This is a genomic window from Thermosynechococcus sp. PKX95 (assembly GCF_031583295.1).
Taxonomy (GTDB): Bacteria; Cyanobacteriota; Cyanobacteriia; order Thermosynechococcales; family Thermosynechococcaceae; genus Thermosynechococcus.
In genome coordinates, this window is sequence record NZ_CP134171.1 from 1,538,463 (window position 1) to 1,596,133 (window position 57,671).

The window sequence follows — 57,671 nt, forward strand, 5'->3', positions numbered from 1 at the left end:
ATGAATGCTCTGCGCCTGCGCTCTTTTCGACGATCGTAGACATTCTAACCCCCTAAAATTACTCCGTTGTCTGAATTGGAAAATACTTGACTGGGTCATTAGAACCTTCTGGCTGATCTTCCCAACAATCCCCAGGGGGTGCTGCCGTTTTTCCCTCCTTCACCGAAGCACTCGTGACCCCAAAATCCCCCGGCTTCGCCCAGACACAGCCCGACACCCCCTTGCCTGCTGGATCAATGGCTTGGGCATGCACAGCGGCATACCACGGATTACCGCCACCATGGAGGATGCGGCCAGTATTTTCCTCCTTCACTTGGTCATAGGTGAGCGTCAAGGGATAGTAGCCATCCACCCTATAGCCCCCCCCTTGGGTGTTATAGAGACCCAGATAGGCAATTTTGGTGGCAAAAATTTTGTGGCGCACCCGGTAGGCCTCCTGGGCACGGTTAACTGCCCCCACCGCTGATTTGGCCCCCGCCAGTTGTGCCTTGAGCCGTTGGTTTAGCAGCGAAGGCAAGGCAATTAGGGCAATCACCCCTAAAATCACCATCACCACCAGCACCTCCGGAAACGTCAATCCGCCATTGGCTCCCCACCGCCGCCGCTCCTGCAGAAAAAACAGCAGCTTCAGATATACACTGTCCCTACCCCTGTCCCCATGTTCTGTCATAGCCATCTCTAACTCTTCAACACTGCTCTACCGACACCTTACTCACGATACACGCCACAGGATGTTCCCTGCTCAATGCGCATCCCCCCCAAAATGGTTGGTATTCGCACGCACTGGAGGTACTCGTCTTCATAGGCATAGATGCTAAAGGCAATCCGCCGGGGCGTCACCGGCGTGATCACCCGCCCCTGATGGTCAAAGGCCAACTCACACTGTTGGACTGCCGCCGATCGCGCCTGGGGCTGCCAGCATTCCAAAATTCGATTCCCCTCCCCCACCTCTGTGGAGTTAAAGTCAGTGGCGTACATAACCATCACCAACTGCTCATCGTCATCCACTAGGGGCTGCCACTGCCAGTCCCTCCTATCCCGGTTGACGGGATTGGTCGACCACTGCGGGCCAAAATCGGTATTGCGAAATGCCGCTATCCAAGGCAGCTTTTCCCTTTTGGCATTGGCCTGGGCAAGGCGCAGTACATTGCGGGCAGTATTCACAGCGGCGCGCACCCGTTGCCGTTGCAGCAGTGGAAACAGGGTCATGGTGCCAATGCCCACAAGAATGGCAATCAGGACAATGACCACCAGTATCTCGGTCATGGTGTAGCCCCGTTGGCGGCTGTTCATGGCTGCGGCGCTCCTTTTCCTTAGGCGGTTAGCTAAAAATTGGGAACTTTTCCTTGCACCGAACGGCTCAGCACCGTGGTGGTCAGCACGGGCCGATTTTGTATATCCTCTTCACGGATCCCCGGCAAGCCCTGGGGATTGCCCCGCAGATAAACAAAGGTGGCGGCATTAAAGCTTGAGCCGCGCTCTTGCACACAGGCAAAAAAGCCTGCCGGTGCCGGCGCATCACTGGTGTCTCGGGGAGTGCGAATTGTCCCCGTTGGGCAGTCTGGCCTTGGCATACTGGTATCAGTATCAATAAAGTCTGTGACCACCGTCAAATCGGTGACCCGTAGATAGCCCTCAATGTTTTTGACAGGGCGACTAGATTGCAGATTGGCACCAGTTTGCACATCAATTGGCCAGCGGGCAAAGTTGGTCCTTCCTGTAGGGTCAACATACCCCTGGTTAATCCCCAGCCAGTCGTAGTTAGCATCACTAGCCCTCGCCGCTTCCTTATATTTGCGCAGTTGGTAGCGCACGAGTCGTGCCTGCCCCTGCCAATCCGATTCCGGTGACCAAAAGGACTGGCGAGCGGTATCAATGTAATACACCACCAAGGTATAACTGCGGCGGCCACTTCTCAGCTCTTCGCAGTGTGCTTTCGCATTTGCCTGATCTGTTGACCATACCCTTGAGCAATCCCGCGGCATGACGAATCGGGCATACCCCAGTTGGTTTTGGTAGTAGGGAAAGGGCTCCAAAATCCACATCGCCAACACCGGCCGCATGGTACTTGGAAAGTCAGGCAGGTAGTTTGTCAGGGGCTCGGGGCGGGAGGTATCGCCACAGGAGCCGCTGCCAGCTAAGCAGTTGCCGTTATAGACAAACACCGCCTGGGACAGATCCGTACTGATCACATCCAGCGTCGCCTTGAGGTCTTGGCGCAGCTGATTCAAAGCAGCCTCGCGGCTTTCGGTTTGGATCATGTCGATTAAAATTGAGCCTAAGGAGGCGGTGATCACCCCAGCAATGACCAAGGAAACCAGAATCTCGGTAATCGTAAAGCCCTTGGATCGCCGCCGCCACCAACCCAGCAGTTTCATTGCAACCTCTCCTCTTTGCGACAACAACACCTTATGAACCAGAACCTGAACCGCCATCTCCCTCCGGCACAGCCATCAGCGGCAGGGTTTCAGCGGAGTCACTGCGCAGCAGCACCGTTGTCAACACCGCCAAGGGCCGTCTTTCGGCACCCACAATGCTGCTGGTCATCATCACCGCTTCTGGCTCAATAGGGTCGGGGTTGCTCTCTGGCTCCATCGGCAAGGCTGCAGCGCTATAGACCCGCACCTGCACTGGGTAAGCCAAGACCCTGCGGGCAGCGTCGGTAATCAGGGTACCGCGATAGATTTGCACCCCAAAGCGGGCATTGTTCAGCTGCCGCTCGCAGGCCATGGTGGCATTGTTGGGCAAGCTGCAGCTTTCCAGACTGGTGGGCGGGGCTTGCCTAGAGAGGACTGAAGGATTACTCACGGAGGCGCCAACAGTGCTTGCAGGAGGCAGCAGGCCACTGTCTTCGCGAATGTCGATGCCCTGCTCCATCATCACCCGCAGCCGATCCAACTCGCCACGGGCAATCTCTGTGGCTTGGTTAATGCGATCATTGCGCAAGCGGGTAGCCGCCACCAACAGCAGCGGTGCGGCCAACATGGCCACAGAGAGGTTCACCACCAGAATGGCAATCAAACACTCCACCAAGGTCAGCCCCCCATTGGCTGGCTGCAGCCGCTGCAATTGCCGAATCATCGAACTCACCTCCATCGTTAGGCAGAACAATTAGACACCGTTGGATCAACTCGTCCACTACCGTCAGGACGTTGGGCACAGCGTAGGCGTAGGATATAGGGATCGTCGGCACGCAGCTCAGTGTAGAATTCATTGCGTTGCCGCCCTGGGGTAATAAATCGCCGTGCTACTGGCCCTGCCGGTGCCAGCTGCAGACCCACGTCATAGCCCCAACGCCGAGTCGGCGCTCCGTAGTACTGAATTAACTCTACAGATTGCGCTGGACAATTGAAGGCGGTGTTGACATCGCGGCAGCGAGGATCGTTGGGAATTTCCCACTGGTCTTGATCAAAAGGACCTGTGGCTTGGGTCGAGAAGTTCAGTTGAATAAAGGATCCCTGAATGGTAAGGTTACCCCATCCCTCCAGAAAACGCGGGAAGTTGTGCATGCCGCCATAGGATTGGGTCGGTCGCGAAGGCACAGTGCCACTGATGATTACCGCATTGACTTGGGTATCTTTAGCACTGTTGCGAGAGCGAGGATCGCTAAACCTATAGTAGCTGTTGCTGTTGTAAGGTTCATCGGCTTGGGCTTGACCATGTTCACCATCGGGATAGCTTGTGAGGGCATCACCATCGCGATCCACCCGTTCACCTGTTCGGTAATTAATCGCCCAAGGCGTGCCATTGCGATCCACGTAAATCGGTGAACTGGGATCAAAGGGACTTTCCCGCAGCCAAACTGTATCGTTGCGGGGGTCTTGGTCAGGAGGATTTTTGGGGAGGTCTTGGCTAGGACGGTTGGCATTCAAGAAAGAGGTGCGCAGGTTTGCATTGTTGGCACAGGTCAGGTAGATTTGGCCAAGATTGTTGCCGTTGTTAACCCGTGCGTCACTTCCAGTGTTTTGCACATAGTTTGTGGCGAGGTTTTCAGGGGAGTTGTTGCCAAGCCTTTGAATATCATCGTTGTAAGCCTGAGCAAAATAATCATTGGCAGAGCCATTGCAGAAATTGTCAGAGAGAATCGTCACCGCATCCCCGAGGATTTCTGCGGGTCGCCAAGTGTCGGAGTTAGGCCGAGCAAAGCGATTATCGAGCGTATTACGGCTATAGAAGTTGCTCCAGTTTGCGTCTAGGGTTGTGGTAAATTCCTCCAGATTGTTTGTTGTGCCGTTGGTACTGTGGAGGTTAAAGTCCCCCTGAATATAGACTGGGTTATCGCTGATAAAGGAGAGGCCAGCGATATTTTTACTTGCGGGGATTCCTTCCCGGTCAAGCCGTTTACCATTCCACAATCGAAAGCCATTGGGTCGCCGCATTGGATCGGCAAAGAAATCCACTGGTTTTGTCGAAATGCCGTTGGCGGCTCGGATGGGATCATGAGGATTGCTGGGATTAGTATTCATCCAGTTTTGACCTGTAATGGCAGGTCGGGCAATGCCATCTTCGCGCACTGCATCCTCCCGGAAGGCATAGACAATGCCCCCCATCGGCAGCCATGTATCCCCACCAATGGTCCTGCGCCGCAGCAGGTCAAGGTCAATATCCATTTCCCGCACCGCCATCTCTTCACGACCATTGAAGAGGGTGTTATCAAGGAAAGCGACATTGCGAGCATTGCCGTCAAAGCCAATGATTTGATTCAGGCGGCTGGGATAGCGGATATTACTCACTAGAGTCCCAGTAGCTGGCTCGGTAGGGGTAAGGAAATTTGTTGGATTCATACGTGGGTTTGCTGCAATTTCACTCCGAGTTACATGCTTCTCCTCCGAGGGGTTGAAGATCGCCCGCAACGCTGGATATTTAATCACCGTATTAAAGGTACCGAGAGGCAGGTCACTGTCACCTTGGCGTTTGAGCACCACCAGTGTCGAGTTCACAGCAATGGGAGTTGTACCTGTACCCGTACGTTCTGTGCCGCCAATGTAGCGTAGTTTTGCTGTAAGTGGAGCAGGACTGTCAATGACCTTAAAGCGCCCCTCTAGGCGACCACTGTTAGGATCAGTACGATTGATGGGACGGCGAATTTCCACAATGTCTCCAACTTGGAGTTGGGACGTTAGCGTATATTGGATTTCAACCGTGGTACTGTTGCTTGGGTCATTGGGAAACGGAACGGCAACGCTGATAGTACCAGTACGAGTGTTTCGGAATTCCATGGAGTCGAAATTCGAAATCGACGCAGAAGCTCCTGCTGGAATTTTCCTTCCTGGTTCTGGTGGCGCATTACCTGGGACGCCGTCTGGGAAGCCCTCAGCGGGGCCCGGGTTTTTCAACGTTACTGTGAGGATCTTGCCATGGTCATCACGGTCACGGTTGAACTCCTCCAGAATCATCCACCCCGCACCGGTGACATAGACAACTTTGTTCTTATCAGAGTCGCCCAGGTCAAAGTTATAGCTGGGGGCATCTTCAAGCTTGACAGCATCTTCAAGATTGACACGCACTCTTTCACCGGCGCCCGGCATCTCAAACTCCTGGCCAATCACAAATCCTCGTTTGTCTTGCCCTAGGCAAAAAGCCTTCCGCAAGTTGCTATACTGAGGTTCGTCAGGAATTCCACACGTGTACTGTTGTGGATTAAGGTCATATTTCACCTGCTCCGTGAGGGCAATTAAGCGGGCAAGACGGGCATTGACATCGGCATTAGTTTCTTGCAGCGGGCGCTGACTCCAGCGAGCATTAGGGATCAGGGCGGTGATGTAGGCATTGGCATCCAAATAGCCCCCGCGATAGGAGAGGCTCTGATCAGCACTGAAGCCTTGCCGAATGACTTGCACAGTACCTGCCCCTATTTCTGCATTAATTCTCGGAATCACTTCACCGTTGTTAAAGTCATTGTCATTTAAATCATTGATACGATTGTTCAGGTTAACCAGTTGATTCCCCGCATTGAGGCTATTAACATCTAAGGTTTGAAGGGTATTCACACTATACGCCAGCATTCCCAACATACAGCCTGCGGTGTGGATTGTACTTTGATCGGCCAAGCTTAGAGCGCTCAAGCTGCCTCTTTGCTCTAGGAGTTGAAGCGCGCGGTCAAGGTTCGAGAAATTCCCAGCACGGGTCTGGTTAGGATCGGGGTGAATTGTGGTTCCCCCTATTTCCTGTTTGGGCGGAAACGCTCCATCCACACCATCACCCGCATAGGCCACGAGGTTCCTCATCGCTTTTCGCATCTCTGGACTGTTGAAATCAGGAGGCTGAAACTCCCAACCATTGGTGCCGCGCCCAGTAAAGAAGTCAAAGAAGCGGAAATCAAAGGGCAAGCCCTGAATGCCATCGTACTGGTTGAACATGATGCTGCGCAGGGCAGTTTGCGGTGTGCCGTGGTGGTGAGTAGTCGCCAAGCAGGCGATCGGCTCATAGCCCCCTGTGTTTTGCCCCGGATAAGGCTCCGTAAACGGATCGGGAATAGTGGAGTCAACCGTTGTTCCCCTCGCTTTGTAGTGATAAATGGCTGTGGCCTGCACGGCTGCCAAATCATCCCGCAGCGTGCGGTGCTGATAAAACTCGTTGCGGCGGTTGTTACTAGCGGTATTACCCGCAGGTGGATCAGCAGGTCGATCAAGAGGTTTGCCCAGTTCCAAGCGTTCTCCCACAATGATTCGTAGGCCTTCTTGGCGTGCCCGCCGCTCCCAGTAGCCATCCAGTCCCAAATCCTCCCGTTTATTTTGGCTGTCGGAGGGGGCAACATTACGAGTCAGCAGATCGCGCCCCTCAATCGGGTCGCCCACCTTAGCGCCTGGCGGAATTTGCCGCAGCGGATCAGAAGCAGGCATCTTGACGTCATACACGGGCTTAGGGCCATAGCGGTCATCAGCGCGGTACGTATCATCCACGTAGGGCTTAGGTTGGGTTTTATTGTCAAAGCGCCCCTGCTGCACATAAAACTGATTCGACCAGTTAGGATCCCGTACCGTCACATTGGTTGGATCACTCCCGCGCGCCCGACTGCGGTCTTCGGTCACAATAGCCACTGGGTTGAGAGCGACATTTGCAGGCACGAAATCATTCTTTACAGAGTCGCGGCTCGCGTTAAACCTGACGTTTTCAGCGGGTGGATTCGCATCCCCACTGGTGTAGGGGGCACTGGGCGGCTCGCGGTAAGAGTGAATGTAAACATTTGGCGCATTGGTGTTGTTATCCCGCAAGCTCCCCGCCATAAATTGGCCTTGGAATTCAATCTCATTGGTTTCTGGGTTGCGGATTTCCGTTGCCGTAATCTCTGAAGCCGCGCGGGTATAAACACAGGACTTCGGCGCGCTAATCAGATAGGCGGTGAAACCAGTACCACCCGTCAAAAAGACACTCCCCTCGGTGTGCAGTGCCCCATTCCAGCGAAACTCCGGCCCCGGAAAAATCTCCAAATCATTGCGGAACCATGCCCCCCATTTATTGCCCCGCTCCATTTGGCGTTCCTGCACAAACTCAATCGTCGACAGCGCCTGACCACCATTGCGGTTTTCATAAACAAAGGCATTAATTTGAAAGTTCTTGCGCAAAATAGCACTGCCCACTTCATCCCAGCCCACTTCCACCTGTTGGCCTGCGGCGCCGCCCAGATCACTACACTGATTCCCCAGTTCAGTAATCCCCATTGGCCGACTGCGGGTGATCAATTGACCAGCTTTTTGCGCATCCGATTGATCGAGTTGCGCATTGCTCGGTCGCCGCATCAAGATCGAGTAGGCCACGATCGAGTCACTAGTGGGTTGAAACACCCAAGCATTATCCACCTGCCCATCGCCATTAATATCAATCCGCTGCTCGTCAGCCATCGTATAGGGGTCGGGGTTGCGGGTGGTCTCTAGCCGATTGCCAATAATCTGTTCAATGGTTTCTTCCCCCGGCACCCCATTCGGACGCAGCGGATCTTGGTTAAAGAAGTACTCTAGCTTGGCACGTGCCCTATCAATGGCCGGTGCAGTGGCATTCAAAACTTGGATGGTCTGCCGTTGCCCCCCCACCTCTGCGGTGCGATTCAGCGTGCGGATCATCAGTGCTGCCACCGTTAATGTCAGCACCACCAACACAATCACCGCCGTCGGCAACACAAACCCCCGGCGCCCAAACTGCAGTTGCCGCCCCCCTCTCCCTAGGGGTGCCAGCCGTCGCCGTATCCAGAGGCGCAGCTGGTAAAGCAAATGACGAATTGCTTGGGTCAATTTGCGATACTGCCGTTTTGAGAGGCCAAAGCGTCGGTCATTCTTTTTCATAGGAGCACCTAGTCAACGCACGGGAGCAGTAACCTACCACTAGTTATATCGATAGATCTGAAGATCTGAAATAGGCTAGTAATTAGTATGGTTTTTCCTTAGTAAAAAATTTCAGCCTCCAGACAATTTTTCAAATTGTTGCGCACAGCAATCATACTTATTGCCACACGATCAAACACACAACTTAAATGTTCCAACTAGCGATTTATGATGCCTAGGCTAGGAAGAGCGATTTAGCCACGCAAACACTTCCTCTAGGGCAGTGAAGTCCAAGAGAGCCTCTGCCAATGCTTCGATTTGAGGGGGAGAGAGCTGGCGAATGCGCTCCTCAAGGCCAGCTGGTAACTCGCCAAACCGCCGCCTTAACTGCCGCAACACAACGAGGGTCTCTCCCTGCTGCAACCCTTCCTTCCGCCCTTCCTGTCGACCTTCCTGTCGACCTTCCTGTCGACCTTCCTGTCGACCTTCTTCCCGTGCCTCAGCATAGACCTCTTCCCGTACCTCAGCATAGACCTCTTCCCGTACCTCAGCATAGACGTCCCGATAAAACCGCGTCCGCTTCAGTTCCTCAGTAGTAAACCCCAGCATGTGCAGCACCTCCTCGCGACTCAGCTCCGTAAACTTGTACAACACAATGGTGGTGATTAACTCTATTATGGCTTCTGGCCTTGGCACTGCCTCTGTGCGAGTCCGCTCTGCCAGCAACCGTGCTGCTGTCGGCATTTCTGCTTCAGGTAACACTGTCAGTTGCATCAGCGCTAGGCTCAATGGCAACGCCTCAAGCGACCCGAGTTCATTCAGATAGACCCGACGCAGGCGATGACTATTCACCAACACCTCATAGGGCTCAAAGGACACTTGTTCCACTTGACGATGGGGATAAATAACCACCGCTTGCCAGTCAGAGAAGGTCTGGCGATACAGCCGCAGATAGAGAAAGATTTCCGCAAAGAAGCGTTCGTAGAAGGTAGTGTCCCGCTGAAACTGCACCTCACAGAAATAGACCGTTCCTGAGGGGTCAGGGGGCACGAAGACGCCATCTATGCGAAAGGCCGTTTGCTTCAGCTCCACGGACTCAAAACGATACCCCTGAGGCGTGTCTATGCCCAAAAGGTCAAAGAGGGTCTGGGGCAGCTGGGCAAAGAGTTGGTAAAAAAGGGAGTCACGGCGCATCGGCTAGCTGGAGTGCTCTAGCCAAGCAGAGACTTGCTCAAGGGTCGTGAAGTCCAAGAGAGCCTCTGCCAGAGCTTCAATTTGATGAAGCGAAAGCTGGCGAATACGCTCCTCAAGGCCAGCTGGTAACTCGCCAAACCGCCGCCTTAACTGCCGCAACACAACGAGGGTCTCTCCCTGTTGCAACCCTTCCTGCCACCCTTCCTGTCGCCCTTCCTGTCGACCTTCTTCCCGTGCCTCAGCATAGACCTCTTCCCGTGCCTCAGCATAGACCTCTTCCCGTACCTCAGCATAGACGTCCCGATAAAACCGCGTCCGCTTCAGTTCCTCAGTAGTAAACCCCAGCATGCGCAGCACCTCCTCGCGACTCAGCTCCGTAAACTTGTACAACACAATGGTGGTGATTAACTCCATTATGACTTCTGGCCTTGGCACTGCCTCTGTGCGAGTGCGTTCTGCCAGCAACCGTGCTGCTGTTGGCATTTCTGCTTCGGGTAACACGGTGAGCTGCATCAGCGCTAGGCTCAATGGCAACGCCTCAAGCGACCCGAGTTCATTCAGATAGACCCGATGCAGGCGATCGCTATTCACTAACAATTGATACGGCTCAAAACACTCTTGTTCTGCTTGGCGATTGGGATAAATAACCACCGCTTGCCAATCAGAGAAGGTCTGGCGATACAGACGCAAGTAGAGAAAGATTTCTGCAAAGAAGCGCTCGTAGAAGCTGTTATCGCGCTGAAACTGCACCTCACAGAAATAGACGGTTCCTGAGGGGTCAGGGGGCACGAAGACGCCATCTATGCGAAAGGCCGTTTGCTTCAGCTCCACGGACTCAAAACGATACCCCTGAGGCGTGTCTATGCCCAAGAGGTCAAAGAGGGTCTGGGGCAGCTGGGCAAACAGTTGGTAAAAAAGAGAGTCACGGCGCATCGGCTAGCTGGAGCGCTCTAGCCATGCAAACACTTCCTCTAGGGCAGTGAAGTCCAAGAGAGCCTCTGCCAATGCTTCGATTTGAGGGGGAGAGAGCTGGCGAATGCGCTCTTCAAGACTAGTTGGTAAATCGCCAAACCGCCGTCTTAACTGCCGCAAGACAACGAGGGTCTCTCCCTGCTGTAATCCCTGCTGCAATACCTCTTCCCGTACCTCAGCATAGGCCTCTTCCCGTGCCTCAGCATAAACCTCTTCCCGTGCCTCAGCATAGACGTCCCGATAAAACCGCGTCCGCTTCAACTCTTCCGTCGTAAACCCCAGCATACGCAGCACCTCCTCCCGACTCAGCTCCGTAAACTTGTACAACACAATGGTGGTGATTAACTCCATTATGACTTCTGGCCTTGGCACTGCCTCTGTGCGAGTGCGTTCTGCCAGCAACCGTGCTGCTGTCGGCATCTCTGCTTCGGGTAACACGGTGAGTTGCATCAGCGCTAGGCTCAATGGCAATGCCTCAAGTGACCCCAATTCATTCAGATAGACCCGATGCAGGCGATCGCTATTCACTAACAATTGATACGGCTCAAAACACTCTTGTTCTGCTTGGCGATTGGGATAAATAACCACCGCTTGCCAATCAGAGAAGGTCTGGCGATACAGACGCAAGTAGAGAAAGATTTCTGCAAAGAAGCGTTCGTAGAAGGTAGTGTCCCGCTGAAACTGCACCTCACAGAAATAGACCGTTCCTGAGGGGTCAGGGGGCACGAAGACGCCATCTATGCGAAAGGCCGTTTGCTTCAGCTCCACGGACTCAAAACGATACCCCTGAAGCGTGTCTCTGCCCAAGAGATCAAAGAGGGTCTGGGGCAGCTGGGCAAAGAGTTGGTAAAAAAGGGAGTCACGGCGCATGGGCTAGCTGGAGCGCTCTAGCCACGCAAACACTTCCTCTAGGGCAGTGAAGTCCAAGAGAGCCTCTGCCAAGGCTTCAATCTCATAGGCAGGGAGCTGGCGAATGCGCTCCTCAAGGCCAGCTGGTAACTCGCCAAACCGCCGTCTTAGGAGGCGTAAAACAACAAGGGTCTCTCCCTGTTGCAATCCCTGTTGCAATCCTTCCTGCCGACCTTCCTGTCGTCCTTCTTCTAGCCCTTGTGCTCGCCCCTCTTGTAAGCCCTCTTCCCGTGCCTCAGCATAGACCTCTTCCCGTACCTCAGCATAGACCTCCCGATAAAACCGCGTCCGCTTCAGTTCCTCAGTAGTAAACCCCAGCATGCGCAGCACCTCCTCGCGACTCAGCTCCGTAAACTTGTACAACACAATGGTGGTGATTAACTCCATTATGACTTCTGGCCTTGGCACTGCCTCTGTGCGAGTCCGCTCTGCCAACAACCGTGCTGCTGTCGGCATTTCTGCTTCAGGTAACACGGTGAGTTGCATCAGCGCTAGGCTCAATGGCAATGCCTCTGGTGACCCCAGTTCATTCAGATACACCCGACGCAGGCGATGACTATTCACCAACACCTCATAGGGTTCAAAGGACACTTGTTCCACTTGACGATGGGGATAAATGACCACCGCTTGCCAGTCAGAGAAGGTCTGGCGATACAGCCGCAGATAAAGAAAGATTTCTGCAAAGAAGCGCTCGTAGAAGCTGTTATCGCGCTGAAACTGCACCTCACAGAAATAGACGGTTCCTGAGGGGTCAGGGGGCACGAAGACGCCATCTATGCGAAAGGCCGTTTGCTTCAGCTCCACGGACTCAAAACGATACCCCTGAGGAGCCTCTATGCCCAAGAGGTCAAAGAGGGTCTGGGGCAGCTGGGCAAAGAGTTGATAAAAAAGGGAGTCGCGGCGCATGGGCTAGCTGGAGCGTTCTAGCCACGCAAACACTTCCTCTAGGGCAGTGAAGTCCAAGAGAGCCTCTGCCAATGCTTCGATTTGATGGGCAGGGAGCTGGCGAATGCGCTCCTCAAGGCCAGCTGGTAACTCGCCAAACCGCCGTCTTAGGATGATGCGGGCGGCTCCGGGGGGCGTCTTGACTGCCAATAACTGCTGGAGTCCTCGTTGGCGATAGGCGTTCAGCCAGCGAGTAATGGTGGACTCGTTGCAATGGAGCAATTGGGCAATTTGTGGGCGGCTGTGGACACGTCCTTGCTTCAGCCAGTAGAGCATCTGCAAGCGTTCCTGCTGTCGAGCATCGGTTTCATGTTGTAGGCGTCGCTGCAGTTCTTCAGAGCTTTCTGTAATTGTGAGGACAAGCAGGCGAGCCATGAAGGTCTCCTACTGAGATGACTTCAGTTTTAGGATAGACAATTCCCTCGTTTAAGACCTATTTATTAAGCTCAATGTTACAAAGAGCTGGTATTAAATACAAGTCTTGTCCCATGGATTGGATTGAACACACTCAACATTATGGCTACAGGAAAGACTTATATCCGATGTTTTAGAAAGGTGAAGAAGTGACACATTGACAATTGGCGCAACCCGAAGCGATCGCTAGGCTAGAGGCAACCCCTTGGAACCGCCATTATGTACAGTGAGTCAGAACATACTCCCCAAGCGATCGCCAACCGCCCCTATCAAGTACGGATTGGTCAATACCTCAATGAGGGCTGGCAAATTTTCAGCACTCAACCCGCTGCCTACATTGGTTTTCTCATTCTGGCAATGATTATCAATGGTGTGCTCAACAACATTCCGGGGGCTGGCCCGATTGTTAGCACGATTTTGGCAGGCCTCTTCGCCGCAGGCTACTACTTTTTCAGCTTTCGCATTGCCCGCAACCAAAGACCCGAATTTAGCGACTTTTTTAATGCGTTCAAAAACAACTACTTTTTGCCAATTTTTCTGACGAACTTGATCATCGGTTTGATTACGAATGTGTTTGTGATTAGTGCCAGCATTCTATTCATGATTGCGGGGTTGCCCTTCTGGCAAAGCATATTAAGGCGGGCGGCGGCTGAAGCAGCGGAACCCGATGCCGACTTAGAACAACTGCTAGCGTTACTGGAGCAGCTTCCCGCTGTGCCGGATGCCCTGACCCCCGTTTTCATCTTGGTGGGTGCCATCCTGCTGCTGCCGGGGGTTTACTTTGGGGTAGCCTATATGTTTGCTGTGCCTTTGGTGGTGGAACACCGGTTTGATGTGTGGCCGGCACTAGAAACCAGCCGCCGCTTAGTTTCCCGCGATTGGTGGAGCTTCTTTTTTCTCAGCGTGTCAATCATTTTCTTCAATATCTTGGGCTTTTGCCTCTGCTGTGTGGGGATGCTGGTGACTATTCCTTGGAGTAGTTGTGTCATTGTGGCGGCCTACCGCGATATTATTGGGCTCATGCCCACGACGGATAATACGAACCAGTTTTAGTCTGATGACGCTGCCCACCCTTGCGGATCTCAACCTCGACCCCTTCTGGATGCCCTTTACGGCCAACCGCCAGTTCAAGCAAAGCCCTCGGCTCCTTGTTTCGGCAGCCGGGATGTACTACAGGAGCATTGATGGCCGTGAGATTCTCGATGGCACCGCCGGGTTGTGGTGTGTCAATGCCGGCCACTGCCGTCCAGAAATTGTCAGCGCGATCGCCCAACAGGCAGCAACACTGGATTTTGCCCCCACATTTCAGATGGGACATCCGGGGCCATTTCAGGTGGCCGATTGCCTGCGTGCCATTACCCCTGATCCCCTCAACCATGTCTTTTTTGCCAACTCTGGCTCTGAGGCCGTGGATACAGCCTTGAAAATTGCTCTTGCCTACCATCGGCTGCGGGGAGAAGGGACACGACAACGGCTCATTGGGCGTGAGCGGGGCTATCACGGGGTCGGCTTTGGTGGAATTTCAGTGGGGGGAATTGCGCCCAATCGCAAGTTCTTTGGTTCTCTCTTGGCAGGAGTGGATCATCTGCCCCACACCCACAACCTTGAGCACAATGCCTTCAGCAAGGGGCAACCCGCTTGGGGAGCACATTTAGCCGATGAGCTAGAACGCTTAGTGGCGCTGCATGATGCCTCGACGATTGCGGCAGTGATTGTTGAACCCCTCGCTGGCTCTACGGGGGTATTGATTCCGCCCCAAGGATACTTGGAACGCCTGCGTGCCATTTGCGATCGCCATGGTATCCTGCTCATCTTCGACGAAGTAATTACTGGCTTTGGGCGGTTGGGTGCCCCCTTTGCCAGTCAGTACTTTGGTGTGACTCCAGACCTCATCACGGTTGCGAAGGGTCTAACCAATGCCGCTGTACCCATGGGAGCGGTGATTGTCCGCGATGAGATTTACGACACCTTCATGCAAGGCCCCGCGGGGCAAATTGAGTTTTTCCATGGCTACACCTATTCGGGACATCCCCTTGCCTGTGCGGCCGCCTTGGCAACCCTAGAGATCTACGAGAAAGAAGCCCTATTTGAGCGGGCGGCTTCCCTGGCGCCCTATTGGCAGGAGGCCATCCACAGCCTACGGGGTCTGCCCCATGTCATTGATATTCGCAACTTGGGCTTGGTGGCAGGGATTGAATTAGCGCCACGGGAGGGGCAAGGAGGGGCACGGGGCTATGATGCCCTCTGTCGTGCCTTTGAAGCGGGACTACTGATTCGTGTCACGGGGGATATTATTGCCCTCTCACCACCGCTGATTGTGGAGCGATCGCACATTGATCAAATGGTGGATATTTTGAGTCGTGTTCTACGGGAACTTCCCTAGGCACCGCCACGTCAGAATCAGCGGATCACTCTCTCCTTGGAGGCATCTATGTTACGCTTCCTGCCGTTGGCCATCAGTAGCTTAGCTACGCTGGTGGCGATCGCTCCCCCCAGTCGTGCCGCCTATCCCCTCTTTCCTAATCAGCCGGGGGTTGATGTCTTTTTCCCAGGGCTAGAGTCCTTTGGGCGGCCACGGACACCGCAGTACAGTCCCTACAATCCCGTCATTTACCGTCCGCCGCAGCAATCTCAAACCTACATTATTGTGCCAGTGCCCTATCCGCCTCGCCCCGTAATTTACCCGCCCCCCTATTCACCGGTTTATTATCCCTATTACCCCTGTTATCCATTCCGTTGCCGATAAACAACAATACTGGGGATTGATACTTGACTCGACTTGGGAAGCAGACCGAAAGCCGGTTCTCCTGCTAAAATAGCGGCTAATTTAGCCATTTTCAGTTCGAGAGAAATCTATGGCTCAGTTGGCGATCGCTCCCGTTTTATTTCACCTTGCCTTTCCTGTCAGTAATTTGGCGGACACCAAGGCCTACTACATTGATGGGTTGGGCTGTGAACCGGGGCGCGAAAATCCCCACTGCCTGATCATGAAGCTCTATGGCCATCAACTGGTGGCTCACGTCACGGATGAACCCTTAACCCCACCCAAGAGCATTTATCCGCGCCACTTTGGCTTGATTTTCTTGGCACGGGCCGACTGGCAAAACCTCTGCGATCGCGTGATCAAGAAGGGACTTGACTTTTACCAGCCACCGCGTACCCGCTTTGCCAATACCCCCCTAGAGCACCAAACGTTCTTTCTCGCAGACCCCTTCCACAACCTGATTGAAATGAAGCACTACCGCCATGTAGAAGCCATTTTTGGCCTGCGGGATCACCGTCATATTGGCGATACCCCCCTCGTTTCTGCGCCGCAACCGTGACCCATCTGATTCTCTATAGCAAGCCCGGCTGTCACCTCTGTGAAGGACTACAAGAGAAGCTGGCCACTCTGAAGGAATTTACCCTTGAGGTACGCGACATCACCAGCCGCGAGGATTGGTGGCAAGCCTATCAATACGAGATTCCTGTTCTCTACCTAGTGATTGGAACGCAAGTGCTTCCCGTACCGCGCTTTTCTCCCCGTGCCAGTGCTGCACACATTCGTCAGCGACTCCAAGAACTGACCCATTCAGGCGGCTCAGCGTCCACTCCTTAAGGGCATGATCAATTACAGCCCTTTTCACAGCGATCGAATACGGCCAAAAATTTAATTGCTAGATTGCATCCCCCCTATGTATCCCATATGTTAGAAAAGGGTCATCATCGGCATCGCAAAGCCAATAGGAAACTCAGGAATGGTGGATTTTGGAGCAATGCTCTTTCGCGGGCGGGGGGTCAAGATCTCGCAGCAGTATGCGGTGATTGGCCTAGGGCGGTTTGGCCGGGGGGTGTGCGAGACCCTGCACGGCATGGGCTATGAGGTGCTCGGCAGTGATAACCAAGAGCGATTGGTGAATCAAGTGCTTCAGGATCACATTGTGGATCATGCGATTCAACTGGATTCCACGGATCCCCAAGCCCTCAAGGAGGCGGGTCTGTTTGAGTTTGAAACGGTAATTGTGGCCATTGGCAACCATCTCGACGCCAGTATTATCACGACATTGAACCTAAAGGAGGCAGGCGTGCCCAATGTCATTGCCAAGGCTTCCTCAGAGATTCATAAAAAACTCCTAGAGCGAGTGGGGGCAGATCGGGTGGTCTTTCCAGAGTATGAGGCGGGTTGTGAACTGGCGCGATCGCTCACCCGCCCAGCGATTCTCGATTGGTTTGACCTTGACCCCGAAAAAAGTATTGTCGAAGTCAAAGTGCCTGAGGCATTTCACAATCGCACAGTTGCCGAGGTGGAACTCCGTAGTCGCTATGGCCTCAACCTCATTGCCCTGCGCTTTGATGATAAGTTTGAGATCAATCCCAGTCCCAACCAGAAGCTCAATAAAGGGGACATTATGGTGGTGATTGGTGCCAATAACGATATTGATCGCTTTTTGCGTAGTCAACACATTAATTAGGGCATAACCCTTGAGCTTTCGCTACTGGTCGCCGCCGGCACGGGTGATGGCGATTCTCCTGTGGATTTTTTGCATTAGTAGTTTGCGGCGGTTAGACAGTCTGGCGATCGCGACCTTGCTTGTGGCGCTCCTCTATCTCCTGAGCCATGTCCCTTGGCAGCGCTTGGGCAAACGTCTGCAGCAGATGGGGCTCTTTTTTCTGGGACTGTGGTTACTGTTGGCGGTTACGGCGTGGCCGATCGCACTGCTCCTCACATGGCGCTTGGTCTTGTGTCTTGCCCTTGGCGTGGTATTGCTAGAAAGCTTGACGTTTAGCGAATGGGTGCAGGTCTGTCGCTGGTGGGGACTACCGCCCTTGTTGGTGGATACGCTGGCTTTGACCTATCGCTATCTCTTTGAGCTAGAGAGTCAGTTGACACAAATGCAGCAGGCACTCTTTCTGCGGGGATTTCGCTTGAGTTGGCGCCGCCTTCGCCCGTGGGCACAGGTGATTGGTATCTTTCTCATTCGCGCCGAGGAACGGGCACAGCAGATCTATCTGGCAATGCGGCTGCGGGGCTATGGGCAAGTGCTTCAGTGTCGTCCGCAATTTTCTGAAGGAGCGGTTTGGAGTTGGGGGCTAACGCTGAGTGCTAGCTTGGGGGCAGGATTGTTGGCAATCTATGATGCCCTTGGCGAAATCCAACTGCCTTTTTGAGGTGGATAGACGACAGTGGGAACAGTGGTACATTAACATATTAACATTTGTAAACGATTGCCCCTTTGAGATTGCCCCTATGAAACCCAAGAACGCGCTTTTCGTTGCGGAGCAGGTGTGCCTAGTTGGTCATATTGTGGCGATGGCCTTTGGCTTAGCGGGGTTGCTCCTCGTCGTTCCCCATCCCGAGTTTATTCTGGCGTTGCCCGCCTGGGGTCAGCAGCTTTTTCAATGGAGTATGGGGAGTGGGGGTGTCGTTTATATTGTCCTCGGCGCACTGGCGATCGCCCTTCACACCTATCGCAACTTTGGCCTTGGCAAACTGCTTGGCTTTTTGCTGCCAGCGGTGGGCATTTCCCTTACCAGTGAACTGTTGGGGACGAGTACCGGCTTTCCCTTTGGCCATTATGGTTACCTCAGTGGTTTGGGGCACAAAATTGCTGGACTGGTGCCCTTCACCATTCCCCTCTCTTGGTTTTATATGGGGCTAGTCACGTTTCTTTTGGCCTACAGTGGCTTCATCAGTCGTCCGCTGCGGGAAGGCAAGGGCGTGGGCTTGGGGGCAGCCCTGATCACCGTGGGCTTGGGAGCAATCTTTTTAACCGCTTGGGATTTTGTCCTTGATCCGGCCATGAGTCAAACTGCCATTCCTTTTTGGCAATTTCAGGATGTCGGTGAATTCTTTGGGATGCCTTACCGCAACATTCTGGGATGGACGGGCACAGGGGCCGTATTTATGGGGCTGGCGATGATCACTTGGTGGCCAAAGCCAATGGTGGTGAACCGTGGGCAACTCATTACCCCCTTGGTGGTGTATCTGGTGAATTTTGCCTTTGGGGCGATGATTACCCTCACATCCTTGGATCAACGTTTTTGGATTCCGGCAACGCTGGGATTTGTTTTGGGGGTCGTGCCGGTCACAGCACTGTGGTGGTTTACTGAAGCCCCCCTAGAGAAAGTTCAGGGGGTCAACATCAATACTGAGGCGGGTTGAGCGGGGACACTGCTCCTTGAGGTGCATGAGGGCTGGGCTGAGGTTAGAAACTCGTTCTAGTTTGCCCTTGAGTAAAATTTGCCAGCGGTAGCGGCCAGCAATTTTGGCGATCGCGGCCGGGGCGGGGCCAAGTACTTCCCATTCTCCCTGAGAAACTGGGGCTAACGTTTGGAGCTGTTGGGCGATCGCCTGAGCCGTTGCGGCCACCTCCTCAGCATCGGGACCACTCAAGCGCAGAAGGATTAGTTGGGCATAGGGGGGATAGCCCAAGGGGGCACGGCTACTTAGCTCCTGGGTAGCAAAGGTGTCCCAGTCATAGGCTTTGACCGCTGTAATCACTGGATGCTGCGGCACATAGGTTTGGAGAATGACTTTACCGGGGTGTGTCCCCCGGCCCGATCGCCCCGCCACTTGGGTGAGGATTTGAAACGTGCGTTCTGCCGCCTGATAATCGGGCAAGTGCAGGAGACTATCGGCAGCCAAAATTCCCACGAGGGCGACCTGCGGCAGATCAATGCCCTTCGTCAGCATTTGTGTCCCCACCATCACATCAGCTTCGCCGGCGGCAAACTGAGCCAGTAACCGGCGATGGGCACCCTTGCGTTGGGTCGTATCACTGTCAAAGCGCAGGACTCGCAACTGCGGAAAGAGGCGATTCAGTTCACTCACCACCCGCTGCGTCCCGCCACCAAAGGGCTTGAGATAGGGGGAGGCACAACTGGGACAACGCTGCGGTACGGCTTGGCTATAGTTGCAATAGTGACAGCGCAGCACTTCCATCTCCTCGCCAAAGAGGTGTCCAGTGAGAGAGACGCTGCAATGGGGACAGTAGATCACTGTGCCACAACTGCGACAGGAGACAAAGGTACTGTGACCCCGCCGCGGTACAAAGAGAATTGCCTGCTGTCCCTGAAGATTCCCTAGAGCGTCTTGCAGCGGACGACTGAGCATGGAACGGTTGCCACGGTGTAATTCTTGGCGCATATCCACAAGGGTGATGGGGGGCAGGGGGGTGGCGTGGATACGCTGGGGAAGGGAAAGGATCTGAATCTGGCCGGTTTGGACAGCCTGCCAAGTGCTGAGGGCAGGGGTAGCGGTTCCTAAAATCAGGGGACACTGTTGCTGGCGCGATCGCCATTGGGCAACGGTACGGGCATGGTAACAAGGCTGAGGTTGATCCTGTTTGTAACCGCTGTCGTGCTCTTCATCCAGAATGATCAAACCCAAGCCCACCAAAGGCAGCAGAACCGCCGATCGCGTGCCAATGATTACCCGTGGCTGCGGCATCAGCGTCAACCGCCAAGTATCGTAGCGCTCCCCCTCACTGAGACCACTGTGATAGACCAACAGGCGTTCACCAAAGCGAGCACGCACGCGATCCGTCAGTTGAGGCGTCAAGCCAATCTCGGGCACTAGCAGCAAGGCCGATCGCCCTCGCCCTAGGCACTCAGCTATGGCTTGCAGATAGACTTCCGTTTTGCCCGACCCCGTCACCCCGTGCAGGAGAAAGGTTTGGGCACAGTCTAGGTGTGCTGAAATGGCTTGCAGGGCGGTGGCTTGGGCAGGGGTGAGGGCTTTTGGCCGATCCGGTGTCACCGCTACCCCCTGTTCAATGCGGCAGTGCTGCTGCTCGACAATGGCAATGTATCCTTTGGCGGCAAGGCGATGGAGCGTTTGGGCGGTGGTGCCGGTGGCCTTGAGCACCTCTTGTAGCCAGCAATCGCGACCCTGCTGCTGCAAATAGCGGAGGATTTGGCGCTGCCGCTGCGTTAAGGTCTCGCCTTCACTATTGAGGAGGATCACCGCCTGCTGCTGTTTTGGCTGTTGACTAGCGGGTGCCGCTAAGTAGGTTTCCACCAAGCCAAGGCGTTCGAGTTCTGCGAGGGCACGCTCAACCTTGGGAAGCTGTTGCTGGAGGTAGCGCACACTGTAGTCCCCATTACCCTTGGTCTGGAGAAAGCGCAGCAGATGTTGCCCCTGTTCTGACAGGGGGGGAATCCCCTGTTGGCGCCGCAGGCGCACCCGCCGTTGCGATCGCCCCAAGACCCCCGGCGGCAGAGCAGTGCGCACCACTTGAATTAAAGGCGTGCAGTAGTACGTGGCAATTTGTTCTAACAACGCCCAATAGTCCTTGGGAAAAAGCTGCTGGTCAACCACTTCAAGGAGCGATCGCAAGCGCTGTGGATCGACGGATGGGGCTACAGTTTCTAGTACCTCGAGGACAATCCCCCGCACCACTTGGGAGCCAAAGGGTACTTCCACCACCTCGCCCCCTTGGAGACACCAACCCGCAGGAACTTGGTAAGTGTAAGCCTCGCTTGCCGCCGGACAGTCCACAAGCACACTGGCGTAGAGAGAGGGTTGTTGAGGTGCTAAGGCCATCAGATGGTTTGATTGGTTTTCACTCAGACAGGCAGATAAACAACGTCCCCAACCACTGTACATACTTCCTCTTTAGATTTTCGCTATTCCACAACGCAGATTTGCTCCCTAGGCTGGGAGCTGGCGATTATGCGCTGGCCGGTGGTGCACCGCTTTCCCACAGGCACTGTTTTAAGAGCCAATATCACACCCGCAGGCTTTGCCACGATTACCGATAGTCGAGGATTGCCTTGGTTCAAGGTCTCCATTGGTGAGGAGAATCACATTTGCTTGGTGCGAGCTAACCACCGATTGATTCGTCCCTGCTAAGAATTTGGTTGTTTGCTTTAGAGGACATGGGAAAATAGGAAAGGCTGCTCCTCACCCAAGATTCTCCGTGACTGGTCTTTACGAAGCACAAACGATCGCGATCGCCCGTCAACTGTGGGCGGCTAGTCAAGAGTCCCGCAACTTTTTCAGTCAACTGCGGGAGCAAATGCGCATTGAAGATAAACTCCTCGGCTGGGCGATGGAACATCCGGGGCTACGGGTGCAACTCTTTCGCCTCATTGACTGCCTGCCGAGTCTGCGCAGTAAAGCCGAGGTGGCACGCCACTTGCAGGAGTACCTCAGTGACCCCAGTGTGGAGTTGCCGGAAGGCCTAAAAAAACTCTTGAACTTTGCTCAGCCGGATTCCCTGCCCGCCCAAGCAGCGGCAACCACCTTCACAACAGCGGTTCAAGCCCTTGCCCACAAGTACATTGCTGGTGAAACCACCGAGCAGGTGCTGAAAACCATTGGCCGCCTACGCAAGCAGGGCATGCTGGTGACGATGGATATTCTTGGGGAGGCGGTGATTACGGAGGCAGAGGCGCAGCAGTATTGCGATCGCTACCTTGACTTGATGCAGCAACTCAGCCCCTTGGGTCAGCGGGAAGGGGTGAATCCAGTCCAAGTCTCCGTGAAGCTGACGGCCTTCTACTCGCAGTTTGATCCTTTGGATGTGTCTGGCTGCCGTGCCAAGGTGGGGGAACCGATTCGGCGGCTGTTGCATCGTGCCCAAGAATTGGGGGTAGCGGTGCACTTTGACATGGAGCAGTATGCCTACAAAGACATTACCCTCGCAATCCTCAAGGACATTTTGCTAGAGCCAGAGTTTCGCGATCGCGCTGATGTCGGGCTGACCCTGCAAGCCTATTTGCGGGATAGTTACCAAGATGCCCAAGACCTAATTACTTGGGTGCAACAGCGGGGGACACCAATCACCGTGCGGGTGGTCAAGGGCGCCTACTGGGATCAAGAACTCATTAAGGCGGCACAAAATGACTGGCCATTGCCCGTCTATCAACACAAGCAAGATACCGATGCCAACTTTGAGCGGGTGATTGAACTGCTCCTGAGTCACCACACGCTTTTGCGCACAGCAGTTGCGAGTCATAATGTGCGTTCCCAAGCGCGGGCGATCGCGATCGCCCAACATCAGCACATTCCGCCCACGGCCATGGAATGCCAAGTTCTCTATGGTATGGCCGATAAACTTGCCAAGGCTCTTGTGGAAGCGGGGCAGACGGTGCGGGTCTATTGTCCCTACGGTGAGCTGATTCCGGGGATGGCCTACCTGATTCGGCGGCTCTTGGAAAATACGGCCAATAGTTCCTTTTTGCGCCAACAATTGGGAGCGGTAAATATTGACGCACTCTTGGCACCGCCAGAACCAACGGCAGACTTTAGGGCAGTGAACGTTCATCTGACCACCGGCAAGACCTCAACCTTTGTCAATGCCGCCAATAGCGACTATGCCCGCGCCAGCCAGCGGGAAGCGATTCAAGCGGCCTTAATTCATGTCCATCGCCAACTAGGGCAAACCTATACCCCCATCATCAATGGCGATCGCGTCAATACCCTCGAATACAGTGAATCCCTCAACCCCTCACAGCCCGAAGAAGTTGTCGGTCGCGTTGGCTTGGCCACCATCGAGGATGCCGATCATGCAATCCGGGCTGCCAAAGCCGCTCAAGCGCAGTGGCAACAGACTCCCGTAGCCGAACGGGCCATCCTGCTACGGCGGGCAGCGGATCTCCTCGAGGCACAACGCCATGAACTGGTGGCTTGGATGTGCTATGAAGTGGGCAAGGTGGTGGCAGAAGGGGATGCCGAAGTCTCCGAAGCCGTTGATTTTTGCCGCTACTACGCCGATGAAATGGAGCGCCTCAGCAGCGGCTATGACCGCAACTTTCCCGGTGAAACCAACCATTACCACTACCAAGGTCGCGGCATTGCAGTCGTCATTTCCCCTTGGAACTTTCCCCTAGCGATTCCCACCGGTATGACCGTGGCCGCCTTAGTCACAGGCAACTGTACCATCCTCAAGCCCGCGGATCCGGCGGCTGTGGTTGCAGCGAAGCTGGCTGAAATTCTCATTGCCGCTGGTTTTCCCCGCGGGGTATTTCAGTTTCTGCCGGGGCGAGGATCGGTGATTGGCCCCTATTTGACAAAACACCCCGATGTGCATCTCATTGCCTTTACTGGCTCCCAAGAGGTGGGCTGCCGCATTATTGCTGAGGCAGCGGTGTTGCAGCGGGGACAAACCCACATCAAACGGGTGATTGCCGAGATGGGGGGCAAAAACGCCATTATCATTGACGAAAGTGCCGACTTAGATCAGGCAGTGGCGGGGGTGGTGCAATCGGCCTTTGGCTACAGCGGCCAAAAATGCTCCGCCTGTTCGCGGGTGATTGTCCTCGAGTCCATCTATCAACCCTTTGTGCAGCGCTTAGTGGAGGCCACCAAGTCCCTCAATATTGGGCCTGCCCATTTGCCCAGTACCCGTGTTGGACCGGTGGTGACCGCAGCCGCCCGCGATCGCATTCAGGAATACATTGCCAAGGGACAGCGGGAAGCAGAACTGACCTTGAGTGTACCGGTACCGGAGGTGGGGTATTTTGTCTCCCCTACCATCTTTACCAACGTCCCCCCCACCGCCACGCTCGCCCAAGAGGAAATTTTTGGCCCGGTGCTAGCGGTACTGCGGGCAGAAACCTTCAGCCAAGCCCTTGAAATTGCCAATGCCACGGCCTATGCCCTGACGGGGGGGCTGTATTCGCGGACGCCGTCCCATATTCAGCAGGCCAAAGCCCAATTTGCCGTAGGGAACCTGTACATCAACCGTGGGATTACGGGGGCGATCGTGGATCGGCAGCCCTTTGGTGGCTTTAAGCTCTCAGGGATTGGTTCCAAAGCGGGTGGCCGCGATTACCTACTGCAATTTCTGGAACCGCGTGTCATTACCGAGAATGTGCAGCGCCAAGGGTTTGCCCCCATTGCCGGAGTGGATGATTGATGCCAAAGGGCACTCAGCTATTGGCCGACCTTCAGGAGCGCATCAGGGCAGCGGGCGCCATTTCCTTCTGTGAGTTTATGGCCTTGGCTCTCTATGCACCGCAGTGGGGCTACTACAACCGTCCCCAAATACAGATTGGTCGGCGCGGCGACTTTATCACGTCCAGTAGCCTGACGAGGGATTTTGCGGAACTGCTTACCGAGGCCTTTGTGCAGATGTGGCACGCCTTGGAGCGACCGCAGCAGTTTACCCTGCTGGAGATGGGGGCGGGTGAAGGCCAATTTGCGGCTGGGGTCTTGGGCTATAGCCAAGCGACCTACCCCGATTTCTTTACCGCCCTGGAGTACCAGATTCAAGAGCAGTCCCCCACTTTACGGGAACGCCAGCGGCAACGCTTAGCACCTTGGGGCGATCGCCTGTGCTGGCGAGGCTCTGACACTCCTGCTGAACCGATCACCGGCTGCATCTTTAGTAATGAACTCGTGGATGCATTCCCAGTGCATCGGCTGCAATGGCAGGGGAGCAATTGGCAGGAAATTTATGTCAGTCTCGATGCCCAAGGGGCGTTGCAAGAAGTCTTGCGTCCCCTTAGCGACGATCGCATTCACAAGTACTTTGCCACCGTTGGCATTAATCCGCAGCAGCAGGGCTACAGCGACGGCTACCGTACCGAGGTTAATTTGAACCTCATCCCCTGGCTCAAGGATCTGAGTCAGCACCTAGAGCGGGGCTTTGTTCTCACCATTGACTATGGTTATCCCGCCCAGCAATACTATCATCCCGCCCGCTGTGAGGGTACCTTGCAGTGCTACTATCAACACCGCTACCACGACAATCCCTACTGTTTTGTTGGCGAGCAGGACATTACGGCTCATGTGGATGTGACCGCCTTGACGCGCTATGGTGAGCACTTTGGCCTTGAAACCCTCTATGTCACCCGCCAGAGTTTATTTCTCATGGCCCTAGGTTTGGGCGATCGCCTACTAGCGCAACAACAGAGGAATGGCAATCTCCTCCAAGCTCTCAACCGCCATCAATCACTGCACCAACTCATTGACCCCCTTGGCCTCGGTGGCTTTTACGTCGTTCTCCAAGGCAAGCAAGCCACCCTCGATCTGCCGCAACTCAGGGAAGCGGATCAGGGATTCAGTTAATGACTAAGAGCCACATCCCGCTGGGGGACTGGCAAAACTGATCGGTAGTACTGCTCTAGTTGCTGGGTGGCCGCCGCCCAACTCCAGCGTTCAGCTTCTTGGCGGGCATTTTGGCGTAGGGTCTCGCGATCGCTCGGAGAGTCAAAGAGGCGCTGACAAGCCGTAATCGCTCCTGTAGAATCCGCTGGGTCAAACAAAAACCCATTCACCCCATCAGTGACAATATCCGGAATCCCCCCACTGTTGGCAGCCACCACAGGACAGCCTGCGGCCATCGCTTCTAAAAGAACCAAGCCAAGGGTTTCCGTGCGCGAGGGAAAGACAAAGACATCCGCCGAGGCAAAAGCTGCTGCCAAGCGTTCACCCCGCAGATAGCCCACAAAATGCGTGGGGGTACCGGCAAAGTGCTGTTCAAGGGCTTCCCGATGCGGACCATTGCCCACGAGTGCCAGTCGCGCCTGAGGAATCTGCTCCAGAATGGGTTTAATCTGCTCAATTTCCTTTTCCGCGGAGAGGCGACCAACGTAGAGCAATAGGGGGGCTTCTGGATGCCCTTGGCTGAGAAAGTAACGCATTTCTTGACTTTGGCGCTGCGGATGAAACAACTCCACATCTACCCCCCGCTGCCAGAGATCCAGATGGCGAATGCCGTGCGCTTTCAGTTCTGCCACCATTGCCGTTGAGGTACACAAGTTGAGTTGAGCACGGTTATGGGCCAACCGCAGCAGCGACCAGAGCACCTCTTCAAGAAACCCCAAGCCATAGTACTTCAGGTATTGCGGCAAATGGGTGTGGTAGGAAGCGACCAAAGGCAAGTGGAATTTCTGCGCATAGTACAGACCCGCTACCCCCAAGACCGCTGGGTTCGCCACATGGATCAGATCGGGTGCAAAGGCCTCTAGGGCTTGACCAATGGCGGGTCGCGGCAGGGCGAGTTTGAGTTCAGGATACAATGGGAGGGGAAAACCGGAGACACCGTAGATCTGCGCACCTTCATAATGGTCTAGCCCGCCTTCGGGAGCCACCACCAACACCTGATGGCCATTCCGTTGCAGATGTCGGACGGTTTGACACAAACGGGTCACAATGCCATCAATCTTGGGAAGAAAGGTCTCGGTAAATAGCGCGATCCGCATTTCGCTAACCTGAATGGGAGGGGGATTTTTCCCATTCTCGAATTAGGGGGGTCTTGACGCAACCCATAGGGGCAAAAAAGTTGCTTGTACTAGGAGGGGTGAACTGTGGCAAAGACAGAGTTACTAATGGCGATCGCTGGCCTGAATCGAGGCATTCTAGCCACACCGCGCGATCGCAAACAGGTGGCCGCCCTTGCCGCTTCCCTTGAAACCATGAATCCCACCCCAGATCCCCTCAATGCCCTCGAAAAACTTGCTGGGGATTGGCGACTCATCTACACCAGTAGTCAGGCGCTGCTTGCTCTAGATCGCTCCCCAATTGTCAAGCTGGGGCAAATTTATCAGTGCATTCGTCCGCAGCAGCAGCGCATCTACAATATTGCTGAACTCTACGGCTTGCCCTTCCTAGAGGGGATTATCAGTGTCTTGGCGCGCTTTGAACCCTTGACCCAACAGCGGGTACAAGTGTATTTTGAACGTTCGATTGTTGGCCTGCGTCAGTGGCTCAATTACTATTCTCCCTCCCAGTTCATTCCCCAACTCCACAGCCGTCAACCCCTGATTGCTCTGGATGTGCCCCTCAACAGCAATGATCAACAGGGCTGGCTGGAGATTACCTACTTGGATGAAGACCTGCGAATTGCCCGCGGTAATGAGGGGAGCCTCTTTGTCTTAAGCCGGGTTTAGGGACAATTCCCTGTACCGTTAAACTAGGGAACAGTGGCTCGACCCCTGCTGCAATGGAAGTACAGCTACCCCAGCAACTCAGTTTTCCATGGAATCCGATGCCTTCTGAGCCTCTGGCTGCAGGTTCCCTAGCGGCTCCTGCTGTTTCAGGGAGTGACAGTAGCCAAGAGCGCATCCGGCAGTTGGAGCAGGCCATTGATCAATGCCAACACTATATCAACGAGCTGAAGCAGCAACTGCGCAATCAAGAATTTTTAGAAGACTTACTGGCGCGTACGGAAGAAACGGCTCAGATTCAACAACAGGCAATCCTTGCCCTCCAAGAACAATTGCGCTCCCAAGCCACCTGTGCCCACGAGTTGGCCGAAATGAGCCACCATCGCCAATCCTTGGAAACGATTCTTCAGCAATCGCAAACGGAAATTGAGCACCTGCATCAGGAGGTGGATCGGCTCCTCAAGGCTCAAGATGCCCTCGAGGCTAAATTGGTGAATAGCCATCGCCTCCTGCGGCAACGGGAACAGGAATATCAACTCCTTGAATCCCAACTGCGCCAAGTCCAAGAGGAAAAAGCGCTGCTGCAAACTCGCCTTGAACAAGCCCGCTCAGAGTTGAGCGATCGCCAAACCCAACTGGATGATCTCAACCGTCGCCTCACCCAAGCCAACCATTTAATTGAAACCCAAGAACGGATCATCACTGCGCTGCAACAGGCGCAAGGATCAGAGGTCAGCAAAAACAATGTTATTCAGGGACTGAGTAAAACCCTCCTAAAAACCCAAACCAAGCTCCAAGAACTGGAGCGGGAGTATCAGCAACAGCGCCTGCAATATATGACCACCCAGCACTACAACCAAGAGCTGGAGGCGCGCACTAGTCAACAACAGGAACGCCTACAACACCTAGAAGCCCAAATTGCCGAACTCCAAGAGCAAATTCTCCATCAGGCACAGCAGGCACGGGAGCAGGAAACCGCTGTTCAACACTGGAAGGATCGCTACACCGAGGCCGAGCGATCGCTAGCGCAGTTACAACGCGTCATTGCCCAAATGGCCACGGGTGGATCCATTTCCCTGAGTGAGGTTCCTTCTTAGGGAGGATGTTTGAACAAATCTCAATTTTGTATAATAAGCCATAGTCATTACGAGTTTGTTTATGGTCAAATTCATTGGTTGGGCAGGGAGTCTGCGGGATGGCTCCTACTCTCAAAGCGCCCTAGATGTTGCCATTGCCAAAGCAGCCGCCCAAGGGGTTACCGTTGAACGTCTGGATTTACGGCAAATGACGCTCCCCTTTTGTACCGGTGCTGAGAGCTACCCCGACTACCCCGATGTCGCCATCTTTCAAACCAAGGTCAAGGAAGCCGATGGTATTTTGCTGGTGACCCCGGAGTACCACGGCAGCGTTAGCGGTGTGCTCAAGAACTCCCTTGATCTCCTCAGCTTTGAACACCTCAGCGGCAAAGTGGTCGCCATGATGAGTGTCCTCGGTGGCCAAACCAACAGCAATGCCCTCAATGATCTGCGGGTGATCTTGCGCTGGGTACATGCGTGGGTGATTCCAGAACAGGTGGCCATTGGTCAGGCGTGGCAAGCCTTCACACCCGAGGGGCAATTGAGGGATCCCAAGCTCGATGAGCGAGTGGACAAAATGATTGCCAGTTGGATTCAGACCACCCGTCAACTACGAGAAGCAAGCGCCTAATTCAATCCCTCTTGCAGCCACTGCGCCACCTGCTTGGCATGGTAGGTGAGAATGACATCAGCACCTGCCCGCTTAAAGCCAAGAAGGGTTTCCAGCACCACTTTTTTCTCATCAATCCAGCCATTGCGGGCGGCGGCTTTCACCATTGCATATTCCCCGGAAACGTTGTAGGCGGCCACAGGAACATCGCTCACCTGCTTGAGTTGGGCAATGACATCCATGTAGGCAAGGGCAGGTTTCACCATCACCAGATCGGCGCCCTCCTCAATATCCAAGCTGACCTCCCGCACTGCTTCGCGGACATTGGCTGGATCCATTTGGTAGGTTTTTTTATCACCAAACTTCGGTGCCGAATCTAAAGCATCGCGAAAAGGACCATAGTAGGCGGAGGCGTATTTCGCAGAGTAGGCGAGAATCCCCACGTGGGTATAGCCTGCGGCATCTAGACCCGCCCGAATGGCACCGACACGGCCATCCATCATATCTGACGGAGCAACAAAATCAGCCCCGGCAGCCGCTTGACTCACTGCCTGTTTCACCAGCACCTCTACGGTTTCGTCATTGAGAATTTCGCCATCTTTGACAATGCCATCGTGGCCTTCGCTGCTGTAGGGATCAAGGGCGACATCGGTAAAGATCAGCAGGTCGGGTAAGACGGCCTTAATGGCACGTACCGATCGCTGGACAAGACCCTCAGGATTGTAGCTTTCGGTGCCAGCATTGTCCTTGAGGTGCTCAGGCACAAGGGGAAATAGCGCGATCGCCCCAATTCCCAAGGCATAGACCTCCTTCAGCTCTAAAATCAGGCGATCCAGCGTATAGCGATAGCAGTCGGGCATTGAGGGGACTTCCTGCACCTGATCTTCCCCCTCCATGACAAAGACCGGATAGATCAAATCGCCTGTGGTTAGGGTATGCTCGCGCACCAAGCGACGAATTTGAGCCGTGCGGCGTAAACGGCGAGGCCGATGGGTTAGCTCCATAATTCAACAATCAAAAACTCAGTAATGTCCCAGTTCAAACGGCTGTGAATCAGCACGTACAACCTTTGGATTATTTCCGCATTATCTCACCTTGAGGGATCAAGACTGTAGGCGGTGCAGGATGCTTACAAACGTTTACGAACAACTTCAGTGTTCAAGCGGGTTGCAGATAGGGCAAGGCCAGATAGAAACTGGTGACGGTCTTGGCATCTTTCACTTGACCACTATGAATCGCAGCGGCCAAGTCAGCTAGAGAAAACTCCACAATTTCAATGTGCTCGTCGGTGTCCTGAGGCGGGGGTGTCTCTAGTTTTTCCAGCTCAGTGGCCAAGTAGGCGTAGATCACTTCATCAGAATAGCCGGGGGCAATGTAAAACTCTCCCAGTTTTTGCCAATGGTGGGCGCGGTAGCCCGTTTCCTCTTCAATCTCGCGCTCAATGGTGGCAAAAGGCTTTTCGTGATCCTCAACGGTGCCCGCTGGGAACTCCAGCAGATATTCCTCAGTGGCAAAGCGGTATTGTTTGACAAGGATCAGGTTGCCCTCTGGGGTCACCGGCACAGCTAATGCCCCCCCTGGATGCCGCACAGTTCCCAAGATCGAGACAGACCCATGGGGCAAGCGATATTGATTGACCTCAAAGGTAAACTTACGACTGCGGCAAAAGCAGTGGCGTTCGAGGACTTCGGGGGGGATTTTCGTCATAGGGGTTAGACAAGGGTGCGATCGGTGAGAATTTCGTAGCCCGTTTTGGTGACCAAGACCGTGTGCTCAAATTGGGCAGAGAGGGAATTATCAACCGTAACCGCTGTCCAGCGATCGCGCAAAATCCGCACCTGTTTTGACCCCGCATTCACAATGGGTTCAATGGCCAAGGTCATCCCCGCCCGTAGCCGCACATTCTTAAGTTCATTGGTGCGGAAGTTAAATACCGAAGGTTCTTCGTGGAGATTGCGCCCCACGCCGTGGCCAGTAAAGTCCTCGACCACAACAAAGCCATTGGCTTCGACATAATCTTGAATAGCACCCGCCAAATCCATGAGGTAGTTGCCTTCTTTGACCTGCTCAATGCCGCGGTAGAGGGCTTCTTCAGCCACTTTTACCAGCTTGGCCGCCTCCTCGGAGATTTCCCCCACCGGAATCGTAATGCAAGAGTCGCCATGGAAGCCGTTGTAGTAGGCACCGGTATCAATCTTAACGATGTCGCCATTGCGAATCACTTTGCGGGGGCTGGGAATGCCATGAACCACCTCGTTGTTGATGCAAGCGCAAATGGAGGCCGGAAAGCCCTGATAGCCTTTGAAGCTCGGTGTTGCCCCCATTTCCCGGATGCGTTTCTCGGCATAGGCATCGAGATCCGCCGTCGTCATGCCCGGCTCGATCATCTGGGAAATTTCCTTGAGCACCGTCGCCACAATGCGCGAGGCCTGCCGCATAATCTCAATTTCTCGCTTGGACTTAATTTCAATGCCACGGCGGGGACGGGTTTGGATGGGGGTGGTGGGGGGAGTGAGCAGACTACCAAGGATATTCATGGGCGCGATGCAACCGCAAAAATCGTTCTTTTTCAGGATAACGCTGTTGCGCTGATCAGGGGAATGTCAATTTTATCCTTGAGGGATGGGTGAACGAACATGCGCTTGATAGAGCTGCTTAAATCGCCGCTGTTGCTGGCCGTGATCCACAATTGGCAAGGGATAACCGCAGCGATGCCGCTCTAGGGGAGAAATAGTTCCCGTCACCAAATCTGCCGTGTCTAGGGATTTCAACTCCGGCAGCCAACGGCGAATATACTCCGCCTCAGGATCAAATTTTTGCGCTTGACTGGCTGGGTTAAAAATCCGCAGCGGCTTTGGATCCATCCCACTAGAGGCACTCCACTGCCAACCGCCATTATTGGCTGCCAAGTCGCCATCAATCAGTTTTTGCATAAAGTACCGCTCACCCCATTGGGGATTGATGATCAAGTCCTTGGTGAGGAAACTGGCCACAATCATGCGGCAGCGGTTATGCATCCAACCCGTTTCATTGAGTTGGCGCATGGCGGCATCCACAATTGGGTAACCGGTGCGACCCTCACACCAAGCCGCAAAGTGTTCTGCGTGATTCAGCCAAGGAAAAGTGGCAAATCCTTCACGATGGGGACGCTCCGCCAAGTGGGGAAACCAATAGAGGGCGTGCTGATAAAACTCCCGCCACGCCAATTCCTGCTGCCACGTGCGAATACTCGTTTGTGCCTCTTCACTGCGGGCTGCGGCCATAGCGGCCTGACTGGCTGCCCAGACACGACGAATACCAATGACACCGAACTTGAGGGCAGGGCTTAAGAGGGAGGTTCCAGGTTGCGCTGGATAGTTGCGCTGCTCACCATAGTCTTGAATGTGCTGGCCAATAAATGTCTCCAGTTGTGCTTGGGCGGCGGCTTCACCGGGAGCAAGGATCAGTTCTCCTGACCAATGAAATCCCAAATCCTTGGCAGTGGGCAGCGGTATCGCCCCTAGGGCTGTGGCTGTCGCTTGTTCAGCTTCTATCAGAGGTTCGAGGTGGCTGGGGCTGGGGACAGGCTCTGGTTTAGCTAGGCTTGACCAGTTGCGCCAAAAGGGGGAATAGACGGTGTAGGGCTGCCCCTGTTTTGTTTGTACGGCCTCTGGGGGATGCAGGAGTTGATCCCAAGCAGTTTCCACAGCAATTCCCTTTTCCTTGAGGGCAGCAGCCACAGCGCGATCGCGATCGCGACCGTAGGGTTCCACATCCTCATGCCAATGCACCGCCACCGCCCCTAAGCCACTGGCCACTTGGGGCAGAATTTGACGCGGGTCACCATGAAAAATTAAAAAGCTCCCCCCAAGTCGCTGATAGGCTTCTTGCAAGGCCTGTAGGCAACCCACGAGGTATGTCACCCGCACCGCCGCAATGTCCGAGGCACTGAGAATCGCCGGGTCAAAACAAAAAATGCCAACCACTTTGGGAGTTTGGGTGTAGGCAGCCGCCAACCCCACACTGTCACTCAGGCGCAGATCGCGACGATGCCAAAAGAGGCGCAGGCTCATCACCCGTCCATCCTAGGCGCACTAGAAAATAGCGCCAATACATTCATTGATTGCGGCTTTAACTTCCGGGGGTTCATTGTCGGCAGTCATTTTCTGAAATTCCTCATAGCTCATTTTTTCTTGGAGGCGGTTTATCAGGCAAGTGCAATAGCGATCGCCGCGATCGCCAAAGCCGGGAGGCGCTTGCGCCGCAAATTTGGTTTGACACTCCTGCATAAAGACCGCGATCGCCTCTGGGGGATAAGTCGCCGCTGGCGTTTCTTGGGCGAAAATAGATAAACTCAGCAATCCCAGACCGCTACTGCTGAGAAGGCTCATCACGAGTTTGGAGAATTTCATTGGGGCGACTCCTAGGGGCGATACCTGATGCGATTCTGGCAAAGAGCTTCCTGCGGTTGCTGCACTTCCAAACTTTTGTTGAGTTAGCGATCAAGTCATAGACAAGGATGCCACGTTTATCTATACTTGTCTTCTATCGTTTTGTGTGTACAGTTATCGGCAAAGGAGGCTCTCATTTCTGAACCACTTGCCCTCACCCAAAGCCTAAGGGGTACCCGTGAGATTCGCGATAACTATCAAGTGTTTCGCCTGACGGGTCTTATTGATGCGTTCTCCGAGTCGGCCTTTCGCAAGGTCATTAGTAAGTGTTTTGACGATGGGCCTGCCAACGTCATCTTAGACCTTTCAAAAATTGAGTTTATTGACAGCTCTGGCCTCGGCATTTTGGTACAACTGGCCAAAAAAGCCCAAGAGCATCAGGGTCAACTGCAAATTGTCACCAATCCCCGCGTCACCCAAACGGTCAAACTCGTGCGTTTAGAGAACTTTTTGCCCCTTCAGCCGGATCTGGCGACGGCGATCGCCCAAATTACTGGCGAAACCCATTCCTAAACATTCTGTTCCTGTGGCAGTAAAACTAAGGGGGGTCTTTTTAGCTGAAACGTCATGCTGGACTCTGCTGGATTATTGCCCCTTGTTCCCCCCAAAATTCCCGCCCATCAACTGCCACCGGCGGCTTTGGCCTACGTTGGCGACGCCGTTTATGAACTCTTTATCCGCTGGCTTTTTCTAACCCCCCCTCAACGCATTAATACCTACCACCGCCAAGTGGTGGCGCATGTGCGTGCCGAAAGTCAAGCCCGTTATATGGACTTCCTCTGGCAGCATTGCACCGAAACCGAACGCTCGATTTTTCGTCAGGGTCGCAATGCGGCTGCCGATGGCCCAAAGCGAGTTGCCGCAAAAATTTACCGTCAAGCTACTGGCTTTGAAGCCCTACTGGGATACCTCTACCTCACCAATCCGCAACGCCTACAGGAGATTTTTCAACTACTTGAGCGGCACATTCGCAATGAAATGAACAGCAATATCGACGAAGCAGAATCCCGTAATGAAATGTAACCACTGCGTGATAGGATGCTTAGTGGCCAGTTCAAGGCATCCTCGGATGCTCCCTATTCTGCTGTGACCGTTCCCGATTCTGCTTCAGCACCCTCTGTGCCATCAACCATTGCCAATTCCCCAAAGAAGGGCGGCTCGATGGCCGAGTTTTATCAACTCTGTCGCGAATTATTCACGACAAGCTTCGTGCTGATGGCGATCGCCTTTGGAGCGGTTTGGCTGATTTACGGCCTGAACACAGCGTTGAATTACCTTTTGGGGGCAAGTGCGAGCCTAATTTATCTGCGGCTCCTCGCCCGCAGTGTGGAGCGCCTAGGAAACGACCAGAAAAAGCTGGGGAAAACGCAGCTCCTTGTCGTCGTGGTTGTGATTATTTTGGCAGCCCGTTGGCAAGAGCTACATATTATTCCAGTGTTCTTGGGGTTCTTAACCTACAAAGCCGCCATTCTGGTCTATATGTTTCGTACGGTTTTGCCGTCCCCTTAACGCTGGCTCACTGTAGTGCTTAGACAACCGAGCGCGGAGGCATGATGCCTTTGATACACCTTTGGACAGCTCTTCCCCTTGCCAAGTTGGAGGTGGGGCACCATTTCTACTGGCATATTGGCAACCTAAAAGTTCACGGTCAAGTCTTCATCACCACTTGGTTTGTGATGGCCATTCTGATTGCGGCGGCCTTTGCCGCCTCGCGGAATATCCAACGGGTGCCCAGTGGTATTCAAAACTTGATGGAATACGCGCTGGAATTCATCCGCGATTTGACCAAGAGCCAAATGGGTGAGCACGAGTACCGAGCTTGGGTTCCCTTTGTGGGGACACTGTTCCTGTTCATTTTTGTTTGTAACTGGTCAGGCGCACTGGTACCGTGGAAACTCATCGAACTGCCAGAAGGGGAGCTAGCAGCACCCACCAATGACATCAATACCACCGTGGCCTTGGCTTTGCTGGTCTCCTTGGCCTATTTCTACGCCGGGCTACGCAAGCGGGGGCTGAAGTATTTCACCAAGTACATCGAGCCAACGCCCGTCTTACTTCCCATTGCCATCTTGGAAGATTTTACAAAACCGCTTTCCCTGAGCTTCCGTCTTTTTGGCAACATCTTGGCGGATGAATTGGTGGTGGGGGTCTTGGTGTTGCTGGTGCCCTTGTTTGTGCCCTTGCCCGTGATGGCCTTGGGACTCTTTACCAGTGCCATTCAAGCCCTTGTGTTTGCCACCCTTGCAGCCACCTATATTGGGGAGGCCATGGAGGGACATGGCGGCGAGCACGAAGAGGCGCACTCCTAAAAGGGGTACATACCCTGCTATTGTTATCTCTGGAAATTTTGTTTCGTCCTACTACGTCTCGAGGAAATCAACTATGGATCCGTTAGTCGCTTCTGCTTCTGTTTTGGCTGCTGCTCTGGCAATTGGTTTGGCATCGCTTGGGCCTGGGATTGGTCAAGGGAATGCCTCTGGTCAAGCCGTGGAAGGGATTGCGCGGCAACCGGAAGCGGAAGGTAAAATTCGGGGTACACTGCTGCTGACCTTGGCATTCATGGAGTCGCTGACCATCTACGGTCTGGTGATTGCGCTGGTGCTCCTGTTTGCCAACCCCTTTGCATCCTAATTAACCCCAGTGGGGGAGGCTTGGATGAGCTTTCCCCCGATCCCCCATTCTGGAGAGGCTGATGTTTGATTTTGATGCCACCCTACCCCTGATGGCTGTGCAATTCTTAATCTTGACCGTCATTTTGAATGCGCTGCTGTACAAGCCCTTGGGTCAGGCGCTGGACAATCGGGATGAATATATCCGAACCAACTTGCAGCAGGCCAAGGAGCGGTTGCAACAGGCCACTGAACTGGCTCAGCAGTATGAGCAGGAATTGGCCAGTACCCGTCGCCAAGCCCAAGCCTTGATTGAAGAGGCCAGAGCCGAGGCACAAAAAATTGCCACCGCCGAAATTGCCGAAGCACAGCAGGCCGTGCAGGCAGAGTTACTCAAGATTCAAGCAGAGATTGATCAGCAAAAGCAGGCGACACTGCAAGCGCTTGAGGGTCAAGTTGCCAGCTTGAGTGAACAGTTATTAGCGAAGTTACTGGCCTAGGAGTGTGGGTCATGGACGCAGTATTTTTATTGGCAACGGAAGAAGCGGGGCATTTTGGCATTAACACCAATTTGCTCGAAACCAATGTGATCAACCTTGCCATCATTATTGGGGTATTGGTGTATTTTGGGCGGGGCGTACTTGGCAAAACCTTGGGCGATCGCCAGCAACAAATTGCCACAGCCATTGCGGAAGCCGAAGAACGCCAGAAAGTGGCCGCTGCCCGCCTTACCGAAGAGCAGCAAAAACTGGCTCAGGCCAAGCAGGAGGCACAACGCATTCGCGAAGACGCCCTTGCCCGTGCCAAGGCTGCAAAGGAAGAACTCATTGCCCAAGCCAAGCGGGAAATTGAGCGCTTGAAGGAAACCGCTTCCCAAGATACGAGTGCCGCCACTGAGCGGGCGATCGCCGAAATTCGTGAGCGGATTGCCGCTATGGCACTTGCCGAGGCCGAAAACCAACTCAAAGCGCGTTTGAGCCAAAATCCAGACCTTCAGCGTACCCTTGTTGATCGCAGTATTGCCCTACTAGGAGGCAAATGATGCAGACCACTGTCCGTGGTGAACTGGTTGAACCCTATGCCGAGGCGCTGCTGTCGTTGGCGCAAACCCACAACCTCATTGATCAGTTTCAGCAGGACACGCAGTTAATTCTGGAACTCCTTGCCAGCTCCAGTGAACTGCAACAGTTTCTCGCCAATCCCCTGATCAAGCCTGAGGCCAAAAAGAACGTGCTGCGGCAGTTGACCGTGGAGAAGGTGCATGGCTACTTCCTCAACTTCTTAATGTTGCTCGTGGATCGGCGGCGAATTAACTTTCTTGGCTCTATTTGTGAGCAGTATCGTGCCCTTGTGCGCAAACTCCGCAATGTGATCTTGGCGGAAGTCACCAGTGCCGTCGAACTCAACGACGATCAACGCCGTGCCGTGGTTGAAAAGGTCAAAGCCATGACCGGTGCTGCCGATGTGGAGCTGGTTACTGCCTGCGATCCCGAACTAATTGGTGGTGTGGTGATTAAGGTTGGCTCCCAAATTTTTGATGCCAGCCTGCGGGGTCAGCTCCGCCGCCTCAGTCTCACCTTGGCGCAAGCCGCCTAACGTCCCTTTGTAAACTGTTCAACCCTTGAGAGCGACTTCTATGGTAAGTATCCGACCCGACGAAATCAGTAGCATTATTCGCCAGCAAATCGAGCAGTACGAACAGTCGATCAAAGTCGATAATGTCGGTACTGTCTTGCAGGTGGGCGATGGCATTGCCCGTGTCTATGGCCTCGACAAAGTGATGGCCTCAGAATTGGTGGAATTTGAAGACGGCACCGTGGGGATTGCCCTTAACCTCGAAGAGGATAACGTGGGGGTGGTGCTGATGGGCGATGGCCTCGGTATCGAAGAAGGCAGTACGGTGCGGGCCACTGGTAGAATTGCTTCAGTTCCTGTGGGTGAAGCGGTCATTGGTCGGGTCGTGGATGCGCTGATGCGCCCCATTGACGGCAAAGGGGAGATCCACACGACGGCAACCCGCCTGATTGAATCCCCTGCCCCCGGTATTGTCCAGCGCAAATCGGTGTGTGAGCCGTTGCAAACGGGGATCACCGCCATTGACGCCATGATTCCCATTGGTCGTGGTCAGCGGGAACTGATCATTGGCGATCGCCAGACAGGGAAAACGGCCGTTGCCATTGACACAATTCTGAACCAAAAAGGCCAAGATGTGATTTGCGTCTATGTGGCCATTGGTCAAAAAGCGTCCAGTGTCGCTCAAGTGGTGAACGTGCTGCGGGAGCGCGGTGCACTCGATTACACGATTGTGATTGCCGCTAACGCCAGTGATCCAGCCGCTTTGCAGTATCTCGCTCCCTACACCGGTGCCACGATTGCTGAGTACTTCATGTACCAAGGCAAGCACACCCTCGTCATCTATGACGACCTCTCCAAACAAGCGCAAGCCTATCGGCAAATGTCGCTGCTGCTGCGCCGTCCCCCCGGTCGTGAAGCCTACCCTGGGGATGTGTTCTATCTCCACTCCCGCCTGCTGGAGCGTGCCGCCAAACTCAACGATGCCCTCGGCGGTGGCAGCATGACGGCGCTTCCTGTGGTTGAAACCCAAGCCGGTGACGTGTCTGCCTACATTCCCACCAACGTCATTTCCATTACCGACGGTCAAATCTTCCTCTCCTCTGACCTCTTCAACGCTGGCTTGCGTCCTGCCATCAACGCGGGGATTTCCGTGTCACGGGTGGGTTCTGCTGCTCAAATCAAAGCCATGAAGCAGGTGGCTGGCAAACTGAAGCTGGAATTGGCGCAATTTGATGAACTGCAAGCCTTTGCCCAGTTTGCCTCTGACTTGGATAAAGCCACCCAAAACCAACTGGCACGAGGCCAACGCCTGCGGGAAATTCTCAAGCAGCCCCAGTACTCACCCATTCCGGTGGAATACCAAGTGGCAACCATTTACGCCGGTACCAATGGCTACCTTGACGACATCCCCGTTGAGGCAGTGGCCAAGTTTGTTGCCGGTCTGCGGGACTACCTACACACAAGCAAGCCCGAATACGGCGAAATCATCCGCACCACCCAAAAACTGGATGAAAAAGCTGAAGCCTTGCTGAAAGAGGCGATCGCCGAATACAAAGCTGGCTTTACTGCCTAGGCGCGATCGCGTTATATCATGCTCTGAACCTGCCCTCTACCCAGGGTAGGTTTTTTTATGCCTAGGCTACTCTCAAGTGTCAAAAATCATTGCAGTTTCCTGAAGCCATCCCCCTGAGCCTGCCGTCCTCTCCTACACTGGGATCCTAGGGCGAGGTTTGACAAAGGAGAAAACAGTGCGTGTCGTCCTCATGGCCGGGGGAAGTGGTACTCGGTTGCGTCCCCTCACCTGTGATCTACCTAAGCCAATGGTGCCGGTGGTCAATCGTCCCATTGCTGAGCATATTCTCAATCTCCTACGCCGCCATAGCCTTGATGATGTGGTCATGACATTGCACTATCTCCCCGATGTCGTGCGCGACTATTTTGGCGATGGGAATGAGTTTGGGGTGCACCTGAGCTATGTCGTTGAGGAAGAGCAGCCCCTTGGCACAGCAGGTTCAGTCAAAAACATTGCCAATTTGCTAACGGATCCTTTTTTGGTGGTCAGTGGCGATAGCATTACCGATATCGATTTAACCGATGCCCTCCGTTTTCACCAGCAGCACGGTGCTCCCGTAACCCTGATCCTTGCCCGTGTACCTCAACCGAAGGAGTTTGGCATTGTCTTTACTGATAGCGATGGTCGCGTGCGGCGGTTTCTCGAGAAGCCCTCAGCGGGGGAAGTCTTTACAGATACGGTGAATACAGGCATCTACATCCTCAGCCCTGCTGTCATGGACTATCTCAATAGCGGCATCGAGCGGGATTTTTCGCGGGATTTATTCCCGTTGCTATTGCAGGCGGATGTGCCGATGTATGGTTATATCACCGATGCCTACTGGTGCGATGTCGGTAGTCTGCAAACCTATCAACAGGTGCAACAGGATGCCCTCTATGGCCGCGTGCACTTGGAAATTCAGGGGCACGAAGTTCAGCCGCAAATTTGGGTAGGGCACAACACCACATTGCCGCAAACAGTTCAGCTACAGGCGCCGCTAGTCTTGGGCAATAACTGCCGCTTTGGTGCGGGGGTCACCCTTGGGGCAGGGACGATCTTGGGAGATAACGTGATTGTTGGTAATGGCAGTCGGTTGCGCTCAGTGGTGGCTTGGAGTGGCTGTTTTATTGGGGATGACAGTGAATTAGAGCACTGCATTTTGGCTCGCCATGTCCATGTCGATCGCCATGTGAGGGTGCACGAAGGGGTAATTATTGGCAGTCGCTGTGTGGTCGGGGAGGAAGCTAGCCTCAGTCAGGGGGTGCGGCTTTGGCCGGGCAAACGCATTGAAGCGGGTGCAATTGTCAATGAAAGCCTGATCTGGGGCACAACGGGGCAACGCTATCTCTTTGGCCAGCGGGGGGTAGCCGGTGTGGCCAATGTGGACATTACACCGGAGTTTGCTGTGCGGCTGGCGGCCGCCTATGCTTCAATCCTTGAGCCCGGAACTAGTGTGCTGGTGTCGCGAGATCAGCGCAATGTGTCGCGGATGGTGTCCCATGCTCTGATGTCGGGTTTGATGTCGGTGGGGATTCATGTCCTCAATTTGGAGGCGATCGCCCTACCGATTGCCCGCTTTGCTGCCCAAACCCTTTCAGTCAGCGGCGGAATTCATGTGCGTGCCCATCCCGATCGCGCCGATCAACTCTTGATTGAGTTTTTTGACCATAAGGGCATCAACCTGAGCAAAACCAAAGAGCGGCAAATTGAAACCGCCTACTTCCGCGAAGATATTCGCCGCGCCCTACTTACGGATGTCGGTGTCATGACCCATCCCAACAACTGCGTGGCCGCCTATGCCCAGGGCTTTGAAAAGTGGCTAAATACCCAACTGTTTTATGGTAGCCCCGCCAAAATTGTCATTGACTATGCCTATGCCGTTTCTGGGGTTGTCTTGCCACAAATCCTCAGTAAGTTTGGCTGTGATGCCGTTGTTCTCAATGCCACCCTGCACCCAACCCCCCTCAATATTCTCGAGCGACAGCGACTCCTGCGGGAACTGGGACAGGTGGTGACAGCGCTATCTGCCAGTTTGGGGGTGCAAGTCTCCGCCAATGGTGAACGGTTGACCTTAGTGGACAATGCCGGTCAGGTGTTCAGTGATCAAGAACTCACAGCGTTGATGACCTACTTGATCCTCTTGACCCATCCGGGGGGCACTGTCGTGGTGCCGGTCACAACTTCTAGTGCGGTGGAGGCGATCGCCCACCAACAGGGCGGACAAGTGATTCGCAGTCGCACCAACCCCACTGATCTCATGGAAGCCTGCCAACACCACAGCGGTGTGGTTCTCGGCGGTTCTGCGGAAACGGGATTTATTTTCCCACAACTGCATCCGGGATTTGATGCCATGTTTACGATCGCCACCCTGATCGAACTGCTGGCACTGATTGGCAAACCCCTCACCGTCATGCGCCAAGAACTGCCCCGCGTCCACTACTATCATCGCCCGATTCGCTGTCCTTGGATTGCCAAAGGGTCATTGATGCGCCACTTGGTGGAAACCCATCCCCGCAATCACTTAAGTCTCATTGATGGCGTCAAAATTGGTGAACCCAATACTGACCACTGGGTACTGATTCTGCCCGATGCCAGTGAGCCATTGGTACACCTCTACGTCAATAGTCCCGATGCCACTTGGAGTGAGCAGATGTTGCAACGCTATAGCCGCCGCATTGAAGAGTTTGCTCGTTTGGAACCCCTCTCAGATGCCACAATAAAGATGTAACCAAAATCCCGTAGAATCAGGGAAAATTTTTCGTACATTAGGCGCAATGGTGGTGTTGAAAACCGAGAAAACCGAAGGGGACTTTACTGATAAATTGCGGGGCATTGCCCGTTGGTGGTCAGAATTCAAGATTCAAACCCGCCTCATGGCCACAGCAACCCTCGTGGTCTCGATCATCATGAGTGGTTTCACCTTTTGGGCGGTGAATACCATTCAAACCAATGCCCACCTCAATGACACCCGCTATGGCCGCGATTTGGGGTTGCTCTTAGCTGCCGATGTGGCTCCCCTCGTGGCCAAGGGGGATACCGCCGCTGTTGCCGAATTTTCCCGTAAGTTCTACGAGCGCAGTGCCAGTATTCGCTACATCCTTTATGCCGATCCCGATGGGGAAATTTACTATGGCCTCCCCTACTCTGCCCCCCAAGTGGAAAGTGCGCTGACCCTGCGCCGCCGTATTCAACTGCCGGACACCTACCGTGCCAGCCAAGAACCCCTTGTGCGCCAACACCAAACCCCCGACGGCCTTGTGGCCGATGTCTTTGTGCCATTGATATTTAATGATGAAAATCTAGGAGTTGTGGCTTTGGGCATTAATCCCAACCAAACGCTTATTGCCTCTGCCAATCTCACGCGGGATCTCACGATCGCCGTCTTTGTCTCCCTCTGGATCATGGTGATCTTGGGCGGAGTGTTCAATGCCCTCACCATTACCCAACCCATCAAAGAGTTGGTACAGGGGGTGAAAAACATTGCCGCAGGAAATTTTAAGCAACGCATTAACCTGCCCTTTGGTGGTGAACTGGGGGAGTTGATTGCTAGCTTTAATGACATGGCAGAGCGGCTTGCTTCCTACGAAGCGCAAAACATTGAAGAACTGCAAGCGGAAAAAGCCAAGCTGGATACCTTGGTTTCCACCATTGCCGATGGGGCAATCCTGTTGGACACTGACATGCGGATTATTTTGGTCAACCCCACGGCTCAACGTCTCTTTAATTGGGAGGGGATGAATGTCATTGGTCAAAATGCCCTGAACTGTTTTCCGGCGCCGGTGTGTGAAAAACTCACCTGTCCTCTCTACAAAGCCTCCAAGGGCGAATCGGAAGGGGGAGAATTTCGCGTCACGCTCCAAGAACCCAGCTCGCGATCGGTACGCATTTTGCTGACAACGGTTATGGATGTGCAACGGGAAAAACCCAAGGGCATTGCGATTACGATTCAGGACATCACCCGCGAGGTGGAACTCAACGAAGCCAAAGCGCAATTGATTAGCAATGTTTCCCACGAATTGCGCACACCTCTATTCAATATCAAATCGATCATCGAAACCATTCAAGAGTACGGCAGCAGTCTTAGTGAAAAAGAGCAGCAGGAGTTTCTGGAAACCGCGAATCACGAGACCGATCGCCTGACCCGCCTTGTGAATGATTTCCTCGATATTTCTCGCCTCGAATCGGGTCGCCCCTATCAATTTGGCTCGGTACAGATGGCGCAGGTGATTGATCAGATCATGCGCACCTACCAACTCAATGCTGCCAATAAGTCCATTACCCTCACTGCCGAAGTGGAAAATCCCTTGCCACCGGTTTGGGGCAACTACGATCTGCTCATTGGTGCCCTCACTAACTTGGTGGGGAATGCTTTGAAGTTTACCCCCGAAAATGGACGGGTAACCATTCGTGCCTATGTCTGGCATCCCCCCAGCGATCCAGAGCAGGAACGGGTGCGCATTGAAGTCGCCGACACGGGTATGGGCATTGCCCCAGAGGATCAACCCCGCGTCTTTGAACGGTTTTTCCGCGTTGAGAATCGCGTGCATACCCTAGAGGGGACAGGGCTGGGGTTGGCCATTGTCCAAGATATTATCCACAAGCACAATACACAAATTCATTTAATTAGTGAATTGGGGGTCGGCAGTACCTTTTGGTTTGATTTGGCCATTGATGAATCCGCCCTCGTTAATAACCCTGATGGCACTGCTGAAACGGCACTTCCCCCCGCTTGAACAAGTTGATAGAGGAAGGGGGCGATCGCCCCACCTTGCCAACAACCACAAATGATCCGCTAAAATCTGAAGGCAAGAATCAATAACTCCTCACGCCAATGGTTCCTTGGGCTTGACCCTCAGGAAAAGAGACAAATTTTTGTATTGATTTTGCTGCCCTATCTAAAACCAAATAACTAAGCATTGGGGTTGAGGACGTGAAAACAAACTTATTTGCACCCGTTGCCCTTCTCTCTGTTCTCGGCAGTACGGGAGCGGTGTTACCTGCTTTAGCGATTCCAGTTATCACCCCCACCCAACAGGATATTCAGCCCCCCCTACCGGAACCACCCCCTCTACCCTCCCCTTCGCCACCCGCTCTTGAACCGCCCCCTTCACCCCCTAGCCCAGCCACCGAGTCAGAAAATGTTTTAATACCTGTACAAAAAATTGTTGTTGAAGGGAGTACTATCTTTGGGCCTGCGGAATTTGATCCGATTATTAAGCCCCTGGAAGGGCGTCAGGTGACGCTGGCGGAGCTACAAGGCGCTGCCGATGCGATTACAAAACTCTATCTTGAGGGGGGCTATTTGACCTCTCGCGCCGTTTTAGGCGAGCAGGTGGCACGGGATGGGGTAATCACGATTCAAGTGCTTGAAGGCCGCCTAGAGGACATTCCTATTGAAGGGAATAAAGGAATTATCCAACGCTATATTCGCAGTCGTATTGCCCTCGGTGCCGGCGTGCCCCTCAACTCCAATCGTCTGGAAGAGCAGTTGCGCCTGCTGCGAACGGATCCTCTCTTTGCCAATCTTTCTGCCAGTCTGCGACCCGGCACGACGCCCCAGGACAGTATTTTGGTGGTACGGGTGGTACCTGCCCGCTGGTTTAATGCTGCTTTTGGTTTGGATAACAATACGCCGCCAGCGATCGCCCCGGATCGGGCCACGGCCTTTTTGGGATACAACAACCTCAGTGGTCGCGGCGATAGCGTCTACGGTTCCTACGCCATCGGTAATAACCTAGGCACGTTTGACTGGGGAGCGTCCAACACTGTGGAGTTTGGCTACAGTCTGCCCCTCAATGCCATGAATGGCACACTCACCATTCGCACCGTACAAGCAGACAGCGAAATTACCCGCCCCCCCGCCCTTGCTGGCTTGAATATTCGCAGTGAGTCTTCTATTTACGAAGCCAGTTTTCGCCAACCGGTGATTCGCAATATCCGTGAGGAACTAGCCTTTGGCATTGGCTTCCTGATGCAGTCGGCACAGACTTTTGTTTTGGGAGTGCCAACCCCCATTTCCATTGGTTCTGATTCATCGGGCTATAGTGCCACCCGAGTGCTGGAAGTGAGCCAAGAATATATCCGCCGTGATCCCCAAGGGGCATGGGTCTTTCGTTCGCAGTTCAACTTTGGCCTGCCGATCTTTGGCGCCACCGAAAACCCCAGTCCAACCCCTGATGGTACTTTCTTTAGCTGGCTGGGACAGGGACAGCGGCTGCAACGCCTCTGGGCAGATAACTTCTTGATTTTGCGTACGGATGTGCAACTGAGTCCCAATAGCCTGCTCCCCTTTCACCAATTTGTCATTGGTGGCCCCCTGTCGGTGCGGGGTTACTCAACCAATGCCCTCTCTGGGGATAATGGCCTGCGGTTCTCTGGGGAAGCCCGTTTTCCCGTACTGCGCACTGCCAATCGTCGCCCAATTATTTCCATTGGGCCCCTGTTTGATCTGGGGGTGGTCTGGAACAATAGCCGTAATCCTGCGGGTGCAGTGCCTAACAATGTGATTGCCGGTTTAGGCATGGGACTCTTGGTGCAACCAACGCCCAACTTAGACATTCAGTTCCAGTACGCGGCACCATTGATTGATCTGCCCGGTCAAACCCGCAGTTTGCAGTCCGATGGCATTTACTTTACGTTGACGGTGCGTCCCTAGGGCGTATCGAGGGCTGTGCGGAGTGACTGACAAAACTCGGCGACAGCGGCAACTCCCTGCTCTGGTTCTGCCAGCCGTTTGACAAAGGCACTGCCGACAATGGCAGCATCGGCGCCCCAATCGCGCACTTGACGGGCATGCTCTGGACTGGCAATGCCAAACCCGACACCAATGGGCTTGGGGGTAATTTGCCGCAGTGTGCCCAATAGTTCCTGAACGCGACTGGCCATTTTTTGGCGCATCCCTGTGACGCCCGTGGTGCTGACAAGGTAGATAAAACCTTGGGAGGCGGTGGCGATCGCCTGCATCCGTTCGGGCGATGTGGTGGGCGCAATCAGTAGTGTCAATTCCAAGCCTAGATGCGCTGTTTCTGCAAGAACGGGTTCTGCTTCCTCAAGGGGCAAATCCGGAATCACTAAGCCCTTGATCCCGGCTTGGGCAACGGCTTTCAGAAATGAAGAGACCCCTCGATGGTAGATGGGATTGTAGTAGGTAAATAAAATGAGTGGTGCCCTCAGTTGGCAGTGTAAGTCCGTTGTCATTTCTAAGACTGCTTCGAGGCGAGTTCCCCGTTGCAGGGCGCGGGTAGCGGCTGCCTGAATCACGGGACCATCGGCCAAGGGATCGGAATAGGGCATTCCCAGTTCAATCAGATCTGCACCATGGGCATCTAAGGCCTTGAGGGCAGCAACCGTCGTTTCTAAATCAGGGTCACCGGCGGTCAAAAAGGGAATCAGGGCACAGCGTTGGCGGGCACGACATTGCTCAAAGCGTTCAGAAATTGTAGGCACAGTCACAGGCAGTCGCTCTCAAAGATGCATAATAATTGTGCCAGATTAGATACTGTTCCTATAGTGGCCGATGCCAGTGAGGGTCATCTAAGCGTGAGTTGGTGGCGTTTTCTCCCCTTTGGCGATCGCCTGCGGCGCAGCGAAGCGGTTGGCGACCTGCAGCAGTGGACACTGGAAGCGCGATTGCTCCATTGGTTGACCCTTGTCTGGATTGCCCTTGGTTTAGTCGTCCTCTTTTCCGCTAGTTTTCCCGTCGGTTTGGCCGAAACAGGGGATGGGCTGTACTACTTTACGCGCCAGTTGCTGTGGCTTGCCCTTGGCTGGGCAGGGTTTCAATTGTTTCTACGACTACCCCTGCGGCGATCGCTCCAGATGGCCATTCCAGGGTTCTTTTTGTTTCTGCTGCTGATCTGGGCAACACGCCTACCGGGGGTCGGGACAACGGTGATGGGCGCCACCCGCTGGATTAGTCTTGGTCCTTTTCAACTCCAGCCCTCGGAGATGATGAAGCCTTTTTTAGTCCTGCAAGCCGCTTGGGTGTTTAGTTCGTGGCGGCGGCTGCATCTCAAGGCACGCTGTTTTTGGTTAACGGCCTTTGCCGTGACGCTGCTAGGAATTTTAATTCAACCCAACCTCAGTACCACCGCCCTCTGCGGCATGACATTGTGGCTCATTGCCTTGGGTGCAGGTTTACCCTTGGCGCCCCTGCTGTTAACAGCCATGAGTGGCTTGGGCTTGGCAGTCCTCAGCATCAGCATTAACGAGTATCAACGGCGGCGGGTGATGTCCTTCCTCAACCCTTGGGCGGATGCGATGGGGGATGGCTACCAACTGGTGCAGAGTCTCTTGGCGGTTGCTTCGGGGGGCGTTTTGGGCACGGGCTATGGCTTTTCACAGCAAAAGCTCTCGTATTTGCCCATCCAGCACACGGATTTTATTTTTGCGGTCTATGCCGAGGAAATGGGGCTATTGGGGTGCCTCTTGCTCCTAGGACTGCTGGCGGCCTACGGTTGGCTGGGAATGCGGGTGGTGAATCAGGCGCGGGATCCCCTGATCCAGCTCATTGCCTTGGGGGCAACGGTGATCATACTCCTACAGGCCTTGATTAATATAGGTGTCGCCATTGGTATCCTACCGACAACAGGATTACCCTTTCCCCTCTTTAGCTATGGCGGTAGCTCAATTATGGCCAGTATGGCGATCGCTGGCCTGTTGATTCGCTGTGCCCGTGAAGGACAGCAGGCAGAGGTGATTGCCTTCCCCGCTGCCACAAACACTCGCGCCAAAACGTCTAGAACCCACCGCCGCCGGGCTGCTCCCGTAGTTCCCCTGCGTCCTGAAGGGATCAATCGCTATTCTTCCCGCAAACCCTAGGCTGACACTTCCCGGCCATCTGAGCGCCACACGGCAATCACGGCAGGCCGAGGCACGACCACTTCTTCTCCATAGGGCCAGCGTGTTGACAGATCAGCCGTGGATTTTGCCCCTTCCCCCGGATGCTGGATCGCGCAGAAAAAGGTGCGGTAGTCACTACTAAACTCTGGCCCACAAATTTCACAGCCGGGCACGCCAGAGAGGAACATCTTCAGTTCGCGGCGCTGTGGATTGAGGACATAAACGCCGTCATTTTTGCCAAGGCGGCTTGATCCTGGGTTCCCGTCGGTGGCAATCCAGACATTGCCGGCGCGATCGAAGGTCAAGTTATCCGGTGCTGAGATTGGCGGTACCTCTGCGTTGGTGGGTTCACCATACAGCACTAACTGGCGGTTCTTCTCTGGGGCGGAGGGATCTCCACAAAGCAAAGGTAAACGCCACTGAAACTGCAAGGCGGTTGGGTTATTGCCCTGCTCAATCATTTCAATCACATGCCCCATCACATTTTCAGGACGCGGGTTGGCGCCATCCGTGGCCTTAGCCTTCCGTTTCTCGTTGTAGGTCAGCGCCAGCCAAACACTTTTGGTGACCGGATTCCACTCAAAGTCCTCGGGTCGATCCATTTTTGTTGCCCCTAGGGCATCGGCGGCGGCGCGGGTGTAAATAAAACACAGGGCAGGATCCTGTTGGAAGGCTGTGGGCAGATTGGGGTTGGGGCTAATTGTACTGCCCTCAACGCGGGCGATCGCTCGCCATTCACCCGTTAGATCGTCATTAAAGCGAGCAACGTACAGTTCCCCTTCATCCAACAGATTCAAATTGGCGGCGCGATCGTTGGCTTGGTACTTGCCCTTGGTAATGAATTTGTAGGCATACTCAAAGCGTTCATCATCACCCATATACACCACAACTCGACCATCGGGGGCAATCACCGTTGTCGCCGCCTCATGGCGAAACCGTCCTAGGGCTGTGCGTTTAATGGGGGCGCGATCCGGAGAAAGAGGATCCACTTCCACAACCCAGCCAAAGCGAAAGGCCTCTTGGGGTTCCTTCGCGATGTTGAAGCGATCTTCATAGAGATAAAAGCCATAGCGATCGGCTCGCTCATTGGGAATGTCATAGCGCTTATGTAGCTCCTTCACCATGCCCGTCAGGTTGCTATCACTGCCGCCAAAATAGCTATGGAAGTTTTCCTCGCAGGTGAGTACCGTGCCCCAAGGGGTTTTGCCCGCTGCGCAGTTATTGAGGGTGCCATTCACCCGTGTCCCCGTGGGATCCGCAGCCGTCTTCAAAAGGGCATGGCCTTTGGCAGGGCCAGAAATTTCGCAGGGCGTTGAACCTGTGATTCGGCGGTTGTAGGGCGAGGCTTTCACATATTGCCAGCCACCATTGGCGTTTTTGGCAATCTCGACAATGGAGAGGCCATGGGCTTCCCGCTGGAGTGCGGCTTGCCATTGATTGGGGCGATCGCCCACCGTTTGAAACATGAGTTCGGGATTGGTGTATTCATGATTCACAACGAGCAAATGCTTGCCATCGGGTGTGGTCTGATAGCCAACAAAATCACAGTTGTAGCCAAAGCACTGCTGCTGCCGCTGGACATCAGCTGCGGTGACTGTTTGGTGAATGCGATTCCAATTCAAGTTTTCACCACCATCGAGGGCATCGCCCCAGCGAATCACGACGCCATGCTCAAAGCCCTCAGGCAGCGTAATTTTATCGTCGGTGTTGGGGTAAATCGTTGGAAAGCCTAAAGCCGGTGCAGTGGCACACCCTTTGGTCAGGGTTGCAAGGGTTAAACCCGCCGCGCCAAAAAGAGCAGTTTTTAGTACGGTGCGTCGGCTTAGGACACGGGGTAACAGATCACCAAAATATTCAGCCATGAAGCGTATCTCGTTCCAAATTCATCCACTGTGGGCAGCCAGTTTATAACTTAGGGAAGTTGGGTTAGGGTTTGCCTAAGAAATGGGGGAAAAGTGGTTAAGACCAGCTACAGAGCAGCGGCCAGCAATTTTTGCGTGTAGGGATGTTGCGGCTGGGCAAACAATTGGGCGGTGGGCGCCAGTTCAACAATCTTGCCAGCGTACATGACGGCAATGCGATCGCAAAAATAGCGGGCGACCCCCAGATCGTGGGTGATAAAGAGATACGTGAGTTGGAATTGTTCTTTTAACTGCTGCATCAGTGCCAGCACCTGGCGTTGAATATGGGCATCGAGCATGCTCACCGGCTCATCACAGACCACCAGTTGGGGATGGGTAATCAGGGCACGGGCGATCGCCACCCGTTGGCGTTGTCCCCCCGATAGGGCATAGGGATAGCGATGAACATAGGCTTCAGGGGGGGTCAATTCCACCTGTGCCAGCATCTCGCGTACCCGTTCTTGGGCAGCCTCTTTGGCCATCAGCCGATGAATTAGCAGTGGCTCCAGCAAGTTTTGCTCCACGGTCATTTTGGGATTAAGGCAGGCATGGGGGTCTTGGAAAATCATTTGCAGATCGCGGCGGACTGGGCGCAGTTGTGCCGCGGGTAATTGAGTTAAATTGCGCCCCAAAAAGACCACTTCACCGGCGTTGGCGGGAATCAGTTGCAGAATCAAGCGCGAGAGCGTACTTTTACCACAGCCAGATTCGCCCACAAGGCCAAGGGTTTCTCCCCGGCGCAACGTCAGATCGATGCCATCTACCGCTCGAATCGTGGTTTGCGGTTGTAGCCATCCCCCCAAGCGGTAGTGCCGCTGTAAATTGTGAACCCGCAGCAGTTCTGGGGCAGTGTCCAAGGGTGGGGTTTCTTTAGCGGTGAGTTGGGTGGCCGCAAGTAGGGACTGGGTATAGGGGTGTTGGGGCTGTTGCAGCACTTGACGAGCCGCTCCCCGTTCAACAATCTTGCCTTGGTGCATGACCGCAAGGCGATCGCAATACTTGGCCATCAATGCCAGATCGTGGGAAATCAGCAGCAGTCCTCGCTGCTCCTCTTGGCACAGGCGCGTGAGTTCATCGAGAATTTCCGCCGCGACAGTCACATCTAGCGCCGTTGTTGGTTCATCGGCAATGATCAGGGGTGGGTTCAAGAGCAACGCAAGGGCGATCGCCACCCGTTGACGCATCCCGCCACTCAACTCATGGGGATACTGATGCAGGCGATTGGCCGAAATTTTCACCCGATCCAACACCTCAACAATGCGCTGCCGCCGTTGGGAGCGACTCCAAGCAGAGCAATGACTCCGCAATAGCTCATCGCAGTGGTCATAGACGCTCATGAGGGGATTGAGGCGCGTCATCGGATCTTGAAAGACCAAACCAATTTGCTCGCCCCGCAGTCGCCGCAATTGGGAAGTGGTCAGCCCCAAAAGGGATTGCCCCTGAAGGGCGATCTCCCCAGCAACCTGTGACCCAGTCGGCAATAATTGCAAAATGGCCTTACCAATCGTGGATTTGCCACAACCTGACTCCCCCACTAAGCCAAACCGCTCCCCAGCGGCCACACAAAAAGAAACACCATCCACCACGAATGTTGCAGCAGATGATGTCTCCGTTGTAGGGTAGGCGACCCGCAGTTCCCTGAGTTCTAAAAGAGTCGCCATGGGCTGGTCGATCCTAGGCAGGTTCGATGCGGGCGTAAAAGACCCCTTGAATTTTCACTTCGTGAGGTTCGTGGGCACCCATATCATCATCGGAGAGTTGCTCACTTTCAAAGGTGCCAGCAATTTCACCCGTGCGGCCATCCACTTTCGCCACATTCAGAGAAATTTCACCCTTGGTCAAGGAGAAGCGTTTGACGTTGGCACGAGCCAGCTCTTCTTCTTTACCTTGGGGAATGGCGATCGCCGAATCATAACCAGAGGCCAAGCCCCGTCCTTTGGGATCGAGGAAGTTGGCAGTGCGGTAGGAAGGAACGGTGAATTCCCCTTTGAAATCCGTTGAAGTGGTGATGCTAGTAATGTTGGGCTGAGTGCTCGCCACCAAGTTTTTCACTGTAAACAGCAGTGGGATACGCTCGCCACCGGGCATTTGCACGGTCACTGGTTGGAAATCAATCCCATCCTCTTCTATGAACGTGAGGCTGCCATCGCTGTTGACCTTGAGTTCCCCTTGAATTTGATCCAGGCTCGTGGTTTCGCGGGTCACCAGTTTTGTGGGGACAAATTCGGCCTCTTGGCGTTTGTTCTTAGGCTCTTCCTTGACCAAAAATGTCGTGGGCTGTAAGCACAGTTGGGCAATGCGATAGGTTTGGGAGCTATCAATGGGGTAGGCACCGCGTGCCGTATCATCAAGCGTGGGGCACTTGTTGGCCAGACCAGTGCCGACAATATCGTCATAGGTTAAAGTCTGTTTTGCGGCAAAGGCGGGGGCGCTCAAGGAAAAAATCCCTAAACATACCGCCAGCAGCGTCGCCATTAAAATGCGATATTTCATGGTTAACCTCAGAAGTCAAAGCATCTCAAAGCAGTCAGAGTGTGGGAGATACCCCTGCGTAAGAGTCCAGTGAAGGCAGCCATGCAACTACCTTATCAATCCATGATTATACGGAGCTTTGCGATCGCCTCAGAAAGGAAATTTTCGCAGATATTTTAATTTCACAAGAGCAAAAACAATGACCGACCTCTCTCCGACTGGAGCGGCAAAGTAAACTATAAAAAAGCAGGATCGGGAGTGAGTTCATGGATGACAGCGAGTTGTTTGCTGTTTTTGTTGCCGATGTTGTCAATGGGGCTGAGAGCCTTGCCTCAAATCCCAACTATCGCATTGAATCGGTTTTAGGGACTTGGCAACTGGTGGACAACAAAGCGGGCGTCATTGCCACGGGCAAAAGTGAGAATGGTCAACCGCAGATCATGGTCAAGCGCTACTGCGATGCGTGGGAATCTTTGCGACAAGCATTGACCCATGGATCATTCTTCCCTGATCTCGCTCAAAATAAGGCACAACTGGTGCCCTTTACCCGTGCCGCCATTCCCGAAGGCTATCAACTCTATGATTGTGCTGCCAGTGAGATGTGGCGCAGTTGGCGACGGGGCGCAGTTAATTATGTCCATATCTATACCGCGAATCAGTGGCGATCGGTGGGGGAAATTTCCTGTAGTGGCGGTGTGGTCTTTATTCCCGTTCCCGATCTCGATAAAGAGATTCAGATTACCAGTTCGTCATTGATGTCTTGGTTAGGCGTTCCTAATGCTTAGAACCCTAAAAAGGCTTAAGAAACTATGGATTAGGGGAGAGCGATCGCCCCAATGGATCAAACAGAACCTAAAGACTCTAGAGATAATAGACGTATAACCATAGCGACCTAGCAACACAATGCTTCCCTGTTTGCGACCTCGCCAGCCGATTTCCCCTTGAGGCAACTATGTCAGAACCGCACCGCGATACCAACATTGGCCAAATTCTGATGAATCGGTACCAGCTGACGGAGCTGATTGGCAAAGGCTCAATGGGACGGGTGTATCGGGCAGAGGACATTCTCCTTGGCGGCGTTCCGGTTGCCGTTAAATTCCTGTCGCAAACCCTGCTCAACGATCGCATGAAAACCCGCTTTGCCCAAGAAGCGCGCGCGGGTGCTCTCCTCGGTCAGAAAAGTATGCACGTGGTGCGGGTGCTCGACTACGGCATGAACAACGAGGAAATTCCCTTCTACGTCATGGAATTTTTGGAAGGCGAAAACCTCAGTGATTTGCTCCTAGAAGAACCCCTGCCCTTAAGCCGATTTCTGCGAATTGCACGCCATATGTGCCTTGGTCTGCAGGTAGCCCATGAGGGAATTATCATCGAAGGCCAAAAATGCCCCATTATTCACCGTGACATTAAACCTAGCAACGTCCTTGTGATTCAGGATGGCACGATGGGGGAACTTGCGAAGCTATTGGATTTTGGGATTGCCAAATTTTTGGGGGATGTCTCTGAAAAAAGGCAAACCTCGTCGTTTATGGGCACTTTGGCCTACTGTTCCCCAGAGCAAATTGAAGGGCGAGAGTTGGATCACCGCTCGGATATCTACAGTCTTGGCATCACCATGTATGAGCTACTCACCGGCAAGATGCCCATTCAGGCGGACACCCACTCCATTGGCAGTTGGTTTAAGGCACACCACTTCCAAAAGCCAGTGCCCTTCAATGTGGCCAGTCCAGGGTTGTATCTTCCTCCTGTCCTTGAGGAACTGATCATGGCCTGCATGGCCAAGTCCCCCAGCGATCGCCCCCAAAACGTCGGTGAAATTATCAAGGTCTTAACAGCCCTTGAGGAACAGTTTGGGAGTAGTCGAGTCACCCAGCCGGGGGTAGAGGTCGCTGCAAAAGTCTCTCAACCCTCAGAACGCCAGTCTCAACCGCCTGTTGCCCTTGCAACGGTTGAAGAAGTCTGCTGGCAAAGTGTTTGGCCTGCCGATAAACCCGTAGCGGAAATTGTCTTTCCGATGCCTTTGTATGCACAGCGGGAATCAGCCGCCTCGCTGTGGGTGATGCTGCCTCGCCCAGAAATTGATCGGCGCATGCTCAATATTCGCTACAACCAGTTTCTCTTTACCACCAGTCCCCACCCGATGATCCTCTGGATTACTGCCATCTACGATCCCAAGCAAGGGCCCCGCTGGTTGCCCTGTTATTTGGATATGAAACTGCCACGCAACCAAGAACTCTGCGTTTTGCTCTCGGAGACCGGCTACTATCCGCTGCTCTTTTTCTCCCTTGAGGATCCGCAACACTGCATCAATGTCCGCATGTTTACGATCGCTACCTTCCAGCGGCAACTGCTACGGGATTGGCTGCAAACCAGTAAAAGCTTGCCCAGTTCTGCCCCAGCGATTGTGAGCCGTAATCTCCTCAAAGCAGAGTTTGAAAACTACAAGCCGCAAATCCTCGCCAAGCTGGAGAACGTGAAGATGGCCACAGTCATTGATTAGGGATATTGCGATCGCCCTCTAGGACAGCAATAGAGAAAAATATATTAAGAGATGTTGCGGAATTAGTAAAGAATTGTTACAGTGAGGGTACAGGGTTCGATCAGGAGTCAAAACCATGGAAGATACCAAAACCATCAAAGCTGAAGATCGCAACGCATGGGTCTTTGGATTCACCCCCCAAGCTGAAATTTGGAACGGTCGCCTCGCCATGATCGGCTTTGTGGCGGCGCTACTCACAGAACTGATCACCAAACAAGGCGTGCTTCACTTCTGGGGTCTCCTCTAGACCTTAACTCTCTCCCAATTTTCAGCGGTCAAAGTGTCATTTTGAGGTCAGTAATGGCCTCTTTTTTTTGGCCAATTCAGCGGTACTACAAGGCAAACACAGCGCCTTTCACAAAGAGAGCACACCTTCAAAACCGTGAAAGCGACTAGCAGAGAGGATTGTACTCCCTCTATCCATCCCAATAGGTCAGGACTGTAGCGGGAAATGCCGCTGTCAAAGTACCTGTTAAATAATCCGCAATTGAGTATGAATAAATCGAATAAATCTAGGAGTGATTCACACGAGGAATCCCCAGACTGTAGTTGCGCACACGACTGTTGAGGTTGTAGCCAATTTCCCCCTGCATCAGCAAAGAGCGAATAAAATGCTCCAAGTCCGAGCCAATGCGCCGCAGATTATATTCCGTCAAGTCCTCGCCAGCGGCATTTGCCACCAACTCCTGAAATTTGGCTTCCACCTTCGCTAGGGCGGCGTCGTTCCACTCCAACTCGTTATCGGGATCCACATTCAGCGTCAGCGTTTCTGTATCAGGATGAACTTCCCCATCAACCACATGGCCGGCATAGATGTGAACGTGGCGTGTTGTAGACTTCAGTAGCATGGCTAACCAATGACGAGTGAACCGTAGTTCGTAAACGCTTATACTATACCAAGAATCCTTGCGCGGAAAGTTTCGAAAAACTCATGCCTTAACCCAAGAATCCGTAATAGAACTAGGCTGGATTCTAGGCTGATTTTGGCTAGCGATCGCTAAAAGCTGAACATAAAAGGGGCAATTGCCCCCTCTATCCATCCAGATTTTTAGCTACCTCACAAAATTTCCCAGCCGCCTATGTGGTAACGGGCTTCCTCCTAACGTGCCTGTCGTTGCTCCCAGCGTCGCCGGCCACCCGCCCAGGGGGGAGGTCCACCATGGGGACGAATGTTAATCACCTCGCCATTGGCGCGGGTAATGCGAAAGGCGTCAAAGTCATAATCATCATATTTGCCGACAACTGTAACGGTTTCGCCGGGCTGGAGATTGATTTGGTGAAACCAACGGGGACCGGCATCCACAATGACTTGACCCGTGCCATCGTCGAGAATGAAATGATTGCCAACCGCACTGCGTACGGTGCCGCGAATGGTAATGCCATAGACATTGCCTAAATTACGAATCGGAGTTACCGACTGGGCAACACTTTGAGCCATCGGTGGCATCAAAACGCCCGTAGTACCTACAAAAAGAGACATACCCAAAGCCCATAAATACTTCCTAACCATCTTCTGTGTCCTCAATGCTTCAATCCCTAGATTAAGGAAAAAAAATGACAGAACTATGTCAACGTCCGTCAACGTCCGCTTGGGGGTAAGGTAATGGTCACCGTTGTTCCCTCCCCCACGCGACTGTGAATTTGCAGCTGTCCTTGATGAGCATCAACAATTTGTTTGACGATCGCTAGCCCCAAACCAAAGCCCTGCGGTTGTTTCTGACCTTGATGAATGCGATAAAAGCGATCGCAGACATGGGGCAGCGCGGCTTCTGGAATGCCGATCCCCGTATCCACAACAGCAATTTGAACCTCGCGCTCCGTTGACTGAGTTGCCAATTTCACCTTGCCACCTTGGGGGGTATAGGCGCAGGCATTCCTCAAAAGATTTGCAATTGCTTGCTTGAGCAGCAAAAAGTCACCCTTTACCATGATGGGCAATTCAGGGAGTTGAACCACAAATGTAATCCCTTGGTCATCCATGGGCTGCTGCCACTCTTCAGCTAATTCCTTAATCAGCGCATGGGCATTAAACGATTGGCAATTGGCCAACTGACCTTCATGGCGAGCCAAAAACAGCAGATCGCTGACTAAATTGGCCATTTGTTTTGCAATCTGGCAGATGTTGTTTAAGTTTTGCTGCACAGTTGTAAAGGATTCACTGTCATCTTGCAGCTCTTCTTCTAAGATCATTAGAGCCAGTTGACTATTACTTAAAATTGCTGATAAAGGTGCCCTTAGCTCATGGGAAGCATTGGCTGTAAATCGTTGAAGCTGATGACAAACAACAGATAGTTTTTCATTATTTTCCCTAAGGGAATTTTCGCGCGATTCTAGTTCTGCAACCAGCTGATAAAACAAGCGAACAGAGAGTAAGCTAGCAATACCACCAATCACGGCAGCAGCAATTATAATTGACCATGCCAATTCTCGATACTCAATTTGGTGCCCCCGGCGATCGCCCAACAGCACCTCCTCATTTTTATAAAATTCGTAAATGCTTTGCCGTGCTCTTTCCATTAAAATCCGACTTTTATTCCAATCAATATTCTGCTCTTGG

The 57,671-nt window shown here is 53.7% G+C and carries 55 protein-coding genes (2 of these 55 cut by a window edge); 31 read left to right on the forward strand and 24 right to left on the reverse strand.

What is annotated here, in order from left to right:
* Positions 1-39 carry the 3' portion of a heavy metal translocating P-type ATPase gene (locus RHH81_RS07495; protein ID WP_310742838.1) on the forward strand. 2,193 nt of this gene lie to the left of the window's left edge, so 39 of the gene's 2,232 nt are visible here — the last part of the coding sequence; its start codon lies beyond the left edge, outside the window; its stop codon occupies positions 37-39.
* 19 nt (positions 40-58) lie between these two features.
* Here RHH81_RS07495 and RHH81_RS07500 read toward each other — a convergent pair whose 3' ends face one another.
* The 10 genes from RHH81_RS07500 to RHH81_RS07545 form a co-directional block, all read right to left on the reverse strand.
* Positions 59-676: a prepilin-type N-terminal cleavage/methylation domain-containing protein gene (locus tag RHH81_RS07500; protein WP_310742719.1), complete on the reverse strand. Its 618-nt coding sequence runs from the start codon at positions 674-676 to the stop codon at positions 59-61.
* A gap of 32 nt (positions 677-708) precedes the next feature.
* Entirely contained in the window at positions 709-1,293 is a 585-nt protein-coding gene (locus RHH81_RS07505; protein ID WP_302677954.1) for a Tfp pilus assembly protein FimT/FimU, read from the reverse strand.
* A gap of 32 nt (positions 1,294-1,325) precedes the next feature.
* Positions 1,326-2,378 carry a type II secretion system protein gene (locus RHH81_RS07510; RefSeq protein ID WP_310742839.1) on the reverse strand — a complete coding sequence of 351 codons (1,053 nt, stop codon included), beginning with the start codon at positions 2,376-2,378 and terminating at the stop codon, positions 1,326-1,328.
* Between the two features lie 31 nt (positions 2,379-2,409).
* Positions 2,410-3,081 (reverse strand): hypothetical protein, encoded by a 672-nt coding sequence (locus tag RHH81_RS07515; protein ID WP_310742840.1) that lies wholly within the window; start codon positions 3,079-3,081, stop codon positions 2,410-2,412.
* A gap of 17 nt (positions 3,082-3,098) precedes the next feature.
* Positions 3,099-8,279 carry a hormogonium polysaccharide biosynthesis protein HpsA gene (hpsA, locus tag RHH81_RS07520; protein WP_310742841.1) on the reverse strand — a complete coding sequence of 1,727 codons (5,181 nt, stop codon included), beginning with the start codon at positions 8,277-8,279 and terminating at the stop codon, positions 3,099-3,101.
* Positions 8,280-8,498: 219 nt separating this feature from the next.
* Positions 8,499-9,452, reverse strand: a complete 954-nt coding sequence (locus RHH81_RS07525; protein ID WP_310744276.1) for an Rpn family recombination-promoting nuclease/putative transposase — start codon at positions 9,450-9,452, stop codon at positions 8,499-8,501.
* A gap of 3 nt (positions 9,453-9,455) precedes the next feature.
* Entirely contained in the window at positions 9,456-10,385 is a 930-nt protein-coding gene (locus tag RHH81_RS07530; protein WP_310744277.1) for an Rpn family recombination-promoting nuclease/putative transposase, read from the reverse strand.
* A gap of 3 nt (positions 10,386-10,388) precedes the next feature.
* A complete protein-coding gene (locus RHH81_RS07535) occupies positions 10,389-11,294 on the reverse strand; it encodes an Rpn family recombination-promoting nuclease/putative transposase (protein WP_310744278.1) in 906 nt (301 codons plus the stop codon).
* Between the two features lie 3 nt (positions 11,295-11,297).
* Positions 11,298-12,239, reverse strand: coding sequence for an Rpn family recombination-promoting nuclease/putative transposase (locus RHH81_RS07540; RefSeq protein ID WP_310744279.1), 942 nt, complete (start codon positions 12,237-12,239; stop codon positions 11,298-11,300).
* Between the two features lie 3 nt (positions 12,240-12,242).
* Complete coding sequence (locus RHH81_RS07545; protein ID WP_310742844.1) at positions 12,243-12,653, reverse strand: DUF4351 domain-containing protein; 411 nt, start codon at positions 12,651-12,653, stop codon at positions 12,243-12,245.
* 258 nt (positions 12,654-12,911) lie between these two features.
* On the opposite strand from RHH81_RS07545, the gene RHH81_RS07550 reads away from it, so the two are divergent.
* The 8 genes from RHH81_RS07550 (at position 12,912) to cruF (ending at position 18,834) form a co-directional block, all read left to right on the forward strand.
* Complete coding sequence (locus RHH81_RS07550; protein WP_206199651.1) at positions 12,912-13,745, forward strand: DUF975 family protein; 834 nt, start codon at positions 12,912-12,914, stop codon at positions 13,743-13,745.
* 4 nt (positions 13,746-13,749) lie between these two features.
* Positions 13,750-15,075, forward strand: a complete 1,326-nt coding sequence (locus tag RHH81_RS07555; RefSeq protein ID WP_206199652.1) for an aspartate aminotransferase family protein — start codon at positions 13,750-13,752, stop codon at positions 15,073-15,075.
* A 48-nt stretch (positions 15,076-15,123) separates the two neighbouring features.
* Positions 15,124-15,438, forward strand: a complete 315-nt coding sequence (locus tag RHH81_RS07560) for a hypothetical protein (RefSeq protein WP_206199653.1) — start codon at positions 15,124-15,126, stop codon at positions 15,436-15,438.
* Positions 15,439-15,547: 109 nt separating this feature from the next.
* Positions 15,548-16,015, forward strand: coding sequence for a VOC family protein (locus tag RHH81_RS07565; RefSeq protein ID WP_206199654.1), 468 nt, complete (start codon positions 15,548-15,550; stop codon positions 16,013-16,015).
* Positions 16,012-16,290: a glutaredoxin family protein gene (locus RHH81_RS07570; RefSeq protein ID WP_206199655.1), complete on the forward strand. Its 279-nt coding sequence runs from the start codon at positions 16,012-16,014 to the stop codon at positions 16,288-16,290. Before RHH81_RS07565 ends, RHH81_RS07570 begins: the two co-directional genes overlap by 4 nt.
* Before the next feature lie 139 nt (positions 16,291-16,429).
* Complete coding sequence (locus tag RHH81_RS07575) at positions 16,430-17,143, forward strand: TrkA family potassium uptake protein (protein WP_206199656.1); 714 nt, start codon at positions 16,430-16,432, stop codon at positions 17,141-17,143.
* A 10-nt stretch (positions 17,144-17,153) separates the two neighbouring features.
* Positions 17,154-17,840 (forward strand): energy-coupling factor transporter transmembrane component T, encoded by a 687-nt coding sequence (locus RHH81_RS07580; protein ID WP_310742845.1) that lies wholly within the window; start codon positions 17,154-17,156, stop codon positions 17,838-17,840.
* 79 nt (positions 17,841-17,919) lie between these two features.
* Positions 17,920-18,834 carry a gamma-carotene 1'-hydroxylase CruF gene (gene cruF / locus RHH81_RS07585; protein ID WP_302676252.1) on the forward strand — a complete coding sequence of 305 codons (915 nt, stop codon included), beginning with the start codon at positions 17,920-17,922 and terminating at the stop codon, positions 18,832-18,834.
* Here cruF and priA read toward each other — a convergent pair.
* Positions 18,790-21,279 carry a primosomal protein N' gene (priA, locus tag RHH81_RS07590; RefSeq protein ID WP_310744280.1) on the reverse strand — a complete coding sequence of 830 codons (2,490 nt, stop codon included), beginning with the start codon at positions 21,277-21,279 and terminating at the stop codon, positions 18,790-18,792. The genes cruF and priA overlap by 45 nt on opposite strands.
* A gap of 66 nt (positions 21,280-21,345) precedes the next feature.
* Between priA and RHH81_RS07595 the strand changes: the two genes are divergently transcribed.
* The 3 genes from RHH81_RS07595 to RHH81_RS07605 all read left to right on the forward strand — a co-directional run bounded on the left by RHH81_RS07595 (position 21,346) and on the right by RHH81_RS07605 (position 25,689).
* Positions 21,346-21,525 carry a hypothetical protein gene (locus RHH81_RS07595; RefSeq protein WP_206199660.1) on the forward strand — a complete coding sequence of 60 codons (180 nt, stop codon included), beginning with the start codon at positions 21,346-21,348 and terminating at the stop codon, positions 21,523-21,525.
* Between the two features lie 67 nt (positions 21,526-21,592).
* Positions 21,593-24,535, forward strand: a complete 2,943-nt coding sequence (gene pruA, locus RHH81_RS07600; RefSeq protein WP_310742847.1) for an L-glutamate gamma-semialdehyde dehydrogenase — start codon at positions 21,593-21,595, stop codon at positions 24,533-24,535.
* On the forward strand, positions 24,535-25,689 hold the full coding sequence (locus RHH81_RS07605; protein ID WP_310742848.1) for a class I SAM-dependent methyltransferase: 1,155 nt from the start codon (positions 24,535-24,537) through the stop codon (positions 25,687-25,689). Before pruA ends, RHH81_RS07605 begins: the two co-directional genes overlap by 1 nt.
* Here RHH81_RS07605 and RHH81_RS07610 read toward each other — a convergent pair.
* Positions 25,686-26,825 (reverse strand): glycosyltransferase family 1 protein, encoded by a 1,140-nt coding sequence (locus RHH81_RS07610; protein ID WP_310742849.1) that lies wholly within the window; start codon positions 26,823-26,825, stop codon positions 25,686-25,688. The genes RHH81_RS07605 and RHH81_RS07610 overlap by 4 nt on opposite strands.
* 105 nt (positions 26,826-26,930) lie before the next feature.
* Here RHH81_RS07610 and RHH81_RS07615 point away from each other — a divergent pair, with 105 nt between their 5' ends.
* From RHH81_RS07615 to RHH81_RS07625, 3 genes are all read left to right on the forward strand, one after another.
* Entirely contained in the window at positions 26,931-27,512 is a 582-nt protein-coding gene (locus RHH81_RS07615; protein ID WP_206199664.1) for a PAP/fibrillin family protein, read from the forward strand.
* Positions 27,513-27,610: 98 nt separating this feature from the next.
* The gene (locus RHH81_RS07620) at positions 27,611-28,606 is read left to right on the forward strand and encodes a hypothetical protein (RefSeq protein ID WP_310742850.1); all 996 of its coding nucleotides are present in this window, start codon (positions 27,611-27,613) and stop codon (positions 28,604-28,606) included.
* 61 nt (positions 28,607-28,667) lie between these two features.
* On the forward strand, positions 28,668-29,216 hold the full coding sequence (locus RHH81_RS07625) for an NADPH-dependent FMN reductase (RefSeq protein ID WP_206199666.1): 549 nt from the start codon (positions 28,668-28,670) through the stop codon (positions 29,214-29,216).
* Here the strand turns inward: RHH81_RS07625 and hemB are convergent.
* The 5 genes from hemB to RHH81_RS07650 form a co-directional block, all read right to left on the reverse strand.
* Complete coding sequence (gene hemB / locus RHH81_RS07630) at positions 29,213-30,199, reverse strand: porphobilinogen synthase (protein ID WP_149818282.1); 987 nt, start codon at positions 30,197-30,199, stop codon at positions 29,213-29,215. The genes RHH81_RS07625 and hemB overlap by 4 nt on opposite strands.
* A 154-nt stretch (positions 30,200-30,353) precedes the next feature.
* Complete coding sequence (locus RHH81_RS07635) at positions 30,354-30,902, reverse strand: NUDIX hydrolase (RefSeq protein ID WP_149818284.1); 549 nt, start codon at positions 30,900-30,902, stop codon at positions 30,354-30,356.
* A gap of 5 nt (positions 30,903-30,907) precedes the next feature.
* Positions 30,908-31,732, reverse strand: a complete 825-nt coding sequence (gene map, locus RHH81_RS07640) for a type I methionyl aminopeptidase (protein ID WP_206199667.1) — start codon at positions 31,730-31,732, stop codon at positions 30,908-30,910.
* A gap of 72 nt (positions 31,733-31,804) precedes the next feature.
* Positions 31,805-33,250 carry a deoxyribodipyrimidine photo-lyase, 8-HDF type gene (locus RHH81_RS07645; protein ID WP_225901525.1) on the reverse strand — a complete coding sequence of 482 codons (1,446 nt, stop codon included), beginning with the start codon at positions 33,248-33,250 and terminating at the stop codon, positions 31,805-31,807.
* Between the two features lie 18 nt (positions 33,251-33,268).
* Positions 33,269-33,586, reverse strand: coding sequence for a hypothetical protein (locus tag RHH81_RS07650; protein WP_206199669.1), 318 nt, complete (start codon positions 33,584-33,586; stop codon positions 33,269-33,271).
* Between the two features lie 141 nt (positions 33,587-33,727).
* Here RHH81_RS07650 and RHH81_RS07655 point away from each other — a divergent pair, with 141 nt between their 5' ends.
* From RHH81_RS07655 to RHH81_RS07710, 12 genes are all read left to right on the forward strand, one after another.
* The gene (locus RHH81_RS07655) at positions 33,728-34,138 is read left to right on the forward strand and encodes an STAS domain-containing protein (protein WP_225901526.1); all 411 of its coding nucleotides are present in this window, start codon (positions 33,728-33,730) and stop codon (positions 34,136-34,138) included.
* Positions 34,139-34,192: 54 nt separating this feature from the next.
* Entirely contained in the window at positions 34,193-34,648 is a 456-nt protein-coding gene (locus RHH81_RS07660; protein WP_206199670.1) for a Mini-ribonuclease 3, read from the forward strand.
* A gap of 15 nt (positions 34,649-34,663) precedes the next feature.
* Positions 34,664-35,134: an ATP synthase subunit I gene (locus RHH81_RS07665; RefSeq protein ID WP_206199671.1), complete on the forward strand. Its 471-nt coding sequence runs from the start codon at positions 34,664-34,666 to the stop codon at positions 35,132-35,134.
* 41 nt (positions 35,135-35,175) lie between these two features.
* Positions 35,176-35,934: a F0F1 ATP synthase subunit A gene (atpB, locus tag RHH81_RS07670; RefSeq protein ID WP_149818298.1), complete on the forward strand. Its 759-nt coding sequence runs from the start codon at positions 35,176-35,178 to the stop codon at positions 35,932-35,934.
* A 73-nt stretch (positions 35,935-36,007) separates the two neighbouring features.
* Positions 36,008-36,256: an ATP synthase F0 subunit C gene (gene atpE / locus RHH81_RS07675; RefSeq protein WP_009767951.1), complete on the forward strand. Its 249-nt coding sequence runs from the start codon at positions 36,008-36,010 to the stop codon at positions 36,254-36,256.
* Positions 36,257-36,317: 61 nt separating this feature from the next.
* Complete coding sequence (locus RHH81_RS07680) at positions 36,318-36,734, forward strand: F0F1 ATP synthase subunit B' (RefSeq protein ID WP_206199672.1); 417 nt, start codon at positions 36,318-36,320, stop codon at positions 36,732-36,734.
* An 11-nt stretch (positions 36,735-36,745) separates the two neighbouring features.
* Complete coding sequence (locus tag RHH81_RS07685) at positions 36,746-37,276, forward strand: F0F1 ATP synthase subunit B (protein WP_206199673.1); 531 nt, start codon at positions 36,746-36,748, stop codon at positions 37,274-37,276.
* Entirely contained in the window at positions 37,273-37,830 is a 558-nt protein-coding gene (atpH, locus tag RHH81_RS07690) for an ATP synthase F1 subunit delta (protein ID WP_206199674.1), read from the forward strand. Before RHH81_RS07685 ends, atpH begins: the two co-directional genes overlap by 4 nt.
* Before the next feature lie 40 nt (positions 37,831-37,870).
* Entirely contained in the window at positions 37,871-39,382 is a 1,512-nt protein-coding gene (atpA, locus tag RHH81_RS07695; RefSeq protein WP_149818305.1) for a F0F1 ATP synthase subunit alpha, read from the forward strand.
* A 175-nt stretch (positions 39,383-39,557) separates the two neighbouring features.
* Positions 39,558-42,089: a mannose-1-phosphate guanyltransferase gene (locus RHH81_RS07700; RefSeq protein ID WP_310742851.1), complete on the forward strand. Its 2,532-nt coding sequence runs from the start codon at positions 39,558-39,560 to the stop codon at positions 42,087-42,089.
* Between the two features lie 46 nt (positions 42,090-42,135).
* Positions 42,136-44,094, forward strand: a complete 1,959-nt coding sequence (gene nblS / locus RHH81_RS07705; RefSeq protein ID WP_310742852.1) for a two-component system sensor histidine kinase NblS — start codon at positions 42,136-42,138, stop codon at positions 44,092-44,094.
* 197 nt (positions 44,095-44,291) lie between these two features.
* Entirely contained in the window at positions 44,292-46,016 is a 1,725-nt protein-coding gene (locus RHH81_RS07710; protein ID WP_310742853.1) for a ShlB/FhaC/HecB family hemolysin secretion/activation protein, read from the forward strand.
* On the opposite strand, the gene trpA is transcribed toward RHH81_RS07710, so the two are convergent.
* Positions 46,013-46,807, reverse strand: coding sequence for a tryptophan synthase subunit alpha (gene trpA, locus RHH81_RS07715; protein WP_315863373.1), 795 nt, complete (start codon positions 46,805-46,807; stop codon positions 46,013-46,015). The two genes, RHH81_RS07710 and trpA, sit on opposite strands and share 4 nt — an antisense overlap.
* Positions 46,808-46,900: 93 nt before the next feature.
* On the opposite strand from trpA, the gene RHH81_RS07720 reads away from it, so the two are divergent.
* Complete coding sequence (locus RHH81_RS07720; RefSeq protein WP_310742855.1) at positions 46,901-48,181, forward strand: putative peptidoglycan glycosyltransferase FtsW; 1,281 nt, start codon at positions 46,901-46,903, stop codon at positions 48,179-48,181.
* Here RHH81_RS07720 and RHH81_RS07725 read toward each other — a convergent pair.
* From RHH81_RS07725 to RHH81_RS07735, 3 genes are all read right to left on the reverse strand, one after another.
* Positions 48,178-50,064 carry a PhoX family phosphatase gene (locus tag RHH81_RS07725; RefSeq protein ID WP_310742856.1) on the reverse strand — a complete coding sequence of 629 codons (1,887 nt, stop codon included), beginning with the start codon at positions 50,062-50,064 and terminating at the stop codon, positions 48,178-48,180. The two genes, RHH81_RS07720 and RHH81_RS07725, sit on opposite strands and share 4 nt — an antisense overlap.
* A 107-nt stretch (positions 50,065-50,171) precedes the next feature.
* Entirely contained in the window at positions 50,172-51,764 is a 1,593-nt protein-coding gene (locus tag RHH81_RS07730; protein ID WP_310742857.1) for an ABC transporter ATP-binding protein, read from the reverse strand.
* Positions 51,765-51,777: 13 nt separating this feature from the next.
* Positions 51,778-52,596: a photosystem II manganese-stabilizing polypeptide gene (locus RHH81_RS07735; RefSeq protein WP_206199681.1), complete on the reverse strand. Its 819-nt coding sequence runs from the start codon at positions 52,594-52,596 to the stop codon at positions 51,778-51,780.
* 245 nt (positions 52,597-52,841) lie between these two features.
* Here RHH81_RS07735 and RHH81_RS07740 point away from each other — a divergent pair, with 245 nt between their 5' ends.
* From RHH81_RS07740 to RHH81_RS07750, 3 genes are all read left to right on the forward strand, one after another.
* Positions 52,842-53,360 carry a hypothetical protein gene (locus tag RHH81_RS07740; RefSeq protein WP_302676232.1) on the forward strand — a complete coding sequence of 173 codons (519 nt, stop codon included), beginning with the start codon at positions 52,842-52,844 and terminating at the stop codon, positions 53,358-53,360.
* A gap of 167 nt (positions 53,361-53,527) precedes the next feature.
* Entirely contained in the window at positions 53,528-55,075 is a 1,548-nt protein-coding gene (locus RHH81_RS07745) for a serine/threonine-protein kinase (RefSeq protein ID WP_206199683.1), read from the forward strand.
* A gap of 115 nt (positions 55,076-55,190) precedes the next feature.
* Complete coding sequence (locus tag RHH81_RS07750) at positions 55,191-55,361, forward strand: chlorophyll a/b-binding protein (protein WP_011056299.1); 171 nt, start codon at positions 55,191-55,193, stop codon at positions 55,359-55,361.
* Between the two features lie 265 nt (positions 55,362-55,626).
* Here RHH81_RS07750 and ndhM read toward each other — a convergent pair whose 3' ends face one another.
* From ndhM to RHH81_RS07765, 3 genes are all read right to left on the reverse strand, one after another.
* On the reverse strand, positions 55,627-55,962 hold the full coding sequence (ndhM, locus tag RHH81_RS07755; protein ID WP_206199685.1) for a photosynthetic/respiratory NAD(P)H-quinone oxidoreductase subunit M: 336 nt from the start codon (positions 55,960-55,962) through the stop codon (positions 55,627-55,629).
* Between the two features lie 251 nt (positions 55,963-56,213).
* Positions 56,214-56,552, reverse strand: a complete 339-nt coding sequence (locus RHH81_RS07760) for a DNA-binding protein (protein WP_315863022.1) — start codon at positions 56,550-56,552, stop codon at positions 56,214-56,216.
* Between the two features lie 140 nt (positions 56,553-56,692).
* A protein-coding gene (locus RHH81_RS07765) for a CHASE3 domain-containing protein (RefSeq protein ID WP_310742858.1) crosses the window boundary here: on the reverse strand, positions 56,693-57,671 show its 3' portion. The gene runs 383 nt beyond the window's last position; the window shows 979 of its 1,362 coding nt (coding positions 384-1,362); the start codon falls outside the window, past its right edge; it ends in the stop codon at positions 56,693-56,695.

Bases quoted from the DNA above. Each gene is read 5' to 3' on its own strand.
- RHH81_RS07650 (WP_206199669.1), bottom strand. From the start codon at position 33,586: ATGAAATTCTCCAAACTCGTGATGAGCCTTCTCAGCAGTAGCGGTCTG.
- RHH81_RS07735 (WP_206199681.1), bottom strand. From the start codon at position 52,596: ATGAAATATCGCATTTTAATGGCGACGCTGCTGGCGGTATGTTTAGGG.
- RHH81_RS07560 (WP_206199653.1), top strand. From the start codon at position 15,124: ATGTTACGCTTCCTGCCGTTGGCCATCAGTAGCTTAGCTACGCTGGTG.
- ndhM (WP_206199685.1), bottom strand. From the start codon at position 55,962: ATGCTACTGAAGTCTACAACACGCCACGTTCACATCTATGCCGGCCAT.
- RHH81_RS07510 (WP_310742839.1), bottom strand. From the start codon at position 2,378: ATGAAACTGCTGGGTTGGTGGCGGCGGCGATCCAAGGGCTTTACGATT.
- RHH81_RS07635 (WP_149818284.1), bottom strand. From the start codon at position 30,902: ATGACGAAAATCCCCCCCGAAGTCCTCGAACGCCACTGCTTTTGCCGC.
- atpE (WP_009767951.1), top strand. From the start codon at position 36,008: ATGGATCCGTTAGTCGCTTCTGCTTCTGTTTTGGCTGCTGCTCTGGCA.
- RHH81_RS07505 (WP_302677954.1), bottom strand. From the start codon at position 1,293: ATGAACAGCCGCCAACGGGGCTACACCATGACCGAGATACTGGTGGTC.
- RHH81_RS07680 (WP_206199672.1), top strand. From the start codon at position 36,318: ATGTTTGATTTTGATGCCACCCTACCCCTGATGGCTGTGCAATTCTTA.
- RHH81_RS07605 (WP_310742848.1), top strand. From the start codon at position 24,535: ATGCCAAAGGGCACTCAGCTATTGGCCGACCTTCAGGAGCGCATCAGG.
- RHH81_RS07550 (WP_206199651.1), top strand. From the start codon at position 12,912: ATGTACAGTGAGTCAGAACATACTCCCCAAGCGATCGCCAACCGCCCC.
- RHH81_RS07610 (WP_310742849.1), bottom strand. From the start codon at position 26,825: ATGCGGATCGCGCTATTTACCGAGACCTTTCTTCCCAAGATTGATGGC.
- RHH81_RS07665 (WP_206199671.1), top strand. From the start codon at position 34,664: ATGCTTAGTGGCCAGTTCAAGGCATCCTCGGATGCTCCCTATTCTGCT.
- RHH81_RS07555 (WP_206199652.1), top strand. From the start codon at position 13,750: ATGACGCTGCCCACCCTTGCGGATCTCAACCTCGACCCCTTCTGGATG.
- nblS (WP_310742852.1), top strand. From the start codon at position 42,136: ATGGTGGTGTTGAAAACCGAGAAAACCGAAGGGGACTTTACTGATAAA.
- RHH81_RS07725 (WP_310742856.1), bottom strand. From the start codon at position 50,064: ATGGCTGAATATTTTGGTGATCTGTTACCCCGTGTCCTAAGCCGACGC.
- RHH81_RS07625 (WP_206199666.1), top strand. From the start codon at position 28,668: ATGGTCAAATTCATTGGTTGGGCAGGGAGTCTGCGGGATGGCTCCTAC.
- hpsA (WP_310742841.1), bottom strand. From the start codon at position 8,279: ATGAAAAAGAATGACCGACGCTTTGGCCTCTCAAAACGGCAGTATCGC.
- RHH81_RS07595 (WP_206199660.1), top strand. From the start codon at position 21,346: ATGCGCTGGCCGGTGGTGCACCGCTTTCCCACAGGCACTGTTTTAAGA.
- RHH81_RS07730 (WP_310742857.1), bottom strand. From the start codon at position 51,764: ATGGCGACTCTTTTAGAACTCAGGGAACTGCGGGTCGCCTACCCTACA.
- RHH81_RS07515 (WP_310742840.1), bottom strand. From the start codon at position 3,081: ATGATTCGGCAATTGCAGCGGCTGCAGCCAGCCAATGGGGGGCTGACC.
- RHH81_RS07745 (WP_206199683.1), top strand. From the start codon at position 53,528: ATGTCAGAACCGCACCGCGATACCAACATTGGCCAAATTCTGATGAAT.
- atpH (WP_206199674.1), top strand. From the start codon at position 37,273: ATGATGCAGACCACTGTCCGTGGTGAACTGGTTGAACCCTATGCCGAG.
- RHH81_RS07660 (WP_206199670.1), top strand. From the start codon at position 34,193: ATGCTGGACTCTGCTGGATTATTGCCCCTTGTTCCCCCCAAAATTCCC.
- RHH81_RS07525 (WP_310744276.1), bottom strand. From the start codon at position 9,452: ATGCGCCGTGACTCCCTTTTTTACCAACTCTTTGCCCAGCTGCCCCAG.
- RHH81_RS07545 (WP_310742844.1), bottom strand. From the start codon at position 12,653: ATGGCTCGCCTGCTTGTCCTCACAATTACAGAAAGCTCTGAAGAACTG.
- priA (WP_310744280.1), bottom strand. From the start codon at position 21,279: ATGTACAGTGGTTGGGGACGTTGTTTATCTGCCTGTCTGAGTGAAAAC.
- atpA (WP_149818305.1), top strand. From the start codon at position 37,871: ATGGTAAGTATCCGACCCGACGAAATCAGTAGCATTATTCGCCAGCAA.
- cruF (WP_302676252.1), top strand. From the start codon at position 17,920: ATGAAACCCAAGAACGCGCTTTTCGTTGCGGAGCAGGTGTGCCTAGTT.
- RHH81_RS07540 (WP_310744279.1), bottom strand. From the start codon at position 12,239: ATGCGCCGCGACTCCCTTTTTTATCAACTCTTTGCCCAGCTGCCCCAG.
- RHH81_RS07750 (WP_011056299.1), top strand. From the start codon at position 55,191: ATGGAAGATACCAAAACCATCAAAGCTGAAGATCGCAACGCATGGGTC.
- RHH81_RS07760 (WP_315863022.1), bottom strand. From the start codon at position 56,552: ATGGCTCAAAGTGTTGCCCAGTCGGTAACTCCGATTCGTAATTTAGGC.
- RHH81_RS07575 (WP_206199656.1), top strand. From the start codon at position 16,430: ATGGTGGATTTTGGAGCAATGCTCTTTCGCGGGCGGGGGGTCAAGATC.
- RHH81_RS07685 (WP_206199673.1), top strand. From the start codon at position 36,746: ATGGACGCAGTATTTTTATTGGCAACGGAAGAAGCGGGGCATTTTGGC.
- RHH81_RS07500 (WP_310742719.1), bottom strand. From the start codon at position 676: ATGGCTATGACAGAACATGGGGACAGGGGTAGGGACAGTGTATATCTG.
- hemB (WP_149818282.1), bottom strand. From the start codon at position 30,199: ATGGAGCTAACCCATCGGCCTCGCCGTTTACGCCGCACGGCTCAAATT.
- RHH81_RS07740 (WP_302676232.1), top strand. From the start codon at position 52,842: ATGGATGACAGCGAGTTGTTTGCTGTTTTTGTTGCCGATGTTGTCAAT.
- RHH81_RS07530 (WP_310744277.1), bottom strand. From the start codon at position 10,385: ATGCGCCGTGACTCTCTTTTTTACCAACTGTTTGCCCAGCTGCCCCAG.
- atpB (WP_149818298.1), top strand. From the start codon at position 35,176: ATGATGCCTTTGATACACCTTTGGACAGCTCTTCCCCTTGCCAAGTTG.
- map (WP_206199667.1), bottom strand. From the start codon at position 31,732: ATGAATATCCTTGGTAGTCTGCTCACTCCCCCCACCACCCCCATCCAA.
- RHH81_RS07565 (WP_206199654.1), top strand. From the start codon at position 15,548: ATGGCTCAGTTGGCGATCGCTCCCGTTTTATTTCACCTTGCCTTTCCT.
- RHH81_RS07535 (WP_310744278.1), bottom strand. From the start codon at position 11,294: ATGCGCCGTGACTCCCTTTTTTACCAACTCTTTGCCCAGCTGCCCCAG.
- RHH81_RS07620 (WP_310742850.1), top strand. From the start codon at position 27,611: ATGCCTTCTGAGCCTCTGGCTGCAGGTTCCCTAGCGGCTCCTGCTGTT.